A 57671-nucleotide genomic window follows, 5' to 3' on the forward strand; every position below is an offset into this window, starting at 1 on the left:
CTTCTACACTCCCCGCGAGGTATTCACTAAACTCCTCAACCAGGACCTAGAAAACCAAGAACGTGTTGCGACCACCCCTTGAATTCACCGACGGATGAGTGGATTTTTCTGACGGATGGCGAAGGGTTTAGGCGGCCTGCCGGATGAGCAGGATCGGCCAGAGGCCTGCGGCGCCTTCGGCGTTGCATTTGGGATCCTGGGGGATGGTGATCATCAGGTAGACCCGATCCGGTACGGCGTCTGAGGTATTGATCTTCGTGAACTTGCGCGCCTTGCCCGCATCGACGTTGCCGATCATCCGCTCCGGAATCGGCTTACCGCTCGCCGTGGTGACCGACCAGATTTGCACCGACCACGTCTTGTCTGCAATCGCCGCGGGGACACTGATCGATACCGACTGCTTCGGCTGCACCTGGATCGGTTTGACCTCGTTCTTCGCGCCGTACACCTGCGCTTTGTTGTCGATGCAGTAGACGGACGGCGGAATCGTCGAGGTTTGATGGTCGATGGTGACCGAGATATCCGGCGCGGTCGTTGCTTTTGCGCTTGAACTGCAGCCGGCGACCAGCAGCAGCGATAAGACGATCGTGAGCAGTACGCCGATGCGCGACGTGCGTGGGGCGGAATGCAGAAGCGGGAAGTTGCTCAACGATGTGGTCCTCGTCGTGGATCATTCTTGGGTGTTGGCAGGCGCTGGAAGTCCGGTAACGGTCGCGTCGGCGATGCCGGCGCTGGCGCGGACTGCCATTCGGCGGTGCTCGGCCGCCCGGAACTGCTCGGTCGTGCACCATCCGATTGTCCGTTATTGGCCGCAGGGTGAGCGCGCGGGCTACTGGGGTGCGGTCCAGCAACCCCTCCACCAGGAGCAGGACCGCCGGAAGCGGAATCGTCCGTCGTTACATCGGCTTGGGACTTCTTGCTGGCCGACTTGTTGAAGGGCCACGAGACTCGAAGCCGGATCGGCGGCCGATCGGAGATCCCGGCCTGCAGAGGCCCGAGTTGGTGCGCGCGGTGACGGCTGATGAGCGTGAGTGCAAAAGTAATCACGAGTACGGCGGCGGCCACCGTCCAGCCCAGCCACAACATTCCGGCGTGCGCAGGCAGGATGATTCCGACCGCGCCGCCGAACACCCACGCCAACTGCAAGACGGTCTCTGACCGGCTGAACGCAGACGACGCGAAGCTGGGTGGCACCTCGCGCTGGATGATGGCATCGAGCGCGACCTTGCCTAGCGCTGAGGCGATCGCGGCCAGCAGCGCTACGACGATCGACAATGCGATACCCGGCGTAATCGCGGCCAGTACGCACAGCGCGACCGCGATACCGGTGCTGATAAGGGCAATATTGTCCGGGGAAGCGCCCTTAATGCGGGAGCCGACGCCGGTGCCCAGGATCGATCCCACGCCCGCGGCCGCACCGAGCGCACCCAGCGCGGCGAGGGCAACAAATCCGGTGAGTGTGCTTTGGATGTAGAACACCATGAAAAAGGTGAGGAACCCGCCGAGGAATTTTTGTGAAGCCTGCGAGCGCAACGCGGTGGTGATATCCGTGCCGAGCAAGAACCGGCCCTTCGCCACGCCACCGGGGCGCTTGGTGAGGTTGATCTTGCCTTCGCCCTCGTCCGTATCGACATGGCTTGGCAGTTTGAGCGAGATCCATGCGCCGACGAGGAATACGAGCAGAGTGAAGACGAGCTCGGCGTTGAAGCCGAGCGTTGCGTCAGCCGTCGTACCGGCCTGCGTCGCAGGCTGCGCGGGCTCGAACCAGTTGAACAGTTTGATCAGCCCGGCGCCGATCCCGCCGATGACACCGGCGGTAACCATCCCGAAGACGGTCATCCGGGAGTTGGCTGTCACCAGCGGCATCTTGTCCGGTAGCACTCGGGGTACGACGGCGCCGCGCAGTACGCCGTACGCCCGGGAGAAGACCAGACACAACAGCGCGCACACGTAGAGCATCACCATCGAGCCGGAGTAGGCAACGAGCAAGTAACACAGCAGCGCGCGGAAGGCGAACGTGCCGGCCAGGGCCCAGCGACGGCCGCGGTCGATCCGATCGAGCAACGGCCCGATGACGGGGGCGATTACCGCGAACGGGGCGACCGTGACGAGGAGGTAGAGCGCGACGTTGCCGCGCTGCTGCTCGCCCGGTGCGGCAAAGAACAGCGAAGCTGCCAGCCACACCGCGATCAGAGCATCGCCGGCCATCGAGGTCGCGTTGGACCACAGCAAGGTGCGCAGGCCACTTTTTTCGGCGCCGTCGGCGCGGCTTGCCGCGTCGATCCGGTGGACCGTCTTACGGGTGAGCTCCTTCGTGCGCGTCGCGGCGACCCGGGTCAGTGAGACCTTCGGCTCGGACGTTTCGCGCGTGTCGCTCGGCTGCGCGATGGGTTCGTGACCGCGCCCATGGGTGGGCGGCGAGGACGGGCCAGGCGGCGCCGACCTCGGTGGGTGCCGCTGCTCGCGGTGTCCGCCGCTCGAACCGCGTCCAGCGCCGTTCGCAGGAGGAAAACCAGGAAGAGTCACCCTTACATCCTGCCTTAGAAACGACGTCGTCGTGCGACGGACAACGCGATGCGCGATGATAGAGAGGTGAATGCAACAGAGGTCCGTTCCGAGACGACCAGCCCACAGGCAGCCAAGGCGCCGACTGAGACGCACGCACCGGTAAGTCCCGATGCGGTGCTTGCGCGCGCGGTTGACGTCGCACGTGCGGCGTTGCTTGAGGATGTCGCCGACGACACTAAGGTCGGTGCCCATCTGGGAGCGGTCGGCGAACCCTCCGCGTCTGGCGCGGTCGTCACGCACAACTTCACCGCAAACCTCGAGGGGTACGTCGGCTGGCACTGGGCGATCAGCCTGACGCGCGCCGAGGACAGTGAGCACGTCACCATCTGCGAGTCGGTGCTGCTGCCCGGTGACGGCGCAATTACCACGGCGCCATGGGTGCCGTGGAGCGAACGGCTGCGGGCCGAGGACGTGCACCCAGGGGACGTCGTACGGTCCGACCCCGACGACGACCGGCTGGCGCCGGCCTATCTGCAGAGCGATGACCCGGCTGTCGAGGAGACCGCGTACGAACTAGGCCTCGGTCGGGAGCGCGTGATGTCCCGAGACGGCCGGCTCGACACGGCTACCCGGTGGCAGTCCGGAAACTACGGCCCGACCTCGGCGATGGCGAAACATGCCCCGGCGAACTGCGGCACTTGTGGCTTTTACCTCCCGCTGGCCGGCAGCCTCAGCGCACTGTTCGGAGCCTGCGGCAATGAAGTCTCTCCGGCCGACGGCGCGGTCGTGACGGCGGACTTTGGCTGTGGCGCGCACTCTGAGGCGACGATCAAGGCCGAGCCCGACGCGCTCATCGAACATGAGCACGTCTACGACACAACTCAAATCGACTTCTTCAGCCTGCCGCGTGGCTCCGGGCGACGCGACTACACCGACGAACAGCGGACCCGCATTGCGCGTGTCCTGAGCGCGGCGCTCGCCGACCGGCAGCAACGCGCCGATCGCAAGAAGGCGGAGGGCGAAGCGCAGGTTGCTGACGATGATGCGTCCCGGGGCGTTGCCGCAGTCCGCGCTGAGGGCGCCGAGGACGCAGTCAGCGAGGGCGATGCGAGTACCGACGGCAATGCGGTCACCACTGACGCCGCACGAACTGACGGCGACGCGCTCAGCGAGGGTGATGCGCAAAACGACGCGGTCGCCGGCAGCGACGATGCCACGCGCGAAGACGATGCGCCGGCAAAGAAGCCAGCCCACCTGAGCCGCACGAAGAAGTAGCCGCGCACGGCCGGGTCTCACTTCTTGGAGTGCGCCGGCTTCCTGCTTTGGTCGGCGACCGGGGCCTTCTGCCATCTCATCACCAGCAGACCCGCCAAACCTAGGACGACTCCTGCGACCGCAGTCCACAGCCACACCCGGTTGTCGGCGCCGTCTCGCGACCACGGAAGCAGCAGCAGGACCACCACGGCCAGCGCGAACAACGCAACGCCCAGGCGGACGATGCGCGCAGTGTCTACCTGACGCGGCGGTGGGGCCGGTTTGAGCGGATGGTCGTCAGTCACGCCGCGAGCATATCGTCGCCTCCGGTTGACACGGTCACGGCGCCGTCGGGTATTTTTTGACCTGGTCTTCACGGGCACGTCGTACGACACAGGCACGTCGTACGAAGCGGTGCCGAGGGCCGCCAAGGTGACGCAATGACGCGCCGCCAGCCACCCCGCACATCCGAGGACACTGCCATGCCGAGATCTCAGGACGTAACGACCGGCTCGACGACGGCGGCACCTCCGTCGGCGCCGCGCCGCGCAAGTGCGTTGGACCGCTACTTCGAGGTCACCAAACGCGGGTCGACGTTTGGTCGTGAAGTGCGTGGCGGCCTGACAACGTTCTTTACGATGGCGTACATCATCGTGCTCAACCCGATCATCCTCACCAAGACCGCCGACGTGATGGGCAATAAGCTCAGCTTCGCGGCGATCGCGGCGACGACGGCCTTGGTCGCCGGTGTCATGACGATTCTGATGGGCGTCGTCGGTAAGTTCCCGATCGCGCTGGCGGCCGGACTCGGCATCAACGCACAAGTCGCCGCGTTGGCCGAATTTCAGCTGGCATGGCCAGAGATCATGGGCCTCGTCGTACTTGAGGGTCTGCTCGTCACCTTGCTGGTGCTGACCGGGTTCAGAACGGCTGTTTTCCGGGCGATCCCACACCAACTCAAGGTCGCGATCAGCGTAGGTATCGGGATGTTCCTGACATTCATCGGGCTGAAGGACGCAGGATTCATCCAGGCGCACTCGACGGGGGCGCCCGTGCTGATGGGTCAGTTCGGTGAGCTTAAAGGCTGGGCAATTCTGGTGTTCGTCTTCGGCGTACTCCTCAGCGCCGTGCTGGTCGCCCGTAAGGTCAAGGGTGGCATCCTCATCGGGATCATCACCACCACGATCATTGCGGTAATCGTGGAGGCAATCGCCAAGGTTGGCGCGGCGCCGCTCGACAAGGCGGGCGTCGCTGTCGGCCCGGGCTGGCAGCTCAATGTGCCGAAGGTGCCGTCCTCGGTAGTCTCGACTCCCGACCTGTCGGTGCTTGGTCACGTGTCCTTGTTCGGCGCGTTCTCGCACGGTGCGATCGCCGCGATCATGATCATCTTCACGCTCATGCTCGCGGACTTCTTCGACACGATGGGCACGGTTGTCGCGGTCGGCTCCGAGGGCGAGCTACTGGACAAGAATGGCGACGTACCGGGACTTGAGCGGATCCTCCTGGTCGACTCGGTCGCCGCTGCAGTCGGCGGCGCGGCAAGCGTTTCGTCCAACACGACGTACATCGAGTCCACGGCCGGCGTCGCGGACGGTGCGCGCACCGGCATTGCCAGCGTCGTAACGGGACTGTTGTTCCTCGTGGCAATGTTTTTCACGCCGGTCGTCAACATTGTTCCCAGTGAGGCGGCGGCACCCGCGTTGATCATCGTTGGCGCCCTGATGATCATGCAGGTCAAGGAACTTCAGCTCACCGACTTCACGGTCGTCATTCCGGTGTTCCTGACCATCGCGCTGATGCCGTTTACGTACTCGATCACCAACGGGATCGGCGCCGGGTTTGTCTCATGGGTCGTGCTGCATGTGGTCACCGGCAAGCGCCGCGAGATTCATTGGCTCATGTGGCTTATTACTGTATTGTTCGTGATCTACTTCGCGATCGACCCGGTCCGCCAGGTTTTCGGTCTCGCGTAGCGCGGGGATCGCAACGACCGCGTAGATGTCGGTTGTTGTCGACAAGTAATTTCGCCGCAGCGTCATAGCGCGGCAGATGTTTTGCTATCCTAACTACCGTGACCCGACTCGCCTCCACCTCGTCAGCAGCGCTTGCGCATGAATTGCGCATTGCCACCACGCGTACGACGCGGCGCCTGCGTTCGGTTACCAGCCGGAAGATCACACTCACTCAGTTGTCGGCGCTGGCGAGCATCCAGGCCGCCGGTGAACTGACCCTCGGTGAGCTTGCCGCCCGCGAGCGCGTGCAGCCGCCGTCGATGACAAGAGTCATCGCCCGATTGTGCGAAGAGGGTCTCGTCGAACGCAAGACGCATCCGTCCGACGGTCGTCAGGTGCTGGTGAAGTTGACCGATCACGGCACGACAATGCTTGGGGCCGAGGCAAAAGCGCGTGAGGCATGGCTGGCGCGCAAGCTGTCGAACCTGACGAAAGAGGAGCGGGAGACGCTGCGGAGCGCGAGCTCGATTTTGGTCAGGCTGATCGACGAGTGACCAAAGGCGGGACCGCCGTGCCGTTGCCGGCCGCTCGGGTCATCTTGGCTGGGCCGGCCACTCGGTGACGGAGAAAAGCGCGCGTCCCAGTTTGTTCCGGTCCCTGCGGGTCCGTAACTATCGGCTTTACGCGACCGGTTCGATCGCGTCCAATACCGGCACCTGGATGCAGCGCATCGCGCAGGACTGGCTTGTCCTCACGCTTACGGACAATGACCCGGTCGCGCTCGGCTTCGTGACGTTCCTGCAGTTTGCCCCGTCACTTCTTTTTGCGATGTTCGGCGGTCTCATCGCGGACCGTTATGACAAGCGGACCGTTTTGCGGGTTACCCAGACGGTTGTGGCGCTGAGTGCGCTGATCCTAGGACTGCTGGAGATCACCGACGTTGTCGCCGTGTGGCATGTCTTAGTACTCGCGACCGTTGTGGGAGTCGCGACGGCAATCGAGGCGCCGTCGCGGCAGGCTTTTGCGAGTGAGCTCGTCGGACCGGCAGATCTGGTCAATGCGGTCGGGCTCAACTCGGCGTCGTTCAATGCTGCTCGCCTGATCGGTCCGGCGATCGCTGGCGTGTTGATCGGCTGGCTCGGCACCGGCCCGGTGTTCATTCTCAACGCGGCAAGCAGCGTCTGGATCATTGTGCTGCTCACGATGATCGACCCGAAGAAACTGTTCCGAGCGAAGCGACTGACACGGCAACGCGGTCAGTTGAAGGACTCGATCCGGTACGTTCGCACCCGTCCGGACATTCTGCTCACGATCTGCCTCGTGACTGCGGTGTCGTTGTTCGGGCTCAACCTTCAGGTGATCATTCCGCTGGTGACGACCGAGGTCTTCCACAAGGGAGCGACCGAGTACGGACTGCTGGCGTCCGCGCTCGCGATCGGGACGTTGATCGGCTCGCTCACCGGTGCCGGGCGGCAAAACCGTCCGCGGTTCCGACAGCTCGTCACGTACGCCGGTGTCTTCGGTCTGCTCGAGGTCGGCATCGCGTTTATCGGCAACTACAACTGGTTCGCGATCGCGCTCATCCCGACCGGCATGGCTTCGCTGTACTTCATGATTTCGGCAAACGCCTCCGTCCAACTCACCGTTGATCCGCAGATGCGCGGCCGAGTCATGGCCATGTACATGATGTTCCTGATGGGTGGCGGTGCGTTCGGTTCACCGCTGATCGGGTTTGTCACCAAGCTGGTTGGGATCCAGTGGGCCATCGCCCTGGGCGGTGGCGTTACATTCATTGCTGCGGCGCTGATCGGGCTACTGGTCGTACGCCGCGAGGGTGGCGTGCAGGTCGAGACGAGTCTGCATTCCTCACCGCATCTTCTGGTCAACGTCGGGGGCGAACAGTTCTTCCCGCACGTGCGAACCGACACAGTCGACGACGGGTTCCCCGAGCCGGTCGACGACGCAGCCGGTGGCCAAGTCAGCGGTGGGGACGACCGAGACGACGGCGATGGCGACCGGCCTCCCGACGACGTACCTCAGCCGACACCCGATGCGCCACCGACGAACACACCTTTGACGAAAGACCTCACGAATGACAAATGTTGCCGCCCATCGCTTCGACCAGGCGATCGCCCTGGAGAGTCGCGGAGCAAACCGCGTCGCGTGCAAGCTTGACTCCGGCTGGAGTCTGCCGGGCGACTTCTTCAACGGCGGATATCTGCACTCGCTGACGATCAACGCGGCCCGGGAGATCACCGGCGTGCACCCCGATCCGGTCGCGGTGTCCTCGACGTTCCTCGCGCCGCCCAAGGCCGGCGAGGTCGAAGTAGAGGTGACGACGCTGAGCGCCGGGAAGTCCGTCACGTCGGCACTAGCGACGATGACCCAAGGCGGCAAGCCGATGGTGATGTCGATGGTGACCCTCGCTGATTTGTCGACCAACACCGAACGAGCACCGGGAGCGCCCGAGGGTACGAATTACACGCCGTTCCCCGACGTGCCCACTCCCGAGGAGTGCCGTCCGATGCAGCCGGACCGCAGAAATTCTCCGCTGGACGGCGTTCTCGAGTTCCTCACCGTGCCGGGGTTCGAGGACTGGGTCGAGAAGAAGTGGTCCCCGGACCCGCGGATCCTTATGTGGGCGCGTTTCCGGGACGGACGGCCGGCCGACACGCTGTGCCTGCCAGGCCTGTCGGACATGGGGCCACCCCCGTCGCTGCGCCAGGGTCGGATGGGCTGGATCCCTACGTTGCAGCTTCATGTGGGCACGTTTGCGCGGCCCACCGGCTCATGGATCTTGATGGACATGTTCGGGTCGCCGTATACGGGGAAGTACGTCTGCGAGGACGTTGACATGTGGGACGAGAGCGGTGTGCTCGTCGCGCGGGCCCGTCAAGAAGCGGTAGCACCACGACCACAGACGCGGTCTCCGCTTGCCGACACGAAAAGCGGTCACTAGCTAGATGTGGTCGGCGGGCGCGCCCTCGGTGAGTCGCCCGTCAGCCATGGACACGATGCGATCGGCGTACTGCCACGTGGCCGGGTTGTGCGTGGCGATCAGGCAGGCACCGTGATGCGCGGCGAGGTCGCGCATGGCTGTGAACAGCACCTCGGTCCAGCCGGAGTCCTGATGTGCGGTGGGTTCGTCGGCGAGCAACAGGTTTGGGCTTAGTAGCAGGGCCCGGGCGACGGAACAGCGCTGCTGTTCCCCGAGCGACATCTGGTCGGGGAGCCGCTTGGCGAGTTGATCAATGCCGAACCGCTCCATCAGATCGCCGGCCGGCTGCGTCCATTGCGCGATCTGCTTCCGGGTGCGCGCCGGCAATAGGACGTTTTCGGCACCCTGGAGCTCGGCGAGTAGCGCGAGCGACTGCGGTACGACGGCGAGCTGGTCCCAGCGCATCCGGTCGGCGCGGGCGCCACCTAGATCGTCGTCCCAGTCGAGGGTGCCGGCGTCGGGACGCTCCCATCCGCACAACACGTTGAGCAGGGTACTTTTGCCAGACCCGCTTGGTCCGACGAGCGCGACTACCTCGCCGTACTCGAGTTGCAGGTCTACACGATCTAGGGCGGTAACGGTGTCCGCACCGCGTTGATAGCTCTTGACCAGTCCGCGGGCGCGGAACACCGCGCCCGTCGGCACCGGCGATTGCGCGTTACCAGGATTCACTGACCTGCCCCCTTTCCAGGCGCAGCAGATGATCTGTCCGGTCGACCACCTGCGGATCGTGTGAGGCGAGCAGGAACGCCACCCCGGTCGAGCGCAGATTCGCGAAGGCGTCGAGGACGAGTTCAGCGGAGCGCGAGTCAAGCTCGGCGGTGGGTTCGTCGGCGATCACGAGCGCGGGACCGCCGACGACTGCGCACGCGACAGCGAGGCGCTGCTGCTCGCCGCCGGATAGCTCGACCGGCAGGTGATCGTGCCGATGCCCCATGCCTAGGGTCTCCAGCAGCTCTAACTGTCGCTCGCGTGGCACGACCCTGCCACGAAGCCGCGCGGCCAAATCTAGCTGCTCGATGGCAGGCAGGTACTCAAGAAGATTGTGGATCGGGTCCTGGAACATGTAGGCGACGGACGTACGTCGCAACGCACGACGCCGGCGGGGGCTCAAATGCGCAAGGTCGTGTTGTGCGACCACCGCCGAACCCGTCGTCGGGCGGTCCAGACACGCGAGGATCCGAAGCAGTGACGACTTGCCCGACCCGGATGGGCCGACGATCGTCGTGATCGCCGCAGCAGGGAAGTCCTTGCTGACATCCTGAAGCGCCTGCACCTGTTCGTCGTAGGCGAAGTAGGTCTTGCCGATCGCGTCAACCTGCGCGGCCAGTGGAGCGGGGTTAGTCGCCAAGGCGCAACACCTCGGACAGCTTCGCGCGGTCGGCAGCACTTTGTGCATAAAGCGCCGTACCAACCGCAATGATGATCGCGACTCCCGCGGTCAGCAGTAGCGCACCGGTCGGTGCGGTGAAAATCGGAGCGGGTGGTCGCAACGGGCTCAGCTCGAGCATCGGATTGACGATCCGTGCAGCGACGTACGAGAGGGCCGCGCCACACAATGCGGCGAAGCCCACGAGCACGGCAAACTCGATCAGCAGTGACTGGAAGTGGGTGGATCGTCGCAGTCCCATTCGTCGTGCCATGGCGTACGACGCGATCCGGGTGCGGCTGCGGGTCTCGACATAGAGCAACAGTCCGCCTATCGCGATGACCCCGCTAAGCGCGGCCAGCGCTTGCAGGTAGTCGAAGGTCCAGGAGATGGACAGCACATTGGCCACGTCGAGGACGCTGTCCGGCGTGAAAGCGTTGTAGATCGGCAGTTCTTGGGCGGCAAATGCCTTTTGTGCCACGTTGACGTCTACCGGAGTCCACAGCTCCTGTTTGAGCCCGGCCGACTGTGGAATGTCTGGGAGCTGTCCGCGCGCGACGATCACCAGGGGCGCGTTCTGATGTATACCAGGGAAGGCCTTCGGAGCGTCGATCACGGTGATCGCGATCTTAGTGTTGTCGTCGCCGAGAGTGATCGACGTAGCGCCGGGAGCTCGGACCACGATCGCTGGGATTACGCCGTTCTTCGCCGGAGCAGTGAGCTTATCCACCAGCTGCGGGAGTGACGCATCGGCGAAAGAGTCGTCCCAGTAGGCGTTGGCGGCGAAGGTCTTGGGGTCGATGGTCAGCAGTTCGGCGTTTTCGCCGTCGACCTTGATGTATTCGTAGCGGTCGACAACGGTCCCGAGGCCCGCGGCCTTGCTGCCCGGTTTGATCGTGCCGACGGTCTGCACCGCAGTTTCGGCGCCGACATAGACGTGTCCCTTGGCATCGAGGGTGTGCTTGATGCTGTCCGTCAACCCGGCGGCGTACAGCGTCATGGCGACCGGCATCGCGAGTGCGGCCAGTACGACGCCGGAAATCACTTTGGACGCGCTGATGCGGCTCACGGCGAGGAAGAGCGCGGTACCGGCGCGACCACCGAGCTTGCGCGCGACTGGTAAGACGAGGATGAGTAGTCGCACGACAAACGCCGATGCGCCCACCAAGAACAGCAGCGGGAAAGCGAGTACGAGCACGCTGAGCACGGGTATCTTGCGGTCGACCGTCACCGCTCCACCCGAGTCGAGAGCCCACCAGCAGGCGCCCGCGGCCACGAGCAGGAGAAGCTCCCACGGCAGCATCGACCAGATTGTTCTCTTGCGCCCCAGGGTCTTTTCGACATGCCCACGCCCCCGGATGCCCGCGACCATGGCCATGACCAGTATGCCGAGAATGAATCCAAATGCAGCGGTGAGCCCTGCGTAGGGCAGGGCGTTGCGGTCGAACACGCTGGACGGCCCGAGCGCGCGCACGATGAAGTACGCCGCGCCTAAGCCAAGGATGGTGCCGACCGCGGCCGGAATGATGAGCTCAAGCCCCGCTTTCAGCGCGAGGCCGCCGGCACCGACGCCTCGGGAGGCGAGCATGCGGACCTCGTTGAACCGTCGATCCGCCCAGTAGCTTCCGGCGGCGCCGACCAGGAACAGTGCGAGCATGCTGCCGCCGATGGCGATCGGCACGATCGGACCGACCAATCCGGCGCGCACGAGAGTGACGTCTTTAATCGAGTCTTCAAGATTGCTGTCGGCGGCAATACCGTTGAGGGGGTTCTTCGCCGCGGCCGTCGTACTCAGTACGGCGTCAACCGCGTCCTGCCAGTCATGCGCGTCAGATAGCGAGGAGTCGGCGCGATCGACCGGGCTGGTGAGTCGCGCGAACGACGAAGGAGAGGCCTTGTCGAAATAGAGCGCTTCGGAGGTGGCGATCAGGATGTCCGGTGGCGGAGTACTTGCGGACGCGGCGTTGTCAAACAGTGCCCTGTCGATGCACCAGTATGGGCGGATGGGCTGTCCGAAGAGATTCTGATAGACGCCTGCCACGGTGATGGACTCGTTGGAGAGCTGGATCGTGTCGCCGGCGTGTACGCCCATGTATTTGGCGACCGTCTGCGGCACATAGAAACCCGGTAGGTCAGACTTCTCTGTGATCGTGACGTTTTGAAGCGCATGATCTCCGTAGAGCAGGTTGACCGCGATCTTGTTCGTGCCCGAGGGCATGATGTTGCCGCTGTGCGCGAATAGCTCCGGTGCGGCAAGACCGTGAGCGCGCATAGCGTCGCGGAGTTCGGCGACCTTGGTCGCCTGCGGCGCGAGCTTCGCGATAATCCCGGACGCCTTGGAGAAGTCAATGGTGCCGTCATCCTCGGTGGGGAGCTTGGTGTAGTCGACTTGCGACTTGATCGCCGGGTACGACGCGGTAGGGCAGAACTGACCCATGTTGAGGCGCAACGCCTCGGAGGTTGCCGACGACACGAACAGGCTCGCCGACGCGCTGGCGCACGCCAGGATCGCGCTCGCAATGATGACCGCGACGATGACGGCCGGCGTACGAAGCGCAAGTCGTGGAGCGCGGGTCCACGGTGGCAGGGAGAGCAGCGATCCGCCGGATCTCGCGCCGCGGTTTGCAGGCGGCGCGCCATGAGAGGCGCGACTGTCCACTCGCGCCTCACTCAATAGGTAGTCTCCTTGGCTGTGCTGCCGCATCGTGGTAGGTGGTACGGCGATATCGTTCCAGAACACCGCCATAGTGCCAGGCCGGACGGGCTGAACCAAGCGCCTCGGTGCGGGGGTCGGCCGATCGCAACAAACAAGCAACCCTTCGAAAGGGCGTCGTACATGCCGATGAAAGACGCGCCTGTCGAGTTCATCGACGATCCGGCGGACCCGCGGCTGGATGATTACCGAGACCTGGTCCGATCGGATCGTCGACCGGATCGCCCTGGAGGCAAGGGTCTGGTGATCGCGGAGGGTGTGTCGGTCGTTGAGCGGATGGCCCGGTCGCCCTATCCGATGCGCAGCATCATGGGCGTCGCTGAACGGGTCGAGGCCGCCATCGCCAGCATCACGGTGCCGGCCGACGTACCGGTGTACGTCGTCGAGCCGTCCACGATGGACGCGGCGATTGGATTCCACCTCAATCGCGGCGTCCTCGCCATCGCAGACCGCGCACCGATGCCGCAGTTCGCCGAACTGGTCGCGGCATCACGGTCGCTGTTGGTGCTGGAGGGAGTCAACGACCACGAGAACCTTGGCGGACTATTCCGCAACGCGGCCGCCTTTGGTGTGGACGGCGTCGTCATCGGGCCGCGCTGCTCCGATCCGTTGTACCGCCGCGCCGTCCGGGTCTCGATGGGACACGTGTTAAAGGTGCCTTACGTCGATGCTCCGCAATGGCCGCAGGCGTTGTATGAGATCGAGGCCTCGGGGTTCGCGATGTTTGCGCTGACGCCGTACCCACCCGCAGTGGATTTGAGCCATGTGGGTACGGACGTCGACCGGGTGGCGGTTGTGGTCGGCGCGGAGGGCGCGGGACTGTCCGACGCGGCATTAGCCGCCGTACGCCGGCACGCCCGGATCCCGATGGCCGATGGTGTCGACTCGCTCAATGTCGCGACCGCCGCCGCGATCGCGCTCAACCACTTCCGCCGATCGGTCACGTAATTCTCGCCATCGGTCGCGACATCCACCGACTAGACGAGGGAATCGCGCCAGGCATCGTGCAGGGCAGCGAACCTGCCGGTCCCGTTCACCAGATCGTCGGGCTGACCGTCCTCGATGATCTGCCCGCGGTCGAGCACGAGCACTCGATCGGCGATTTCGACCGTCGAAAGGCGGTGCGCGATGATGATCGCAGTGCGGTCGGCCAGAATTGTCGCAAGCGCCCGCTGCACGAGCCGCTCGCTTGGTACGTCGAGCGACGAGGTCGCCTCATCGAGGATCAGCACGGCCGGGTCCGCTAGAAACACTCGCGCAAACGCGACGAGCTGGCGCTGGCCTGCGGACAGTCGGCCTCCCCGCTTGCGTACGTCGGTGTCGTATCCGTCGGGGAGTCGAGCGATGAAACCATGAGCGCCGACTGCTTGCGCGGCCGCCACGATCTCCTCCCGGGTCGCCTCGGGCTTGCCGATAGAGATGTTGTCGGCGACCGAGCCGGAGAACAGGAAACTTTCCTGCGTCACCATGACGATCGCGCGCCGTAGATCGTCATCGGAGAGGTTGCGTAGGTCGACCCCATCGATCGAGATCACGCCGTGCTGCGGATCGTAGAAGCGGCAGAGCAGCCGGGCGATCGTGGTCTTGCCCGCGCCGGTCGCTCCGACGAGGGCAACGGTCTGACCGGCCGGCAACCGTAGGTCGATCTTAGGGAGCACATCGGCATTGTCTGCGTTGTAGGCGAATCCCACTCCGTCGAATTGCACTTCGCCCCGCGCGTTTGGGAGAGCGACCGGGTTGTCGGGATCCGCGACGGACGGCTCTTCTTCTAGGATGCCGGAGATCTTCTCCAGTGACGCCATACCGGACTGGAACGCGTTGAAGAACATTCCCAGGTCGGTCATCGGGTCGAAGAATCGCCTTAGATACAGCAAGAATGCAGCCAGGACGCCGATCTTTATGTCGCCGTCCATCACGCGCAGGCCGCCATACACGAGGCAGACCGTCATCGCGATGCTGCCGGTGATCTTGATGCCTGGCACGAATATAGCGAGCAGCCAGTACGCGTACGCGTTGGCTTCACGATTCTCGTCATTGAGCTGCCCGGCGATCTCGCTGTTGCGCGGCGCGCGTCGAAATACGTGTACGGCGCGGATTCCGATAAACGTTTCGACGAAGTGCACGATGTACGCCGCCGAGGTCTCGCGGGTACGCCGGAAAGCGACCGACGAGCGCCTGCGGAACCAGTGCAGGAGGTAAAGCACGACCGGGATCGACAGCAGCACGACGACCGCGAGCATTGGGTCGAGAAAGAGCAGGATGACGCACACGCTCACCACCGACAACAGCGCGCCGACGAACCCGTCGAGGCCCGCGTCGATGAGCTCGTCGAGGCTCTCGAGGTCGTTGGTCTGCCGAGACACGACCCGGCCCGAGGTGTACTTCTCGTGGAAGGACAGGGATAACCGCTGGAAATGCCGGAATAACCGGCGGCGTATCTCCAGCACGATCTGCTGACCGATCCGGCCGAATCCCATCAGGAAATACCAGCGCAGCAGGCCGTCGACGATGAAGGCGACGGCCATTGCCACGATCACGGTGATCATCGGTGACCGCTCGCCGCGGGCCCACGACGGAATCCCGTTGTCGATGCCGATCGAGACGAGGATGGGTCCCGCCATCATCGCGAAGTTCTGTATGACGACCGCGACCATGAGTAGCCAGAGCTTCTTTTTGTGCGGCGCGATCAGGTCGATCAGCAGTCGGCGAGACCGCCCGCGCAGCATGAGAGTGACATCGTCGCTGAGAGCATCTTGGTCCTCGGTGGCGACGCCGCGCCAGTCCTTCAAGCCGGATGCGGTGGATGAGTCGGGCGTCGTCATCGCGCCTCCTCCAGGTCGCTGGACTCGTCGGCGTCCTTGGACAGGATCGCGCGATACGCCGGCACGTCCTGCATCAGTTGCGAGTGAGTGCCGATCGCCGTGATGTGCCCGTCTTGCAGTAGGGCGACCCGGTCTGCCAGCAGCACCGTCGAGGGGCGATGCGCCACGACGATTCCGGTTGTCGCGGTGAGGACGCGGCGCAGAGCGTCTTCAACGAGTTTCTCGGTATGTACGTCGAGCGCAGAGAGCGGATCATCCAGCACCAGTACGCGTGGCCGCCCGACGACCGCACGTGCCAGCGCGACACGTTGCCGCTGGCCCCCGGACAGTGACATGCCTTGTTCACCTACGCGGGTATCGAGTCCCCAAGGCAGGTCGTAGACGAACGTCGCCTGCGCGATCTCCAGGGCTTCGGCGATGTCCTCCTCGCTGGCATCCGGACGTCCGAACGCGACGTTTTCGCGCACGCTCGCGGAGAACAATGTTGGGTCCTCGAATGCAACCGCAACCTCGGTGCGCAGGCGCTCGAGAGATAGGTCGCGGATGTCGGTCCCGTCGATCGTGATGGAACCTTCGGTGACGTCGTACAGCCGCGGCACCAGCGCGGTGAGAGTCGTCTTGCCGGAACCGGTCGGCCCGACGATCGCCACCGTCTCGCCCGGAGCGATCTCGAGATTGATCCCGCGCAGCACGAACTGGTCCGAGTCGGCGAATTTGAAGCTGACGTCGTCGAACCGTAGCGTCGCACTCGCCGAACTCTGTGGCGCCGGTTGGTTAGAAACTCCTTCTGTATCAGCGATATCGGGGTCGATGTCTAGTACGTCGAAGAGCCGGGCCGCCGCGGTAGCGGCGTCCTGGATATCGGCAAGCAGGAATCCGAGCGATGCGATCGGCCACTGCAGCAGAAGGAACAGTGAGATAAACGCGACGAACGTGCCAAGGGTCATCGAACCACCAACGACACTGATTCCACCAAACAACAGCAAGATCGCCAGCACGATCTGCGGATGCATCTCGATCAACGCCCAAATCGTCGCGAGCACTTTGACCCGCCGAAGTTGCAGCCGGTTGAGCTCGCGAGCGCCGACGTCGTACCGCAGAAACGCCATCCGGGAGCGCCCGAAGCTCTTGAGGATCCGGATGCCGCCGGCCGCTTCTTCAACCTCGGTGGCGAGGTCTCCGCGCTGTTCTTGGATCTGGTGGGAGATGACGCTGAACTTCTTCTCGAATACGTAGAGCATCCAGACGAGGGGAGCGGCTGAGAGCAGCACGACGACGCCGAGCGGCCAGTACATCGCGACCAGCACGACCACGACCACGCAGAACGTCAATCCGTTGACAAGAATGAATACGAGGCTGAATCCGATAAAGCGCCTGATCATCGCCAGGTCGCCCCAGGCCCGCGAGAGCAGTTGTCCGGACTGCCATCGATCGTGGAAGGAGATCGGCAGCCGTTGCAGGTGGTCGTAGATGTCGTTGCGCAGGTCGGCCTCGACCCCGAGCGAGCCGCGAGTGAGCATGTAGCGGCGGATGAAGATGAGGAAGGACTCGACGACGCCGAAGCCGAGGGCAATGAGCCCGATCCACCACAGCGCGACCTTGTCGCCGTCCGCGATCGGCCCGTCGACGACGCTCCGGGTCAGGATCGGCAAGGCCAGGCCGGCCAGCGTCGCGATGAGGGCCGCGACGAACATGATCGAAAGCTGCGGAAGGTAGGGCTTCGCCCACGGCCACAGGCGTAGCAGGGGTCGCAAACCGCGTCCGGTCTGCGCGAAGTCTGCTTTGGTCTTCTGGTCGTCAGTTAGTGGCGCCGGTGTCTTGGTCGGCGTGCCTGGTGCTGTCATCGCCTACCCAGGCTAGCCACTCAACCCGACATAATCACGGGAATTTCTAGGCTCGGTCTGGCCTGCTGCCGGTCAGGGTGTTTCGCGCGCCGCTGAGCAGGCGCTCCAACGGTGGCTGGACGTTCCACCGCACGGCGCCGGCGAAATCCTTGGCGCGCTCGACCGGCGAGTAGTCGCGCAGCGCGTGTTCTCGGGTGGCTGCCCGGTCGAGGTCATAGCCTGCCGAGGATAGGACAGTGTCGAAGTCGCGACGCAAGGGAGCATGCAGGTCGTAACCGAAGGAACGGTAGACACGGGGAAACAGTGGCTTAAACAGCCGCGCCCGATCGTGCAGCCCAGTCGAATAGGAAAGCCCGTGCTTCGGCCGACTGATGACGTAATCCGGTAAATCGTCGCGGAACGCTTGGCGGACGATCCACTTTTCCACCCCATCGCGGACTTTGAAGGCGCCCGGGATGCGCATCGCCAGCTCCACCACAGCGGGATCGAGGAATGGCACGCGCATCTCGACGCCGTTGGACATGCTGGTCCGGTCGACCCGTTGCAGCTCGGTGCGACCCAGGTTGGCGATCTTGTGAAGAAACAATCGGTGCTGTTGTTCGGAGTCGATGTTGGCGTACATCGGATATCCGCCGAACAGCTCATCGGATCCGTCGCCCCCGATGGCGATCTTGATCCCGCACTCGTGAATTCGCCGAAACAGCGGAATAGAGACTGCAGCGTTAATGATGTCGCCGTACTCGGTCAACTCCGAAGCCTCGATGGCCTCGCGAATCTGTGGGTACCGAATCGACCTTGGTTTGATCTCAATGACTTCGTGCCGGACACCCAACTCCGTGGTGAGTCGGCGCGCGTAGGCCAGGTCTTCGCTTTGCGCGGTGCCAATGGTGAATGCCACGCAGTCGGGATGCTGGTCTACCACATGCTTGAGAACAATCGAGGAGTCCAGGCCGCCCGAAAGAATGACACCAATGGTCAGGTCGGAGTCGATCCGAACCGAGATCGCGTCAGAGATCGCGGCGCGCACCGCCGCGGTCGCTTCGTGTACGTCGACGATAGGCGGCGCGCTGTGTCCGAGTCGTGCCAGATCGACGTGCGGAGTCAGGTCGGATTTGCCGTCAGGCGTCAACCAGCCGTGGTGACCAGGCTCGACCTCGAAGACCGTCGCCCCAAGCCCGGCAAGCGCCTTTATCTCCGAGGCGACATGCCACTGGTCGTTGGCGCGCGCGAAGTACAGCGGCTTGACGCCTATCGCGTCACGCGCTAGATACGTTCGGCCGCTGGCGGGTTCGACAGCGGCGAATGCGTATTCGCCGCGTAACCGGTCGACCGCGTGCTCGCCCCATTCGCTGAATGCTTCGGCGATGACCTCGGTATCTGATTCCGAGCGGAACGTGCGGCCGAGCGCGCCGAGCTCGGCCAGCAAGGGGCGATAGTTGTAAATTTCCCCGTTGTAGCAGAGCAGCCACCGACCGTCATCGAATATCCACGGCTGCACGGCACGCTCACGATCAACGATCGGTAGACGCCGGGTGCCGGCGAGTAGTCCGGGCCGGCTGACGGATTCGCTGACGGTGCCTCGGGCAGCGATCGTTTCCATCATCTGGCCGAACACCGCGAGATCCGAGGTGTGATCTCGCGTTTCGCCGACAATGAGCGCAATTCCACACACTGGCAGTTATCCCATTCCACTCTGGCCGCGCCACATCGCACGCAGCTGCGGGACAAAGCTGGGGTTCACGCAAACGTGCCAGGCCTGACCTTCATCGATCAAGTTGATCTGTCCCTCCGACGCGCGACGACTGAGCACTCCTTCGAGAAGCGTGCCCATGCCGCGGCGACGCATCCATTCCATTTCCACATCTGCCGCCCAGCCGGCGCAATGGGCGCTGGAGGTCGCCGCGACATAGCCATAGGCCCGCAGCTCATCCTGGTACGCCGTACTGCGGGCAATGCTGTTGACCCATAAACGGGGGGACCGGGGCGCGGCCCGAGCGGCTAGCTCAAGAGCGCAATCGTTCAGTAGGGCCACGATCTCGGGTCTGCCGTACGGCAATTTCATGCCGATCGTTGTTGGCGTAAACCCCGGAGCGGTGCGACGTATCGCGGCGCGGACCACCCGTCGCGGGAGGTCCTCGGCCTGTACTCGGAACCGGAAGTGGATTTTATGCCGTCGACGCAACACTCGCAGATCAACCAACTCGTCGCTGCCCGCGACATCGGCATTTGTGACGAAGGCGGCCGAGCGGCCCCACCACATGGCATCGAGCGCTGAAAGCAGATGAACGCGTACCAGTGATGGGATGTCTTGCGCTGAACTGGCGGCCGTCGGCGAGAATTCGTGGATACTGCTGGTCAACTGCTCCGCGGCGAACTGGTGGCCGCGCGGCGACCGCTCCAGCACGTCCTTCAGGATGTTCGAGCTCACGGCCGCCTGGACTTCGCGGGCGGCGTCGCCCGGATCGATAACCGATACGAGGTTGGTGCAGAGACTCTCGATCTCATCACGGTAACGCTGCAACCTACGGGGGTCGCTCAGCGGTTCAGATTGCGATATACCGGGATCGGCCAGCGGATCAGAATTGCACCCTGTCACCCCGTGAGGATCAGCATTTCTCACCGTCACGTGCTATCGCAGCTTGGCGGACCGGCGGATTCGCACATCCCGGTGGACGCGGTAGCAGAGCCGAGCGTTGGCCGAGCATGACGAGAGACGACACTCAGCGCCCTTGCCGTCTGGGCGGGCTTCACCTTGGCTGCCATTCGTTGACAATATCAACATGACTCGGCGTCGTAGCGATGGTCGACTGGCAGTTTGCTATGCGCGTGGATGAGGTTGACCTGAAGCAGTAGGTCACGTTGCCGCAGGATTTTCTCGGGAGCACCGTCCGCCACAAGCTGATGCTCCTCGCTGAAGACGACGCACCGATCGGCAAGTCGGTCGAGACTGTCGAGGTCGTGTGTGGCCAGTACGACGGTCTTGCCCGAGTCGGCGAGCTGCTCGATCAGCTCGGTGAGCCACTCGGAGGTGCGCGGGTCGAGCGCCGCCGTTGGTTCGTCGAACAGCAACACCTCGGGGTTCATCACCAGGACGGTGCCGATTGCGACCTTCTTCTTCTGCCCGCCGGACAGCTGGAACGGCGCGCGGTCGTGCAGGTCGCCGATTCCCAACAGCGCGAGGATGTCGTCGACCCTGGCGGTGACCTCATCGCGCTCGAGGCCCATCTGTAATGGGCCAAACGCCAGCTCTTCGCGGACGGTGGGCGAGAAGACCTGCGCGTCGCTGTTCTGAAAGACAAACCCGACCCTCGACCGGAAGCCGGTGTTCATCTGCTCATCATCGAGCGTGTCTTCGGTGACCGGTGCACCAAATGCCGTATACGACCCGGACGTTGGAAACACTAAACCATCGAGGATCTTGAGTAGCGTCGACTTCCCGCACCCATTAGCGCCGAGCAGTGCGAGCTTCTCACCACGCCGAATCGTGAGACTGACGCCATCGAGTGCAGGGAACTTGTCGAGGTACGAATAACGCAGGTCGGTGCACACCAGGATGTCGTCGTGCGTCGGTTCAGGCACCAAGGACGTGCTCCCCGACCAGCAAGGCGGAGGCGAATAACGCTGCCGCCACGAAGAACGAGAGGTCCGGCACGCCGATGCGGTGCCGGTCAAGAGTCCGCGCATCTCCGCGATAACCGCGCGAGACCATCGCCTGGTGTACCTCCTCAGAGATCACCATCGACTTGCCGAGCAGGCTGCCCGCTGTCGCCGCAACGAATCGCCGTGCGCCGCGGTCTGGCCGCTCGATGCCGACGGTGCGGGCCTTTCTGGCCTCGTACATGTCGCTCACTGAACCGAGCAAAAGGAACAGGTAGCGGTACGCCATCCCGATGATGAGCACGAACATCCGAGGTACGCCGAGAGCACGCAACGCGGCAAGAAGCTTGGTCCACGGGGTGGTGAGCGTCAGCAGTACGACGAGGCTGATTGAGGATGCGACCCGGCACACGACCAGGGCCGCCGACATCAGCCCCTGTTGGGTGAACCCCTCCGGCTGGCCGTTCCAATGCCATAGGGTCAGTACGACGTCGCCGCTGGTGACGATGCTCAAAGTCGCAGGTATCAAGACGATCCCGGTGAAGATCGGCACGAACAGCCATACCCGCTTAATAAAGAAGCCAAGCGGCAGCGCGCTGGTCGCGGCGAGAAGCAGCGTCGCGGCATACAGGGCCAGGAGCCCGGGAATCGTGCGCAGGAACGAACCGGCCACGACCAGTCCGACGAGCGCGACGAGCTTGATCCGTGGATCGAGCCGCTGTAGCAGGCCGCGCTGAGCAGACGTGTCATCGCTGAACATCACTTGCCGCAGAAGGCCTGAGGCGCCGTTAATGGTTTTCTGGACGTAGGAGCCCTTGCGACGTTTGCCGATGCAGCCACACGGGCAGAGCGCGATCTCCCGATTGAGCAGCCAGTCTGGAGTGGGCGCCGTCCGTTCGGCGAGCGCGCTCATCGCACGTGCTCGGAGAGTACGGCTTTGTCCTGGCAGGTCGAGTCCGACGACGGATCAGCCGTACGGCGGCGGCTGATGGCTCTGATAATGATTGCGACCACGAACACGGCCACTCCGATCGCCAGTACGCCGACGACCGCAGACAAGATGTACCCGATCACCGGATGCGCGCCACTGGAGAAGCCGTACCCGTCGAGCAAGGTGTGTTTCCAGAATCCGGTGTACTTCGCCAGGCCGGAAGGGATCGCCTTCAATCCCAGCCCGCCGAGGTTCAGCTTCGATGGGGCGTCCTCACCAAACGCACCTCCCGGCGCCAGCAGCCCAAGCGGCGTCAGAGCCGCCATCAGTACGACGGCCGCGAGGGCAACGTAGATGGGCCGGAGTTTCCGAGGCGTGCGCTCCGTTCGGTCTTCGGGTGAGTCCGGATTGTTGGTCCGCAAGAGGGGCAGATTTGCGCGCTGAAGGTAGGCGATGACGCCACCGGTGATGATGGCCTCGACCACGCCGGCGACGCTCAGGTGAGCGAGCATCATGGCCGGGACGGACTGCGACAGATGGTAGGGCGAATACAGCGGCGTGCCATTCGCGGTGTGGAACAGTAGCGGCTGGATTCCCAGTTCAATACCGCAGGCGAGGGCCGCCGCGTTGATTCCGACGTACCCACCGATTGCGGCCGCGGTGACCCGACGCGTGGACGTCAGCGCGCTGCCCTTTGAGATGAGGCGATAGATTCCGTAGGAGACGAACGGCAGGATGATCGCCATATTGAGCACGTTGACGCCGTACGCCAGTACGCCGCCGTCGCCGAAGAGCAGCGCCTGAAACGCCAATGCCACCGCGACGGCAATCAGTGCCGCCCACGGACCGAGCAAAACCGCGACCAGAGCGCCGCCAACGGCGTGCGCCGTCGTACCGTCTGGGATCGGCACGTTGAACATCATGATCAGGAAGCACACGGCGGACAACATCGCGAGGGTCGGAACTTGCCGTGTCTTGACGGTCTTCTTTATCTTTGCCGATGCGATTGCGGCCATCGGCACGGTGATCGCGAACCCGACCGCGCATGTCGCCGGTGAAAGGTAGCCGTCGGGAATGTGCATCCCGTGACCCCTTCCGCCTGTGTTCTCTCGCACCAATCTGGCTACTGCCAGTAATGTGCAATAACGCTAGTCGGGGACGCGTGAAGTAACCGTTCGGCGCGAAGCGGGTCGAACTACTCGAACACGCCGCGTCAAGGAGTGCGACGTACTAGGCGGTAGGAACTCGGCGGCAGACTACTTGCGGCGTTTGACGCCGAAAACGATGTCGTCCCAACTCGGAATCCGGGGCTTCTTGTCCTTGCCGCCGGTATGCGTGTCTTCCGAATCCGAAGCGTCGGCCGAATCGGACTCGTCGGGCTCGTGCGTATCGGCCTTGTCCGGCAGGTCGAACTCGGCGTGCCCGGTGTCCTCTGGATCCTCGCGCAGCTCCTGACGACGGCCGGCATTGCCCAACTGGCCAGGATCGCTGGCATCGGCGAGCTCGTCGGTGAGGAAGAGCTGCTCAAGAGGCACCTCACGTGGAATGGCCTGCTGAGCGCGCTTACGCGGACGGCGGATCGGCTCGGGAGGCGCTGGCGTGTCATCGCGAACAAGCGGGATCGGGCCGGTTGGCGTCTCATCCAAGGACGGATCGTCGACCGGTGTCGGTACGGCGGACAGCCGCGGCGGTGGCTCGACCATCGCGATGGTGTCCTTATTGCCGGGGAACACGGTGCGGGTCGTGGTGTCGAAGCGCCAATGCGCGGTGACGGTCTTGTCCGGCGCCGACCAGGTGCTGCTGACTTCCCACTGCCCGTCTGGCAGCCGGCGCGCATCCCAGTCGATCGCTTTGTCGGCGTTGCCGCCGATCAGCAGCCGGTCGCTGATCAGCTCGATCAGCGTTGGCTGGGCGGTGTTGGAGTCATCGATACGCACCCGCGCGGTCTGCGCGCGCAACGCGATCTGCTTGCGTTCTTCGAGGACTGGGTAGGCATAACTCATGACGCGTTCGATCCGGATACCGGCGGCCGCCGCGACCGCGTCGGGGGTCTCGCCGGCGCGGATACGGGCCTGGATCTCCTTGGGGCGCAGCTGCGACTCGAGCTCAAGCTCGATCTGGCCCATGCGGCTCAGGTCGCCGCGTGCTGCGGCGCGCAACCGGTCGTCGATCGCGACGACGAAGCGTTCGCCGCTATCGATGGCCTCGGGGACGTCCGGAGCGAGCACAAAGTGTTTGCCGTCTTCAGATAGAGCGACAAATCGAAGTGGACGCATTATTTTCTGGCCTCCCCAAAAGAGGTTTGGTGCACATTGCTTTGCAGGTCTCGGTTGTGCAGGTCTGGTGCGCTGTCGGTAGCTATCTCGGTACGCCGTACGCGCTCGGCAATTGTGTCGTAATTCGTTGCCGGCGCGCGCACTCTGGCATCGGCCAACCTTACGCCGGGAGGGCTTGACGGTCGTAGGTGGCGCGCCGCGCCGACTCGAATTAGCGGCCCGTGGCGCGCGCTCCTGGCAACCCGACGTGGACTGCGGCAGTATGAGGTCAACCACATTTGCACCACCGACCGCGCCCACCGCCTTACCCGGCCTATGCGCGGTATTCGGCGAATCGGAGGATCTGCGATGAGCACGGCAATGACACGTGGTGGCGAGGCGCAATCGGCGTACCCCACCTCGGCGAGCGTCCGGCCGGACGACGTCCTGGACACCCTTGGCAAACACATCCTGGTCGACGGGTTTCACCTGGTCCTCGACCTGGACAAGAGCCACGGGTCGCGGATGGTGGACGCCGCGACCGGGCAGGAATACCTCGACTTTTACACGATGTTCGCGTCCCTGCCGATCGGTCACAACCACCCGGGGATCGCAGGCGACCCGGCCTTTGTCGACTACCTCGGCGCGGTCGCGCGCAGCAAGCCCGCCAACTCCGATATCTACACCACGGCGTACGCGCAGTTCGTGGAAACGTTCGCGCGGGTCCTCGGTGACCCACAGCTGCCGCATCTGTTCTTTGTGGAGGGCGGCGGGCTGGCGGTCGAAAACGCCTTGAAGACGGCCTTCGACTGGAAGAGCCGGCGCAACGAAGCAGCCGGCCGCTCACCGGACCTCGGCACCCGGGTGATGCACCTGACTGGGGCGTTTCACGGTCGCACCGGCTACACGATGTCGTTGACCAATACCGACCCGGGCAAGGTAGCGCGTTTCCCGAAGTTTGACTGGCCGCGGATCTCCTCGCCCGGCGTCATTCATCCGCTCGACCAGCACCGCGACGACGTTGAGGCCGCCGAGCGGCGCGCGCTTGCGCAGGCTCGCGCGGCGTTCGAGGCACACCCGCACGACATCGCATGCTTCATCTGCGAACCGATCCAAGGCGAGGGCGGCGACGTACACCTGCGCGAGGAGTTTCTGCTCGCGATGCAAGGGCTGTGCCACGAGTACGACGCGCTGTTCGTCCTCGACGAAGTCCAGACCGGGCTCGGCACCGGCACGCCGTGGGCCTACCAACAACTCGGACTCGAGCCGGACATCGTGGCTTTCGCCAAGAAAGTCCAGCTTGGCGGGATCATGGCCGGTCGGCGGGTCGACGACGTGGCAGACAACGTCTTCGCAGTCTCCGGCCGGATCAACTCCACGTGGGGAGGCGGGCTAATCGACATGGTCCGCTCGACCCGGATCCTTGAGATCATCGAACACGACCGACTTTTCGAAGCGTCGGCGTTCACCGGGCAGCAGCTGCTGACCGGCCTGCAACGACTCGAAAATGACATCGCGCAGGTCAGCAATGCGCGGGGTCGCGGGCTGATGTGCGCCTTCGACGTACCCGATGGTGCGGCGCGAGGCGCCCTGCTGGAGTCGCTGCGCGAACACGGCGTGATCGCGCTGCCCTGCGGAGAACGGTCGGTGCGATTCCGGCCGGCGCTGACCGTCAGCGCCGAGGAAATCGATGCCGGCCTTGCCGCGATCCGTTCTGCCCTCACCCACTAACGCGCGACCAGTAGAGAGAGCCCCACATCGATGTCTAGCCCATTGAACATTTCCTCCGTCGTCGGCGGCGTTGCCGTCACCGGAGGTGCGACGATCGAGTCGCGTAACCCCGCCGATGACAGTGACCTCGTTGCCACCGTCACGATGGGTGATGCCGGCACCCTGGTCGACGCGGCCCGCTCTGCGCACCGAGCGCAGCAGGCGTGGGCCGACGTACCGGCGCCAGTGCGCGGCCGGGCGATCGCGCACATCGGCCGCGTCGTAGAAGCCAACGCCGAGTCACTGGCCCGGCTGGTCACCCGCGAGATCGGCAAACCATATCCAGAGGCACTCGGTGAAGTCCGCGAGATCATCGACACCTGCGACTTCTTCCTCGGCGAGGGCCGACGTCTGTATGGCCAGACCGTGCCCAGCGAGATGCCCGACAAGCAGCTGTTCACCTTCCGCGAACCGGTCGGCGTCGTCACGGTCATCACGGCCGGCAACTTCCCGGTCGCCGTACCGTCCTGGTATCTCGTGCCCGCGCTGCTGGCCGGTAACACGATCGTGTGGAAACCCGCCGACTACTCGCCGGCCTGCGCGCAGGCGATGTTCGACCTTTTCACCCAAGGCGGGGGACTTCCGGACGGCGTACTCAACCTCGTGCACGCAGACGGGCCGGCGACGTACGACGGCCTCGAACGCTCGCTCGACGAGGGCCTGATCAACAAGATCGGCTTCACCGGCTCCACCGAGGTCGGCTCCCAGATTGGCGCCCTGGCAGGAAAACACCTGCAGTCGGCGTGCCTCGAGCTTGGTGGGAAAAATCCGATGGTTGTGGCGCCGTCCGCGGATCTCGACCTCGCCGTCGAAGGCGCGCTCTTTTCCGGCTTCGGTACGGCGGGGCAACGGTGCACGTCGCTGGGCACCGTCATCGTGCACGATTCGCTGCATGACGAGTTCGTACGTCGTTTCACCGCCGCGACCGAGTCGGCTGCTGTCGGGGATCCCTTTGGTGACGTGTTGTACGGGCCGATGCTGGCGCCGAAGTTCGCCGAAAGGTTTGAGATCTATCTCGGCTGGATCGAAGACCACCACACCGTCACCGGATCGACCGGTCGCGGCCTAATCGGCGCCGACAACCCGCGGGCCGGCTTTGTCGGAGACCCCGAATCAGGAGTCTTCTGTCATCCGACGATCGTCGACGGCGTACGGCCGGAGGACAAGATCTTCCTGCACGAGACCTTCGGGCCGATGGTCGGGGTGACGTCGTACTCGACCCTGGACGAGGCAATCGCCCTAGCCAACAGGCCGGGTTACGGGCTCTCCTCGTCCATCTATACAAGCGATCCCGCCGACGCATTCCGCTTCCGGAAGGGCGTCAAGGCCGGAATGGTCAGCGTCAACAACTCGACCTCGGGAGCGGAGGCGCACCTACCGTTCGGTGGCAACGGCAAGTCGGGAAACGGCAGCCGGCAGTCCGGGGTCTGGGTGCTCGACCAGTTCACCCGCTGGCAGTCGCTCAACTGGGACTACTCCGGGCGACTGCAGAAGGCGCAGATGGACGTCGTGGAGCTGACGCCCAACGACGGCTTCCGCCTCGAATAGCCGATGGTAGGTCAGACCGTTGCGCGCAGTCTCAGGGTGACCGAGCGTGCCGTCTCGCGGGCCGCGTCGTGCGCCTCCTCGAGTTGCCTCTTCGCTAGATCGCGAAGGTCCGCCATCGCTGGGTTTACGTCGGCAAGAGTTAGCTCGGCCTCGATGACATCGAGGTCCAGACCCCACACGTCCTCGAGCATGCGACGCATCCACCCGGTCGCGTGGTCCCAGCCCTCGCGCGGTGTGCCCGCGCCGTAGCCACCGCCGCGCGCGGTCACCAGAAATGCCGGCCGACCGGCCAAAGGCTGAGTGCCGGGTGCGAATCGCGGGTCGGTCGTGACGACATCGAGCCAGGTCTTGAAATGCTGCGAAACGCCGAAATTGTAGAGCGGTACGGCAAAGATGAGGGCGTCCGCGCCCTCGAGCTGGTCGGCCAGCTCTGCTGCGATGCCGGCGGCGGCGACCTGTTCACTAGTGCGTTCGCCCTCTGGGACGGGACCAGCGGACACGGCGGCCGGCCAGACCGACCCGTCGAGGGGTGTGACACCGAGGTCGCGGCGTACAACGTCCGCATCGGCGAGTTCTTCGGCGACGGTCCGCTCAATAGTGTCGGCGAGGGCGCGAGTCACGGAGCCCTCCTGGCGGATGCTGGCATCGAGCCGGAAGATCTTGCTCATGAGTACTCCTAAACGAAATGAATGATCGTATTAACAGATAGTAGAATTTACAGACTATCTATGTCACCAATAATGTTGAAAATGTGATCATCACCGCACTGGGCACCGGTTAGACTTGGGTCATGGTTGAGCCCAGCGCGGAATGTGGAGACGCGACTCCCTGTGACGGCGCGACATCCGCGGACTTCGGCTGGGCGCTAGGGCGGTTACTCCGGGCCTATCTCGACGGAGCTCGCGGAGCGGTGAGTGATCTTCCTGGCGGACCTCGTGGCTATGAAGTGCTCACGATTGCCGCTGGCGGTGCGTGTCGTAATCAAGCCGCGATCGCCGAGAACCTCGGTGTGGACCGCACGGTCATGACCTACCTGATCGATGAGCTCGAGCAGGGCGGCCTGGTCGAGCGCCGTCCCGACCCGTCAGATCGCCGCGCTCGGCAGATTGTCTTGACCAGAAGAGGCCGGCGCAAGTACGACAGGGCGGTGTCGCGGGTGAGCGAGGTCGAGCGTGACGTGCTCGCCGGTCTCGGTGACGTTGAGGCCGCGCAGTTTCGCGATCTGCTGATGCGGGTGACGACAAGCGCGCCAGACGGCCAGAAACACACGGCATGCGAGGTTGCGCCGTAAACACCGCTAACAAGCAGTTCGGCCCCACCTGACGCTGCTTGTGTCACGGAATGTGCGCCTGTATCACCGACCTCGGTGCCACAAGTGCACGGTTGATGCCACAAGCAGGCCAGCGAGCGCCGGGTGGCTAGGGTGGACGGTGCCTGAGTATTGACGAACTGTGAAGGAATATTGCCGTGACTGCACCACCGCGTGAACCGGTCGATCTGCATTTCGAAAACGCTCTTGCGTCCATGTCCCGGCGGACCGACCGCGAGCACCCTGCCGAACCGCGCCCAGCCGACTTGCTGCGGATTTTCGATGCGCAACTCGGCAGTCGACTGCTCGACTTCCAGGCGCGGATCATGCGCGCCGCTGGCGAGGGTTACTACACGATCGGATCGTCCGGGCACGAGGGGAACGCCTACGTTGCCGATGCGTTGCGACCCACTGATCCCGCATTCCTGCACTACCGGTCGGGCGGTTTCTACCTTGCCCGTGCGCAGCAGGTCGACGGAATCGACGGCACCGAGGACGTCTTGCTGTCGCTGGCTGCTTCCGTCGACGACCCGATTTCCGGCGGGCGGCACAAGGTCTTTGGCCGTGAGGAATTGGCGATCATCCCTGCCACCTCCACAATCGCGTCGCATCTGCCGCGCGCGGTCGGGGCGGCATTCGCGATCGAGCGGGCTAAAAAGCTGGGCGTCGAATCCGCATGGCCTCGTGACGCGATCGCTGTCTGCAGCTTCGGCGACGCCTCGGCCAACCACTCGACCGCGGTCGGCGCGATCAACTCTGCCTGCAATATGGCTTTTCAAGGCCTCAACGTGCCGCTGCTTTTCCTGTGTGAGGACAACGGGATCGGCATCAGCGTCAAGACACCGAACGGTTGGATCGCCGCGTCGTACGCCGACCGACCGGGACTGAAGTACTTTTTCGCCGACAGCGCCGACCCCGTGCAGATGTGGACGGTCGCACGCGAAGCTGCCGACTACGTACGCCGCAAGCGCAAGCCGGCGTTCCTGCATGTCTCGTGCGTGCGCTATATGGCGCACGCCGGGTCGGACGCAGAGCTGAGCTACCGTAGCCGGGCCGAGATCGAGGCCGACTATGCGCGCGATCCGCTGCTCGCGACCGCGCAGGTGCTCATCGACAGCGGCGAGCAGACTCCCGAAGAGCTGACGGAGCGGGTCGCCGAGGCTCGGGCGGGAATCGCGCAGATCGCCGACACCGTTGTATCCCGGCCCAAACTCACGTCTGCCTTGGAGGTGATGGCGCCGCTCGCACCCCGACACCCCCGCGTCGTACGCGAGTGGGCTATTTCGGCTGCCGATCCGGAGTCGCGGACCTCAGTCTTCGAGGGAAAACTTCCCGAGGTAGAAGGAAAGTTAACGTTGTCCGCGTCGATCAACCGCGCGTTGGCCGACGGCCTGGCGCAGTACGACGGGATGCTCGTGTTCGGTGAGGACGTCGGCCGCAAGGGCGGCGTCTACGGAGTCACTCAGCGCCTACAGAAGCGATTCGGGGTGGCGCGTGTCTACGACTCCCTGCTAGACGAGCAGTCGATCCTCGGACTCGCGCTCGGCTGCGCGGTCAGCGGACTGCTGCCGGTGCCGGAGATCCAGTATCTCGCCTATCTGCACAACGCGATCGACCAGCTACGCGGTGAAGCGGCGACCCAGCAGTTCTTCTCCGAAGGTCGCTACACCAACGGGATGGTCGTGCGGATCGCCGGATTGGCCTACCAGAAGGGGTTTGGCGGCCACTTCCACAACGACAACTCACTCGCCGCGCTGCGAGACATTCCGGGCCTGGTGCTCGCCGTGCCAAGCCGTGGCGACGACGCGGCGGCGATGATGCGTACGGCGCTCGCGGCCGCAAGGGTCGACGGGACGGTGACGGCGTACGTCGAGCCGATCGCGCTCTATCACGAGCGGGACTTGTTCGAGCCTGGCGATGAAGGGCTGCTCAGTGACTACCTGGCGCCGGGCGACTGGGACCGCGGACACGTGGAGATCGGTCGGGCCCGCTCGTACGCACCGAACGACTTCCCGGAGGAGGCGCTCACGATCGTGACGTTTGGCAACGGCGTACCAATGTCTCGTCGGGTGGCGCAGCGCCTCGTCGACGAAGGGCACGGGGTGCGAGTGCTCGACCTGCGATGGCTTGCGCCACTGCCGGTCGACGACCTGGTCGCCGCGGCGGAGTTGACCGGCCGGGTGCTGATCGCCGATGAGACACGGGCGAGCGGCGGTGTCTCTGAGGCGGTCACGACCGCGTTGATCGACGCCGGTTTCGATGGCAAGATCGCGCGGGTAACGAGCAAGGACTCGTTCGTCCCGCTCGCCGACGCGGCCAACTTGGTCTTGCTCAGCGAGGACGCGATCGAGGACGCCGCCCGCAAGATGCTCGACCAGATTGGGACGGCCCGGGCATCGCAATCCTGATAGGGGCCTCGTGTCCGGGTCGCTGACGTCGGGGATCTAGACCTCCCTCTAGTTCGGTCGCGACGCCGCCGTCAGCGTCTCAGAGGCCCTCGGTGAATCCAATGCGCCACGATGGGTACCGCAGCGTCCAGCCAAGCTCGCGCTTTGCCTTGGCGTTGGAGGCCCCGCGGACCGTCGTCATCATGTTCACTCCCTGCTCACCGAGGAGGGGTTTCGCGAGCCAGGTTGGGACGTGGCGCGGGGGCTTTGCGCCGAGCGTCCGTGACAGCACCGGCAGCCAGTCGGCGGCGGAAGCCGGTTCGTCGTCGACGATGTTGTAGATCCCGGGCGCGCCGTTGTCGACCGCCGTGACCGTCGCGGCGGCGGCATCGATGGCGTGGATGAATGACCAGAGGCCGCCGCCGCTCCCAACGATAGGGAATTTGCGCTGCCGGACCATCTCGAGCATCTCGCTCTCCTCATCGAGCGCGATACCGGTCCCTGGACCATAGAAACCGCCGTAGCGCAAAGCAATCGCTTCAAGGTCCGTTGCTGCGAGGACGGCAGCCTCAACGTGGCGGATCGCGGCGAGCGAAGCGCGTGCCTCCCGGCCGACGTGCGGGTCGTAACCTGCGGTCTCATCGGCGATGGCTGGACCCGTGCGCGGCGCGGGCCAACCGGCGTAGCTCTGGGCTATGAAGCGGGTCACGCCGTTTTGGCGGGACGCCTCGAGCAGGTAGTCGGTCGCCTCGGTGCGCAGGCGGTTGGTCATCGCGAAGTCGCGGTCGAAGTGCTTAGGGTTCATGCCGGCCTTTAGCGACGTGAGCTGGTGGAGGACGACATCGGGCTTTGCCTCCGCGACGGCCGTCATGACCGAGCCGCGGTCGAGGCCGTCCATCAGGACCGGGGACGCGCCAGCTGCGGTAATGGCGCCGGTGTGGGATTCGGTCCGGGTCGTGCCGAATACGGTATGGCCCGCCTCGACCAATGCCGGGGTAAGGCTGTGGCCGATGGCTCCGGTCGCGCCGGCGAGAAGGATGCGCATGGTCTGCTCCTCTTTGGATGCTGTTGTTGCTGTCCACCCCTTCGACGAAATACCCGCTCGATCTGTGACAGGGCGCGTGCGATCGTGGGGTGATGACGGCAATTGCGCAGGCGCACGACGACCTCCGGCCACTGATGTTCTCAATCGCGTACCGGATGCTCGGCAGCGTCGCGGAGGCCGAGGACGTCGTGCAGGAGGCATTCTTTCGGATGACGCGGGCCGAGACCGACGGCGCCACGCCCGTTAATCTCGACGCATGGGCGACGACAGTGACGACGCGACTGGCGATTGACAACTTACGCTCAGCGCGGGTACGTCGCGAGATGTATGTCGGGCCATGGCTGCCCGAGCCGCTCGTCGACGGCCGCGGTCCAATGCTCCCCGTCGCGGAGCCGGCAGCAGGCCCGAGTGAGCAGGTAGAGACCCGCGACGACGTCTCGTTCGCGATGCTCACGCTGATGGAGACGCTGACCCCTGTCGAGCGCGCCGTCTTCATCCTGCGTGAGGCGCTCGGCTACGACTACCCGGCGATCGCGGAAGTCGTCGAGGCGTCAGAAGTGGCCTGCCGTCAGCATTTTTCGCGCGCGCGGCGTTATCTCGAGAGCGGCCGGCCGCGGTTTGAGGCATCTGCGGCGCGGCGTGAGGAACTGGCCGCTGCCTTCCTCGAAGCCGTCCGCGGCGGCAGTCTGCGAGAGCTGGAGGCGCTGCTTGCCGACGACGTCACGTTCTGGGGCGACGGCGGCGGCAAGGCTCCGGCGATCCAGAAGCCGATGCAGGGGGCGCTACCTGTGGCCCGGTTCCTGCTCGGGCTGGTCCGGCGGGGCGACCCGCTCGGTGTGAGTCTGGTGCCGGCCCAAGCAAACGGCCAGCCGGCGTTCCTAACCCTCGGCCCGGCGGGCGAGCTGTACGGCGTCCTGGCCCTTGACATCGTCGACGGACGAATCGTCTCCTTGCGCAACCAGATCAACCCCGACAAGCTCGCGCACCTCGGTGGGGTGGGGGATATCAACTCGCTTTGAGTAGGCAGGTGAAGACTCGCCCGCGATGCCTCGGCCGGCCAGGGCCACACGGTCACCTACGCGTATAAGTACTTCCTGATTCCAGACACGAGACCCCGCGGCCTTACGCGGCGGCGGGGTCTCGAGTCAGACGGGGTCTAGCGGGCGATGGCCTCGGCCATCGCCAGGATGCGTTCGGCATCGCGTACGTGCAGGTTTTCGATCATCTTGCCGCCGACGGTGATGACGCCCTTGCCGGCAGCGGTCGCCTCCTCGAAGGCCTTGATGACTTCGCGCGAGTGCGCGACCTGCTCCTCGGACGGCGCGAAAACACGGTTGCTCGGCTCGACCTGAGTGGGGTGGATGATCGTCTTGCCGTCGAAGCCCCATTCGCGGCCCTGCCGGCATTCGGCCTCGAAGCCTTCGGGGTCGCGTACGTCGTTGTAGACGCCGTCGAGGATCGTCTTGCCCGCGGCGCGAGCGGCAAGCAGCGCCTGCGCGAGGGCCGGCATGATGGGTGCGCGCCCGGGCACATGGACCGAGTGCAACTCGTTGACCAGATCGTTGGTGCCCATCACCAGTACGGCGAGCCGCTCGCTCGCCGCGGCGATATCGAAGACATTGTGGATCGCGATCGGCGTCTCGACCATGGCCCAGATCCGGGTCGTGGCAGGCGCGCCGGCCTTTTCGATCGCCGCCTCGATCTGGCGTACCTCGTCGGCGGTGTTGACCTTAGGCACCAAGATGCCGTCCGGTCCGGCCTTGGCGGCGGCGGTCAGGTCGTCGGCGTGCCACTCGGTGTCGAGCCCGTTAGTGCGGATGATCAGCTCGCGGTGGCCGTAGCCGCCGTCGCGCACGGCCTGGCAGACGCGCTCGCGCGCCTCGACTTTGCTGTCCGGCGACACGGAGTCCTCGAGGTCGAGGATGATCGTGTCGACGTCGAGATCTTTGGCCTTCTCCTGTGCACGGGCGTTGGCGCCCGGCATGTAGAGGACGGAACGGCGGGGGCGCAGATTTGCATCAGTCATCGGGAGTACTCCGGTTATTTCATGCCGTACGACGCGGCGAGTTCGGGATCACGCTCGGCGAGGGCTTCGGCGAGCTCGACGACGACTTGGCACTGCTTGAAAGTCGCGTCGTCCTGCATCTTGCCATCGAGCATGACCGCGCCCGCGCCGTCGCCCATGGCCTCGATGACTCGCTTGGCCCACTTGACTTCTTCGACAGGCGGGGTGAACACGCGCTTGGCGATGTCGATCTGCACCGGGTGCAGGCTCCACGCGCCGACGCAGCCGAGCAAGAAGGCGTTGCGGAACTGGTCCTCACATGCCACGACGTCCTTGATGTCGCCGAACGGCCCGTAGAACGGCAAGATGTCCATCGCGGCGCAGGCGTCGACCATCCGCGAGATCGTGAAGTGCCACAGGTCCTGCTGGTACGTCGTACGGCCCTCGTTGAGGTCATCTCCAGTCGGATCAGTACGCACGATGTAGTCGGGATGACCGCCACCGACGCGGGTTGTCTTCATGCGGCGACTCGCGGCCAGGTCGGCCGGTCCGAGCGACATCCCTTGCATGCGGGGACTCGCGGCCGCGATCTGTTCGATGTTATTGACGCCTGAGGCGGTCTCGAGCAACGCGTGTACGAGGATTGGCCGCTTGATACCGGCGCGGGCCTCAAGCTGGGCGAGCAGCCGGTCGACGTAGTGAATGTCCTCAGGACCCTCGACCTTGGGGACCATGATGACGTCGAGCTTGTCACCGATCTCGGTCACCAGCCGGGTGATGTCATCCAGTGCCCACGGCGAGTCGAGGCTGTTGATGCGCGTCCACAGCTGGGTTGGCCCGAAGTCAGTGGTCTTGCCGATCTTGACCAGGCCTTCGCGGGCGGCTTCCTTGTTGGCGACCTCGATAGCGTCCTCGAGGTTGCCGAGGATGATGTCGACCTTCTTGGCGATGTCCGGGACCTTGAGCGCCATCCGCTCGTTGCTCGGGTCGAAGAAGTGAATCATTCGCGAGGGCCGGAACGGCACCGTGTCGACGGGCATAGGCGCGCCAACAGCAAGGGGACGGAAGAAGGCTCTGGGATTGCGCACGAAACACTCCAAATCATCAGAAGGCAACATTAGAAACGCGACGTCATCGAAAGGTGACATCACCAACGGGCACCGGCCCAAGTATGGCGAACCGGCGATCGCGCCCGAGACCCGGTCCCCGGAGGTGCGTTTCGATGTGGCGAGGGTCCCTTGTCTACCGAACGTCCTCCTTGTCGCGGCTCTTTGGGCCGCACAACGAAGAGGTTGCCGTGACCAGGAGCGCGAAACGCGGCGGACGACTGCCGAAATCAGTCGGCGCTAAAGACGCGGACGGTTGCCGAGTGAACCAGCGTTAGAGGCGCTCGACGATATAGTCGATGCACTTCGTCAGTGCGGCCACATCACTGGGTGGCGTGGTCACGAACATGCCAATCCGCAGCTGGTTGCGGCCGAGCTTGCGGTAGGGCTCGGTATCGAGAATCCCGTTGGCGCGCAGGTGTTTGGCGACCAGCGAGGCGTCCACGGAGTCATCGAAGTCGATCGTCCCGACGACAGGGGAGCGCAGCGCCGCGTCGCTCACAAACGGCCGGGCGTACGCCGAGGCCTCGGCCCAGTCGTAGAGGATCTTCGCCGATTCCGCGGTACGCCGCACCGCCCACTCCTGACCGCCGGAACGCACGAACCAGTCGACCTGGTGGGCGAGCATGAACAGCGTATAGACCGATGGGGTGTTGAGCGTCTGGTCCTTACGGGCGTAGTCCAGCGCGACGGACAGGTCCAATGTCGCCGGGATGAAACGGCCGGTGTCCTTGATCTGGCCGAGCCGCTCGATCGCCCGTGGCGACAGGATCGCGATCCACAGCCCGCCCTCACCGGCGAACCCTTTCTGCGGGGCGAAGTAGTAGACGTCGGTCTGCGACAGGTCGACCGGTACGCCGGCGGCGCCCGAGGTGCCGTCGATGACCATCAGCGCGTCCTCATCTGCGCCGGCCACGCGCTGGACCGCGGCGGCGACGCCGGTCGACGTCTCGTTGTGTGGCCACGCGTAGACGTCGACGCCCGCCTCGGCGACCGGTGCGGACGCGTCGCCGACGTCGGCCTTGATCACGGTGGGGTCGTCGAGGAAGGGGGCCGCGGCGACCGCGGCGGCGAACTTCCCGCCGAACTCGCCAAAACTCAGATGCTGGGACTTCTGCCGGATGAGCGAGAAGGCCGCCATGTCCCAGAAGTACGTCGAACCGCCGTTGCCAAGCGCGACCTCGTAGCCTTCCGGTGCATCAAAGAACTCCAGCAATCCGACTCGGATCAGCTTGACCAGATCCATGATCGCCGGCTGACGGTGCGACGTACCGATGTAGTTCGGTGCGACCTGCGCGAAATCCTCGAGCGCCTCGAACCGGGTGCGACTCGGACCCGAACCAAACCGCCCATCCTCCGGTAGAAGTTCGTCGGGCAGCGTGATGACGCTGTCGGGGGCGAGCGCGGGTTGTTGCGAAGTCATGTGATCCTCGGTGCCAAAGCTGCGGATTTAGGTGTGGGTGATGCGGTCCCAGCCGGCGACGTCCGACGGCTTACGTGGATCAGGACCCACATATCGGGCGGATGGCCGGACCAGCCGCCCGGTTTTTTTCTGCTCCAGGATATGCGCGCACCACCCCGCAGTTCGGGCGCAGGTGAACATCGAGGTGAACATATTGGATGGGATCTCGGCGAAGTCGAGTACGACGGCCGCCCAGAACTCCACGTTGGTCTCGATGGCCCGGTCCGGCCGCCGCTCGCGCAGCTCGGCGAGCGCGGCCTGCTCCAGCGCCAGCGCCGCGTCGTACTTCCGCGCGCCGAGCTCCTTCGCCGTACGCCGCAACACGCGCGCCCGCGGATCCTCGGCACGATAGACCCGATGTCCGAACCCCATCAGCCGCACGTTGTTATCGAGCGACTTCTTGACGTACGCCGCCGCGTCGCCGGTCCGCTCGACCTCCTCGACCATATGCAGCACCCGCGTCGGCGCGCCACCGTGCAGCGGCCCGGACATCGCGCCGATCGCTCCGGACATGGCCGCGGCGACGTCCGCACCTGTCGAGGCGATCACCCGCGCGGTGAACGTCGAGGCGTTGAGGCCGTGTTCTGCCGCGGAGGTCCAGTAGGCATCGACGGCCTCGACGTGCTTCGGATCCGGGTCGCCCTGCCAGCGCACCATGAACCGCTCGACGATTGTCTCGCACTGGTCGACGCGCGCCTGCGAGATTGCCGGTACGCCGATGCCGCGGGCGGACTGTGCGACGTAGGACAAGGCCATGACGGCGGACCGGGCGAGGTTGCTGCGGGCCTCCTCCTCGTCGATGTCGAGCAACGGGCGGTAGCCCCAGATCGGCGTCAGCATGGCCAATGCGGCCTGTACGTCGACGCGCACGTCGCCGGAGTGCACCGGCAACGGGAACGGTTCGGCCGGTGGGAGTCCCTGGCCGAACTCGCCGTCGACCAGAAGGCTCCACACGTCTCCGAACGTCACCCGGCCGACGAGGTCCTCGATGTCGACGCCGCGGTACCGCAGCGAACCACCGTCGCGGTCCGGTTCGGCGATCTCGGTTTCGAACGCGATTACGCCTTCGAGACCAGGGACGAAGTCCGGCGTTGGGTTATCGGTCATGGCAGTCCTCACGATGCGCTTCGATATCGAGTCATTGGTTACTTAACCACGATCCGCCGTGGCCGTGCAGACGCCTCGGGGCCGGAGGGTTAGATAGTGGCGAGTGCAGTGATGACCGACAACGATGACCAGTGGAGCGGCGGCCGTGGGGAGATCCGATGACGGCGAGTACGACGTACGACACGACCGGGTGCGCTACACCATGCCGCGGTTGAGCGCGGAACGCCTTGACGCCGACCCGATCGCGCAGTTCGGCGTGTGGCTGGCAGATGCCGCACAGTCGGGAATCGCCGAACCCAACGCGATGGTGATCGCGACGGCGGCCAAGGACGGTCGGGTCCGCGCCCGCACCGTCCTACTACGCGGGTACGACGCCCGCGGGTTCGAGTTCTTCACCAACTACGACAGCCAAAAAGGCACGCACCTCGCCGACAATCCGAATATCTCGGGCTGCTTCTCGTGGGTTGGTTCGCACCGGCAGGTCATCATCGAAGGACGCGCGGTGCGCACGAGCGCCGCGGAGTCCGACGACTACTTCGCCTCACGGCCGTACGAGTCCCAGGTCGGCAGCGCCGCGAGCCCGCAGTCTCAGGTGATTTCTTCGTTGGCCGAGGTCGAGGACGAGATGCGACGACTGGAACAAGCGCATCCGGACACGATCCCACGGCCCGCGCACTGGGGTGGCTATCGAATCGAGCCACGGTGCGTGGAGTTCTGGCAGGGCAACACCGGCCGGCTACACGACCGATTCCGCTATCGGCGGGACGAACCCACCGGCCCCTGGACCCTGGAGCGGCTCGCCCCGTGACCGAGACGCTCGAACCGGAGCGTCGCGGCCGGCTGCGCTCTCTGGCCATGGACGTGCGTCCATTCCGCTTCCCGGCGTACCGCCGCCTCTTCTACGGCAACATCCTGTCGATCGTCGGCTCGCAGATGACGTTGGTGGCGGTCGGAGTACAGGTTTTCCGGCTAACCGGCAGCAGCGCGATGGTCGGCTACACCAGCGTGTTCGCGCTGATCCCGCTGATCGTCTTCGGCCTACTCGGCGGCGCGCTGGCCGACTCGCTCGATCGCCGGGTACTAGTGATCTGGGCGACGTTGATTACGGCGTTCAGCAGCATCATTTTTTTCGTTCAGTCGGCACTGGAGTTCCAGTCGGTATGGGTGCTGTGGGTGCTTGTGGCGTTTCAGTCCGCGGCGGCGTCGGTCTATCGGCCGGCGCGTAGCGCGATGATCCCGCGGTTGCTGCCTGACAAGTTGGTGCCGGCGGCCAACACACTTGCCTCGAGCACCCAGTCGCTCGGCGTGATCATTGGGCCGGTCGTCGCCGGCTACGCGATCGGCCATTTCGACCTGAAATGGACCTACCTGGCCGAGGCCGTACTGCTGACCGCCGCCATCGCGTCACTGGTCGGAATCCCCTCGATGCCGCCGGAGCAGAAGTCCGCGCGCAAGGGCGCCTTCGGCAGGGCAATACGGGACGTGTGGGAAGGATTTCGTTACCTCAAGACGCAACGCGTACTGCTGATGACCTTCGTGGTCGACTTGATCGCGATGGTTTTCGGGTGGCCGCTCGCGGTCTTCCCGGCGCTGGCCTCCGGGACGTTCGGCGCGTCGTCGATTGGCTGGCTGTACGCCGGTTCCTCGATCGGGGCGGTCGCCGCGGGCCTGGTCAGCGGCTGGATCTCCAACCTCAACCGGCATGGCGTCGTCATCATCTACTCGGTCGCGATCTGGGGCGCCTCGATCGGCGTCTTCGCCTTCACCAAAGACCTATGGCTCGCCGTACTCTGCCTGGCGCTCGCCGGCGCAGCGGACCTGGTCAGCGCGGCATTGCGGATGACGATGCTGCAGGTGCGTGCGCCCGACCACATGCGTGGCCGGATGCAAGGCGTCTTCATGGTGGTCGTCGCCGGAGGCCCGCGGTTGGGCGACGTACGCCTCGGTGTGATGGCCACGGTGACGGCGCCCGCGTTCGCGCTGTGGTCCGGTGGCTTGGTCATCGTCGTCGCTATGGTGGTCGTCGCGGTGGTGTGCAAGGCGTTCTGGCGCTATGAAGCCAATGCGTCCGCCCCGGCCATGAACTAGTAACGAATGCGCCGACGATGAGTTCGCGGCGACGCTAACTGCGCTATTGTCTTTGGCGGATATCCCCAGGCCAGAGCATGGGTAATTCGTGACCGCAAACGACCGGAACGAGGACCTCCTCAGTTGTTGACGATCGACACAATTAACAAGCAATTTGGCCAGAAACAGGTACTTCGGGACCTCAGCTTCAACGTCCGACCCGGCGAAATGTTCGGTTTCTGCGGCGCAAATGGAGCGGGCAAGACCACGACTATGCGCATCATCCTTGGGCTGCTTACCGCGGACAGCGGCACTGTCACGTGGCAGGACACTCCGTTGACCCGCGCCGTACGCCGGACTATCGGCTACATGCCCGAAGAACGCGGTCTCTACCCAAAGATGCGGCCGGTCGAGCAGCTCGCCTACTTCGGTCAGCTGCACGGGCTCGGCAGCGCACAGGCGACGCGGGCGGCCGAGCAATGGCTGGAGCGGCTCGGCGTCGTCATGGGCCCGAAAGACACCATCGACAAGCTGTCGCTCGGCAACCAGCAGAAAGTACAACTCGCTGCGGCGCTCGTGCACGACCCCTCGATCCTGGTCCTGGACGAGCCGTTTAGCGGACTTGACCCGGTCGCGGTCGACGCGCTTGCGGATGGGCTGCTGGAGAAGGCCAAGGCTGGGGTGCCGGTCATCTTTTCCAGCCACCAGCTGGACCTCGTTGAGCGGTTATGTGACTCGGTCGGCATCATCAACGGCGGCGAGATGGTCGCCACCGGCACCGTGGAGGAGCTGCGTGCGCGCGAGTCGCGTAAGCAGCTTGAGCTGACCGTGACCGGCGCGGGAGCGGGCTGGGCCGCGAAGTTGCCGCACGCGATCGGCGCACAAGAAAACGGAAACCGGGCACTGGTGACGCCGGACTCGCCTGAGTCGGCGCCGGCGATCCTGACCGCCGCGATGCAGCTAGGCACCGTTGAACAGTTCGGCTGGAAGACGCCGAACCTCGCCGAAATCTTCCGAGGAGCAGTCGCCGCATGAGCGCGCCAACCAACCCAAACCCGCCCGCCTCGCCCGGCAACCTGATCAAGATGGTTGCCAAACGCGAGATAACCACCAAGTTGCACGACAAGACGTACCTCATCTCTATCGGCGTTTTCATCGCCATCATTCTCGTGGTCGTCGGTTTCAATGTCCTCGCGAACAGCGGCAATGACGAATACAAAGTAGGCGTCGTCGGTTCGCAGTCAAAGGAGTTCACGGCGCAAGTCGCTGAGGGCGCGAAACAGCTCGGAGCCAAGGTCACGCTCTCAACTGTCAAGGACGAGGATGCGGCGAAACCGAAGCTCGAGAACGGCGATCTCGACGCGATCGTCTCCGGCGACACGCTGATCACGAAAGACAGCCTCAACGCGACCTTGGGCGCCGTACTCAAGGGCGCGTACGCCGCCGAGCAACAACAGAAGCAGATCGCTGACTCCGGAATTGACCAGCAGAAGCTCGCGGAGGCGATGAAAGTCGTCCCCATGCACGAGAAGACCATTGATCCCAACGCCAAGACCAACATGGAACGAGGGATCGTCGCGATCGTGGCGGTCGGCATCGTCTACGGCATGCTGATGATGATCGGTCAGTTCGTGGCTCAGGGCGTGGTCGAAGAGAAGTCCAGCCGGGTCATCGAGCTGCTGATGGTGGTGGTCAAGCCGTGGCAGCTGCTCACCGGCAAGATCATCGGCCTGGGCATCCTCGGCCTCATGCAGTTGGTGATTGTCGTGGGACTTGGCCTCGGCGGCGCCATCGCCGCTGACCTGATCACGGTGCCTGGTTCGGCGATATCGACGATCTTGCAGGTGTTGGCCTGGTTCGTGCTCGGTTACACATTCTTCGCGAGCATGTTCGCACTGGCAGCGTCGCTCGTTTCGCGTCAAGAGGATCTCGGGTCGGCGATGATTCCCGGGACGTTCATTCCGATGTTGTCCTTCTTCGCGGCGTTCAAGGTGCTCGATGATCCGAGCGGGACGTTCGCGACAATCGTCAGCATGATCCCTGGCGTGTCGCCGACCACGATGCCGGTGCGGGCGGCGATGAGCGACGTACCGGTTTATCAGTACGCGATCGCCGTCGTACTTCAGGTCATCGCGATCGTGCTGCTCGTGCGACTCGCCGGGCGGGTGTACGCCGGCGCGATGCTCAAGACGAGCGGCAAGCTGAAGATCAAGGACGCGCTTGCGCAGAGCAAGGAAACGCTCGCCGCAACCAACGCGCGCTGACCACCGCGCAGCTCCGGGTCGATAACGACGCTTCGGGTAGGTAGTTGCCTGCCCGAAGCGTTGTTTTGTTGCCCGAAGTGCGCCCGTCTGATGTCTGTGGCCTGCACCACGTAGAGTGCTTGGGGAACCGTATCCGCAGCTAATTACTCGTAGAAGTGCACTATCTAACTCGCAACACCGCAGTACGCAATATGAATCTCATGACTGACATAAGACAGCGATATGACCGCGATCTCGCGCCGCGACTTCGGTCAGCCGGGCCGTCGTACGACGAAAATGCCTGCCTGCCGCGGCGCGTGAGCGCGTTGTGAATTTTTGAGGAGCATGCAATGAGCGACGATATGTCCGCTGATTTTGGGCTCGACGTGACCGCGGACGAGGCACCGGACTCCGCCTCAGCGACCCAGATCAACGACGAAATATTCAACGGCAACAACGGCGCGAGCGCCGAACAAGTGACGGACGAGATCTTTGGAGATCAGAGCGGGTCGGGCGGTGGGTCGGACTCCGAGCCGACCTTTGCCGACAACAGTACGTCGAGCAGCGAGCCAGATGCCAGCACGATCTTCGCCGACAGCGAGCCTGCCGAGTCCGCGCCAGCGGGCATCAACGCCAACTTCTCCGGCACGGAGTTCTACGCCGGTGAGGCTACCTTCGATTCCAACGGTGACGGGGTCGCCGACACGGCTGTACAGGATCACGGAAACCAGGTCGAGTACTACGTCGACAACAACGGTGACGGGCAGGCCGACGAGCTGACTATCACCGACGCCAACGGCCAGTTGATCAGCCACACCCAGCTGGTCGACGGCACCTCTGCCACCTGGCAGGAGACCGCCGCGCCGGACGTCGCCTCGGGTGACGTGTCCGTGTCGGACAACGTCGGGCAGTCGGGGTACGTCGACCCATCGTCGCCGGCGCCGGCTCCCGCGTCGGCGTACGCCTCCAGCGACTTGGCGCAGGCCGGTGCGGACTCCGCGTCGGCTGACTCCGGATCTACCGAAAGCGGGACTACCGGGACCTCCGACTCCGCCGACGCGATTCCGCCGGTTGACTCAAGCGGGCCCGGTGCGGACTCCGCCGCAGACGGCCAGGAGCCGGCCGATACTCCGCAGTCGGGCCCGGGCAGTGACTACGTCGCCGGTGGCGACCTGAGCCTCACCATCGACGGTCAGACATACGACGTCGGCGCGCCGACGCTCGACTTCTCCGGAGACGGAGTGGCCGACACGGTCGCGGTCGAACAAGACGGCAACGTCGAGTACTACGTCGACTCGGATCAGGACGGCGTCGCCGACCAGATCATCGTGCTCGACGAAGCTAACGGCGCGCTGATCAACCACGAGGTCTACGACCCATCGACCGGCACCTGGGACAACGTCACCGACGAGTCCAAGTAGACCAACGCAGTCCACGTGGACCAACGCAAACCCGACTGACAGCGGCGTACCGGTGGTTAATCGCCGTTCGTGAGGGCATCTTCCGGCAGCCAGTCGGCGCCGAGCAGGGCGGCGATCTTGTGCAACGCGGACGTCTCCCCGCCCACAGCGTTGGTGGTGGCGCGGAGCCGGTCCAGTTGTATGTGCGCGATCTGTTCTTCGATCGTGTCCTCGGCGTACGCCAACCACCATTCGCTGACCTGACCGTCTCGGTGAGTGCGGCCGAGTCGTTGCCGGGTGGCGATGCCTGAGTACGACGGCTGGTGCAGCACCCCAACTCGCGGCGTACGGGAGGCGTGTGTCCCGCCCGGCAGCATCTCGCCGGCGTGCAGGCTGATCGAGGACGCGACGGTGAACACGCACACTTTTGTGCGACCGGTTTGGAAGGCGATACGTTCTGCCTCGGTGTCGAATGTGCCGCTGCCGTAGATGCTGCTGTAGGGGATCTTCATGCCGGCTAGCTCGTCGCAGAGCGGGCCGGCGGCCGTGCTCACGAATTCGACGCTCAGGGCGACCTGCCGGTCGGCGTCGACTTGGGCCGAGGCCCATTCGGCGGTTGCCCGAATGCGGAGCATCCCGGCCTTCTGTCGAAACCGCATGATCGCGGCGCGGCCCTTGGCGACATTGTTCCCGCGCCGTGCGAGACCCATGTCGCGTTGGAAGTCGCCCCACTCCGCGCTGTACGCGGCGCGCTGCTCTGCCGTGAGGGTGGTGGGCATGCCGTCGATGGGCGCCTGACCTTGGGGTGATGGCCGGTGCAGCATCAGTGGTGGTGTGGCATCGGTGAGCCAGCGCCGGACCTGGTCGCTTGCTTCTTGTTGAAGACGCCCGGATGCGGTGGCGTTCTCGTCCCATTGCCACCGGTCGTAGCGTTTCGCCAAGGGGAGCCCGGCGTCGACGAGACGTTGCCCCAGGTCGTTCCATGCGCTGGTGGGCTGGTTATGTAACTGGGCGAACGCGGGCGCAAGGTAGGTCAGCTCCGCAGGGTTGTGTCCGGGTGTGGCGGTCGCATTGATTAGGAACGGTGCCTTGGCATGATCGGCACTGTAACGGGCGATTCGTCGCATAGCGGTGACACGTTTGGTGTCCTGGTGTCTGTACAGCTGCGATTCGTCGTAGATCTGCGCGTCGAAGGAGTACCGCGGCTGGCCGTTGCGGGCCAGGAGCTTGCGCAGCTGGTCGGGGGAGCAGATCAGCCACCGGCAGCCGCCGTCACCGACGCTGGCGATGCTGGCACGCCAGTGCGGTGCGGTGATGACAAACGGCCGGTCGACGGTGACAAGGATCTTCGGTATCGCAGAGGGCGTGGCTCGTTCTTGCGCGATGGTCTGGGCGGCCAGAATCATCGTGATCGTTTTACCGGTCCCCGGGTCGTCCGCGAGTAAGAACTGCCGGGCTCCCGCGCGGTGCGCAGTGACGATTGCCGCAGCGCCGTCGATTTGTTCCTGCCTGGGTGTCTTTGCTGCGACGTCGCGCATCGGCTCCCCGGGGACGGCATTCAGGTCGTCTTCTATCCACCTCTGGTAGGAGTACGGCTGCGACGCGAACGGCCGCAACGGATCCGGTAGCGCGGCGCCGACGTAGGCGTGCGTTTTCCACGCCGGTACCCACTGCGCGCCAGGCGCGGTGGTTCGGTACGGGATATCGAGGATGAAGACTCGATCACCCGCATGCTGCACCGTCGGCGGCGGGACCGCGGCCTTAGAGCGTCGTTTCGGGGTAGTGCGCTTGCTCGGCATGCGGTCCTTCGGTCGCTAGAGGTCGAGGCCGGTGAGCACCATGACTCGCGCCTCGGTGTAGTCCTCGATCGCCGAGGCGATGCCTTCGCGCCCGACTCCGGACTCTTTCCAGCCGCCGTAGGGCATCTGGTCGGCGCGGAAGGACGGTACATCGCCGACGATCACGCCGCCGACCTGAAGCTCCCGATGCGCACGGAACGCGGTCTCGATGTTTTTCGTGAAGACGCCAGCCTGCAGACCGTAGCGCGAGTCGTTGACGAGCCGGAATGCCTCGTCCAACGTGCGATAAGCCTTGACGGTGAGCACTGGCCCGAAGACTTCGTCATTGGACACCTTCGCATTTTTGGGCACGTCGACCAGGACGGTGGGCGCGACGGTCGTCCCGCGGCGCCGGCCGCCGGTCAGCACGGTGGCGCCGGCCTTCTTTGCCTCACCGATCCAGTCCACGATGCGGGTGGCTTCGCCCTCGTCGATGACCGGGCCGACGACGGTCGTGCTCTTCGCCGGATCACCGGTCTTCAGTGCCTTGACTTTTTTGGTCAGCAGTTTGATGAAGGCGTCGTACTGGTCTTTGTGGACGTAGATGCGCTGTACGGCGATGCATGACTGCCCGGCCTGGTAGTTGGCAAACGTCGCAAGTCGATCCGCGGCCTTGTCCAGGTCGTCCCAGTCCGGCGCGACGATCGCCGCACCGTTGCCGCCGAGCTCAAGCGTGTGGTGCTTACGAGGCGCCTTGTCGAGCAGACCCTGGCCGACAGCGCCGCTGCCGGTGAACGTGATGACCGGCAACCGTGGGTCGGTGACGAGTGTGTCCATCTCCTTGCCCGGGATCGCCACGATGTTGACCATCCCGGCGGGCAGCTCTGTCTCGGCGATGATCGAGCCAAGTAGCATCGCGGTCAGCGGCGTGCTGCCGGCAGGCTTGAGCAGGATCGGCGCCCCGGCGGCGATCGCGGGTGCAATCTTGTGTGCCACGAGGTTGAGCGGGAAGTTGAACGGCGAGATGCCGAGGATTGGCCCGCGGGGAAAACGCCGTACGACGGCGATCCGGCCGGTCGCGGATGCCTCGGTGTCGAGTCGCTGTAGCTCACCCGAGAAGCGGCGTGCCTCTTCAGCGGCCCAGCGGAAGGTCGAAATGCCGCGAGCGACCTCGCCGCGTGACCACATCAGCGGTTTGCCGTTTTCCGACGTGATCAGCTGCGCAAACTCTTCGGCCCGCTTCTCGATCTGCCCACTGATATAGACCAGCGCAGCGGCTCGGGCATGCGCCGGAAGGGCCTGCGCGGCGGCCGAAGCGGCTGCGGTCGAGGCGATCGCTTGCTCGACCGAGGCCTCCGGCAACTTGTAGTAGCGGCCGACTACCGAACCGTCGTATGGGTTGGTGACGTCGCTGAGTTTGCCGGTGCGCTGGAGCTTCCCGTCGAGAAGATAGGGGTAGGAGCGTTTCTTCGGTGTCATGTCGCCACCCTAAACCCGTTGCGGGTCATACGCCTTGATCCACTCTCGAGCGCACGATGTCGATCGCGGACGGCGTCACTGAGTATGCCGCCACCACCTTGGCGGCGAGTGCGCGCACGGATGCCGGCCCTCGAAGGACAGTAATGGCCGCGATCGCCAGCGGGAGCGCGCTTTTCGGATCTTTTCGCAGCGGGGTAAGGACTTCCTTGTCGGGATAGCCGCGTCCGGTTAGTGCCTTGAGCAGAGTCGCGACGGACGCATGTCGACGGCCAGTGCGTTCGGCTGCGCCGAGCATGAGAGCCAATGCGCTTTGCGTCCGGACGCCAGCCCGCCCGATGGCTACTGTAGAAGCCATCGGCGCTCCGCTACCGAGAGCGATCGTGAGCATCGGCAGGTCGACGCCACTGGCAGCGGCGTTCCCCGGTTCGACCGTTCGTGGGTTGCACTCGATGTACTGGGGCCGGCCATCGACGTGGAAGTAGTCGAATGTCATGCCACCGTGCCATCGGAGATGCGCACCGACTCGGGCAACATGCGCGCGGACCTCCGGATGATCGACGCTCAGCCGTGCGGCGGCGCTACCGCCGGCGCCATCGCCCGTCTTCTCGCTAGTGTGCACGGCCACTAGCCGACCGCGATCGAAGAGCGCGCCCACTTGCGCGTAGTTTCCGGGAGCGGGCAGTTGGGCGAGGACCGGTCTCGCCAGCTCGGCAAGCGCCGCTGTGGCGGTGTTGTTGTCGTGGACCAGTCGGACGCCGCGCCCTGCCGTCGAGAAGTCGGACTTGAGCCAGCAAGGAAAACCAAGGCCGGCGACATCAGCCACGCCGGCGACTTCGGTCCAGCCCGGTTGAGGGAGATCAAGCTCGTCGAGTAGACGGCAGAAGGCGAGTTTTCCTTGTACCCGGTCGAATGCCATTGCCGGTGCAACTGCGAGCGGAATACCTGTCGGCAACAGTTTCCGGCCAACTGCAAACAACCACGCCTGCTCGTGCGTCGGCAGCAACGCATCGTAGCCGCCGGTCTCGGTTAGTCGGCCCGCTGCAGCCAGGTAGCCGAGCGGATCGGCGGACGGCGATGGTACCCGGTGCACTGTTCCGGTCCAACGGCTGAACTCGCACAGTGGATGAGAAATCGAGGAAAGTACGTCGGCCTTGACTCCGGCGCGACCGAGCACCGTGAGATGTTCGCGCGCGGTCAGGCTCGATCCCTCCGATAATAGAACCTTCATAACGACCCCGTTAGTATCCGATGTATATATACGACGTATATTAACGCTGATTCGAGGAGAAGCAATGGCGCGCCAACCGCAGACCGACCGCGACACCATTCTCGTGGCCGCCTTGTCGATCGCCGACGAGCGCGGTCTCGACGCGCTGACCATGCGTGCGGTTGCCGAGCGAGTCGGGGTGACACCCATGGCGCTCTATCGACACGTCGGCGGAAAATCGCAACTGCTCGACGGGTTGGTCGAGCGGATGCTGCTCGAAGTCGTCGTGCCCGGAACCGCGCTGCCGTGGCGCGAACAGCTCACGAAGATGACCGGCTCACTGCGGGCAGTAGCCTCGCGGCACCCGGAGGTCTTCCCGCTCTTGATGCAGCGGCCCGCGGCGACCGAGGGTGCAAAACGGGTCCGCGATGCGGTCTATGCGACGTTGCGTGCAGCGGGCGTCGCGGCCGACGAAGTCCCTCGCGTTGAACGGATCCTGTCGACGTTCGTCATCGGCTTCGCGGCGTCGGAGGCCGGCGGCAGGTTCACTGTCGGGCGGCGCGCGCTCGACGAGGACCTCGCCTGGTTCGGGGATCATTTCCTGACTGCGATCGACGGTGGCGACGATAACCGGGAGGATTAAGGTCCGTGGTTGGAAGTCACCGGTGCATCGATCTCGGCCAGACCTTCGTCGCGGTCCAGCCACAGCCACCGGTCGATCTCGAGCCCACGCAAGAACGACACGTCGTGACTCACGACCAAAAGAGCGCCCTGGTAAGAGTTGAGCGCCCCGGTCAGCTGGCGCGCGCTCGCCATGTCCAGGTTGTTGGTTGGCTCGTCAAGCAACAACAGCTGGACCGCGGGCTCGGCCAACAGGAGCGCGGCGAGCACGGCGCGGAATCGTTCCCCGCCCGACAGTGTCGAAGCGGGGAGCTCGACCTGCCGGCCGCGCAACAGAAACTGCGCGAGTCTGTTGCGGGTCTGCGCGGGAGGTGTTGTCGGGGCCAGCCGCGAGACGTTGTCCAGCACGCTCACAGACTCGTCGAGGACGTCGAGGCGTTGAGGCAATAGTCGGGTCGTTGACGGAGAGAGGGACTCGCGGAGGACCCGGTTGAGCAGTGTCGTCTTGCCCGAACCGTTACGCCCGAGCAGCGCGATCCGCTCTGGGCCCCGGATGTTGACATCAGGGGACCGCAGGTCGAGCATCGTGCGGCCGGCCGGTACGGCGGTCTCCGGCAGGTCGACTCGGATCTCGTCGTCGTCCCGCAACCGTGATTGCGCCTCGCTCAACGCTCCACGTGAGTCCGCCAACCGCTCCATGTGCAGGTTGCGGTGCTTGCCGGAGGACACCTGCGCCGCGCGTTTGCGTGCGTTCATGATGATTTTCGGCTCCCGCTTCTGCGCCATCATCTTCTTGCCGTAACGAAGCCGCCGGTCTAACTTGATCCGCGCGTCGGCGAGCTCACGTTTTTGCCGTCGTACGTCGGACTCGGCGGTGCGAACCTCCCGTTCGATGGCCTCGTCCTCCTCGGCTCGGATCCGTTCATAGTCGTCGAGATTGCCGCCATACATGCGAAGCGCGCCGTCGGTAAGGTCGGCGATCTGGTCCACCCTGCGGAGCAGCTCGCGGTCGTGACTGACGATCAGGAGCGTGCCCGTCCAGTCGTCGACGACCGAGTAGAGCCGTCGACGCGCCTCGATATCGAGATTGTTGGTCGGCTCGTCTAACAGCAGCACATCGGGCCTCCGCAGCAGTTTCGCGACTAGACCGATCAGGACGACTTCTCCACCGGAGAGCGTGGCGAGGTCGCGGTCGAGTGAGATGCCGGCGAGTCCGAGGCGGGAAAGTTCGGCGAGCACGCGTTCTTCGATGTCCCAGTCGTCGCCGATCGTCTCGAAATCCGATGCGGTTGCCGTGCCGGCCTCGATTGCCGCTAAGGCTTCGCGCTGTTGCTGGACGTCGAGCAAGTCGCCGACCGACTGGCCGTGGGTGATCGTGAGATCCTGCGGCAGATAGGCGATCTCGCCGCTGGCACGTACGTCACCCGCAGTGGGTGTGAGCCGGCCGGCGATGAGTCGCAGCAGGGTGGACTTGCCGGCGCCATTGACGCCGATCAGGCCGATCTTCGCTGTGTCGAACTGTGCTTCGAGCGCGCGCAGCGCGGTCGTGCCGTCGGGCCATTCGAAGGTCAGGGAGTCACAGATGATGGAGGGGGTTTGGGGTGCGGACATAGGCAGTTCCCGTCATGGAAGCGAGTGGTGAGCCATGACGACGACCGCGAGGGCGCCAACAGATCTGGAGCATTGAGCGAAGTTTTCTGAGATCGGGCTGCCCGGCCGAGCGACGCGTTAGTCGCGGCCATCTGCGGTGTCGACGATCTCAGAGAATCAACGGATCTCCAGGTGTTTGGGGAAAGGTACGCTGAATACTGTCGCACAGCGTCGGCGCACCCGCAAGTGATTTCGAACGGCGGGTTTCCGGGGCGGGGTTATGAGTTCTCCTTGCGGAAGACCCTTGTGCCCCACCAGATCGCGAGCCCGAACAGTACGACGGTCCACAGCGATCCCCACAACATCGAAGAAGTGAGGATGTCGCCGGCGAACGAGCCGCGCACGGCCGTGACGATGTGCTTGACCGGGATGACGTCGCTCACGCGCTGCAGCCAGGTCGGACCTATTGTCATCGGCAACAGGATGCCCGACAGTAAAAGGATCGGCATCATCACCATGTTGAGCAGTGGCGCCATCACATCTTCGCTCTTGGTGGTCAGCGCGACCGCGTTCGACGAGGCCGCGCAAGCGGCGCCAATCAGCACCGTGAGCAGGAGCCCAAGTAGCAGGCCGCCGAACGACGCGCGCATGCCGAAGGCAAACCCGAGCCCGATCAGGATCACCGCCTGCACGGTCAGCTGCGTGACGTCGCGCAACATCCGGCCCATGAGTAATGCGGTGCGGCTGGCAGGAGTGACTCGCTCGGCTTCCACGACGCCGTCCCGCCACTCACCGATGAGGCTGAACCCGGCAAACATTGCCCCGAAGATACCCAGCTGCACAAGCAATCCGGGCACGAAGAAGGTATATGCGTTGGTCGCGCCGAACTGGCCGACAAGCGGCTCGAGGAGCGGGCCGAAGAGCGCGAGATAGAGGATCGGCTGCATCATGCCGATGATGACCCAGGCGGGGTTGCGCAGGTTCATCCGAAGTTGGCGTCGATAGACGATGTAGGTCTGTCGCAGAAAGGTCATGGTTGGCTCCTAGGCCTCGCGCAGTGAGCGGCCGGTCAGATTGAGGAAGACGTCGTCGAGGGTTGGTCGGCGTACCTCAATGGACACGAGCTCGATGCCGGCACGGTCGAGGTCGCGCAGCAGACCGGGCACGGCGGTTCCGGCATTTCGTAACCGCCCGCGTACGTCAACTCCATCGACTTCCACGTCCGTGGCACCAGGGATCGAGCCGAGCTTCTCGGCTGTGGTCGTCGTCCTGGCGTTGTCTTTGAGTTCCAGCTCGAGCAGATCTCCGGCGACGTTTGATTTGAGATTGTCTGCAGTGTCCGCGGCGACGATCTCGCCGTCGTCGATGATGAGGATCCGGTCGCTCAGCGCGTCGGCCTCGTCCAGATAGTGCGTCGTGAGAAACACCGTGCTGCCACGGTGTGTGCGTAGGTCTGAGATGTGAGTCCAGAGGTTGGCCCGAGCCTGCGGGTCGAGGCCGGTGGTCGGCTCGTCGAGGAAGACAAGCTTGGGATCATGAGTCAGGCCCATCGCGATGTCCAGGCGCCTGCGCTGGCCACCGGACATCGTCTTGGGTTTGCGATTCCACATCCCGTCGAGATTGAGCTGCTCGAACAATTCGCGTCCGCGCTGTTCGGCTTGCTTTTGACTGATGCCGTAGAGCATGCCGTGGTCCATGATCTCTTCACCCGCGCGTGCCTCGCCCGAGGTCGAGCCGCTCTGCGAGACGTAGCCGATGCTCTGGCGGACCTTGATCGGCTCGGTCGCCACGTCATATCCGGCGACGGTGGCCGTGCCTGCCGTCGGCTTGAGCAGCGTGGTGAGCATGCGAAGGGTGGTCGTCTTGCCGGCACCGTTAGGGCCAAGGAAGCCGACAATCTCGCCTTCCTCTACGTCGATGTCGACCCCGCGAACGGCTTGTACGTCGACCTTCTCGCGCCCTCGCTTGGTGTGAAATGTCTGGGCAAGTCCGCGTGCGTGTATCAAGTCGTCTCCCATGAGAGGGCGGCCCGATACGGGAGAAGCCCACGCGGGCCGCCCGATAATTATTCAGAGGCGGCTCGCCGGTGTCAAAGCATTAGTGCCGGCTACTCGGCCTTTTCGTCCGGTACGTTGTCCAGCTCGTCCGCGACCGTGGTGTCAGGACCGTGCCCGGTGTGTACGACGGTCTCCGGCGGGAGCGTAAACAGTCGCGAACGGATCGAAGAGACGATCATCGGGTAGTCGCTGTAGGAGCGACCGGTCGCTCCCGGACCGCCGTTGAACAGCGTGTCGCCAGTGAACACGCAGCCTAGATCCTTGCTGTAGAGGCATATCGCGCCGGGCGCGTGGCCCGGTGTGTGCAAGATCGTGAGCGTCGTACCAGCGACCTTGATCTGCTGTCCGTGGGCCAGATCATCGTCCGGGACGGTGTCGGGATGGCGCATGCGCCACAGCACGTCGTCGTCCGGGTGGATCCAGATCGGTGCGCCAGTCTTGTCCCGCAGTGCCGGCGCCGCATCGATATGGTCATCATGACCGTGCGTGCAGACGATGGCGATCGTCTTGCGATCGCCGATCTGCGCAGCGATGGCATCTGCGTCGTGCGCGGCGTCGATCACGATTACCTCGGAGTCGTCGCCGACGATCCAGACGTTGTTGTCGACGTCCCACGTGCCGCCGTCGAGGCTGAAGGTTCCGGATGTGACGAGGTGTTCGACTCGAGCTGTCATTTCATGATCACTACGGAGCGGAGTACGTCGCCGTCGTGCATCTTGGTGAACGCGGACTCGATATCGTCGATGCCGATCCGCTCGCTGACAAATGCGTCGAGGTTGAACTTGCCCTGCTGATAGAGGTCGACGAGCATCGGGAAGTCCCTGCTGGGCAGGCAATCGCCGTACCACGAGGACTTCAGGGAGCCGCCGCGTCCGAAGAACTCCTGGAACGGCATCTCGATCCGCATCTCCGGAGTCGGCACGCCAACGAGTACGACGGTGCCGGCGAGGTCGCGCGCGTAGAACGCTGTCTTCCACGTCTCGGGACGGCCGACCGCGTCGATGACGACGTCCGCGCCGAACCCTCCGGTGAGTTCCTGAATCGCCTCGACCGCGTCGCGTTCTTTCGAGTTGACCGTGTGCGTGGCGCCGAACTGTTTGGCCCATTCCAGCTTGCGGTCCTCGACGTCAACCGCGATGACCTTGGCCGCTCCCGCGAGCGACGCGCCGGCGATAGCCGCATCGCCGACGCCGCCGCAGCCGATGACGGCGACGCTCATGCCGCGGGTGACCTTGCCGGTGTTGATTGCCGCGCCGACGCCGGCCATGACACCGCAGCCGAGCAGTCCGACGGCGGCCGGATCAGCGTTGGGGTCGACCTTGGTGCACTGGCCGGCCGCGACGAGCGTCTTCTCGATGAAGGCGCCGATACCAAGCGCGGGGGACAGTTCGGTCCCGTCCTTCAGGGTCATCTTCTGCGTGGCGTTGTGAGTGTTGAAGCAGTTCCACTGCTCGCCGCGCAGGCAGGCCCGGCACTCGCCGCAGATGGCCCGCCAGTTGAGGATCACGAAGTCGCCCGGCGCCACGTCGGTGACGTCATTGCCGACCGCTTCGACAATGCCCGCGGCCTCATGCCCGAGAAGGAAGGGGAAGTCATCGTTGATGCCACCCTCGCGGTAGTGCAGATCGGTATGGCAGACGCCGCACGCCTGGATCTTGACCAGCGCCTCGCCGGGCCCCGGGTCTGGCACGATGACGTTCTCGACGCTGACCGCTTGGCCCTTGCCTCGTGCAATGACACCCTTGACCGTGCTTGGCATTGAGTCTCCTCTTGTGAGTGGTATGAAGGATTGCCGGTGGCGTGCTGACCGTGACGTCCAGTGTGGTCAGCACCTAGCGGGGAGTCTAATGTGCTCTCGCCAACAAAGGAGTCGCCCGCCGTGGTGATTATGCGAGAATTATATAGAATTTAAGGTTTTCGACTGGAGCCTTTCCGGTCGCGGTGAGGAGAGAACAGCATGGACGATAAGGATTTCGACGAGATCTTGGGTGCGGTCCGGACGTTCGTCCGCGAGGTCGTCGTACCAGCCGAGGACGAGATCGAGGCCAAGGACGAAGTCCCGATGACCATTCGCCAGCAGGCGAAGGACATGGGTCTGTGGGGTTTTGCGATCCCGGAGGAGTACGGCGGCCTCGGTCTGAGCATGACCCAGGAGGTACGTCTGTATCTCGAGCTCGGCTGGACCACGCCATCGTTCCGCTCGATGTTCGGCACGAATAACGGCATCGCCGGTCAGGTGCTGGTGAAGGCCGGCACCGAAGAGCAGAAGAAGAGCTGGCTGCCGCGACTCGCATCGGGCGAAGTCACCGCGTCGTTCGCGCTCACCGAACCAGAGGCCGGCTCCGACCCAAGCACCCTCCGTACGACAGCTAAGCGCGAGGGCGACGAATGGGTCATCAACGGCGGCAAGACGTTCATCACCAATGCGGCGTACTCGCAGGTGCTGATGGTCTTTGCGCGCAGCAATGACCAGGCCGGCAGCCGCGGGATAGCGGTCTTCCTCGTGCCCACCGACACACCCGGCGTCACGGTCGCTCCGCACGACCTGAAGATGGGCCAGATGGGCTCCTGGACGTCCGACATCAATTTCGACGACGTGCGGATACCACTCGAGAATCTGATCGGCGGCGACGAGGCGATCGGCTTCCCGACCGCAATGAAGTCACTGCAGCAGGGTCGCGTAACAATCGCCGCGCTGTGCGCAGGACTGTCCGCCCGGCTCGTCCACGAGAGCGCGAAGTACGCCGCAGAGCGCCATCAGTCCGGACACGCGATCGCCGAGTTCCAGCTGATCCAAGGCCTGATCGCAGACTCCGAGACCGAGGCGTACGCCACGAAGGCAATGGTTCTGCAGGCCGCGAAGGACTGGGACGAAGACGTCGATCGGCGCAAGGCGCCGTCGATCGTCAAGTACTTCGCGTCCGAGGCGGTCAACCGGATCGCCGACCGCGCCGTACAGATCCACGGCGGCAGTGGCTACATGCGCGGGGTCGCCGTTGAGCGCTTCTACCGCGACGTGAGGTTGTTCCGTATCTATGAAGGCACCAGCCAGATCCAGCAGGTCGTCATCGCGAAAAACACGCTGCGCCCCTACCGCGAGGCCAATTAAGCGAGATGTGGTCGGGCGTATGTTGGTGGGTGCTTACCGGACGGTTGAGGTGGGGTAAATCTGATGGGTAAATTGCTGGTCACCGGGGCTACCGGGACGCTCGGTACGCCGATCGTCACGCGACTGCTCGACCTTGGACATGAGGTGCGTGCGGCCAGCCGCAGCGCGCCGCACAACACGGCCGGGATCGGCGGCAAGTTTCCCTACCGAATCGACTTCGCGACCGCCACCCCGACCGAGGTCGAGGCTGCCGTCGACGGGATGGACACGGTCATCCACTGCGCGACCTCGGGTCGTAGCAAACGCGACGTCGAGATGACTCGGGCTCTCGTAGCGGCGGCGACTGCTAAGGCCGCACACTTCGTCTACATCTCGATTGTTGGGATCGACGACATCCCGCTCGGCTACTACAAGGGTAAGGCCGCCGCGGAGCGGGTGATCGCCCGGTCGGACGTGTCGTGGTCGATTCTGCGGACCACCCAGTTCCACAACTTAGTCGCTTCGATGTGCGCTGGGATCGCCCGGATACCGGCGATCGCGCCGATTCCCAAAGGCGTTTCGTTCCAGCCGATCGCGGTCGGCGAGGTCGCGGACCGGTTGGTCGAGATCGCCACTGGGCCGGCGATCGGGCGGGCGACGGACATGGGTGGACCGGAGGTCGGGCGGCTGCACGAGTTCTTCGGCGCGTGGGCCGCGCACAACGGCGTACGACGCAGGGCCGTGTCGGTCCCGTTACCTGGAGCGGTCGGAAAGGCGCTGCGGCAGGGCGGCAATCTCGCTCCCGACCACGCCGTCGGCAGTGGCACGTTCGCGCAGTTCCTCGCCGAGTAACGCCGCTCACCGCCTCGTGTCATCATTTGTCCACTTGTGTCACCGACCTCGGTGACACAAGGGCATGGTTGATGACACAAGCGAACGGCTAGAGCACCGAGCCGATCAGCTGTACTCCGGGTCGGTACGCGAGATGCACATAGCTGGGTGCATTGATCGCGACCAGGTCGGCATTCGCGCCCACCCGCACTGCACCGATGTCATCCCGCCTCAGCGCGCGTGCACCGCCGGCGGTCGCGGACCACATAGCCTCTGCGGGAGTCATTTTCATGTCCCTGACGGCGATTGCGATGCAGAACGGCATGCTCGAGGTGTACGACGAGCCGGGGTTGCAGTCCGTCGCCAATGCCACGGTCGCGCCTGCGTCGATCAGCCGGCGGGCATCCGGGTAGTTGGCGCGGGTGGAAAATTCCGCGCCTGGCAATAGCGTCGCGACAGTGGTCGAACCGGCCAGCGCCTCGATATCGGCGTCACTCAAGTGCGTGCAGTGGTCGGCGCTCGCGGCGTCGACCTCGACGGCAAGCTGTACGCCGGGACCAGATTCGAGTTGGTTAGCGTGCAGGCGCGGAAGGAGCCCGCGTTGCATTCCCGCGCGCAGCACCGCACGCGCTTGGTCGGCGTCGAAGGCGCCCCGGTCGCAGAAGACGTCGACCCACTTCGCATGCGGGGCGCACGCGTCGAGCATCGCACCGCACACGAGGTCGACGTAGCGGTCGGAATTGTCCGCGTACTCCGGAGGTACGACGTGGGCGCCGAGGAAGGTCGTCTCCGCGGTCAGCTCGCGCGCGATCTGCACGCTGCGTGCTTCGTTAGCCACATCCAGTCCGTAGCCGGACTTGATTTCCACAGTGGTGGTGCCGTGCCGCCGCATCTCGGCGACGAGATCCGTTGCGCGGAGGCGAAGCTCGTCGTCCGAGGCCGACCGGGTCGCGGCCACGGTCGTCTTGATTCCGCCGGCGCTGTAGGCCGCACCGCTCATCCGGGCGGCGAACTCGGCCGTCCGGTCGCCGGCAAAGATGAGGTGCGAGTGGCTGTCGACGAATCCGGGAATCACGCACCGCCCGTCGAGATCGACGCGTTCGTCCGCGGCCGGTGACTTGGCGCTCGAGCCGACCCAGACGATGACCCCGTTGTCGATAACGACTGCGGCATCGACGATCTCACCGGTAAGACCGTCACCGGCGGACGGGTCATTGGTGACGAGGAGGCTGATGTTGGCCAGAAGGGTGCTCACTGCAGCGCCTCAATCGACGCGGACAACGAGCCCGGTACGTCGTCGATCAACTGGTGTGCCCGGTCAACGACGA

General features: G+C 64.5%; 49 protein-coding genes (1 of these 49 running past the window's edge). 19 read left to right on the plus strand and 30 right to left on the minus strand.

What is annotated here, in order from left to right; translation table 11 throughout:
- Positions 1-127: 127 nt before the first annotated feature.
- Positions 128-649, minus strand: a complete 522-nt coding sequence (locus CLV47_RS13140; RefSeq protein WP_106349514.1) for a DUF2771 family protein — start codon at positions 647-649, stop codon at positions 128-130.
- Complete coding sequence (locus CLV47_RS13145) at positions 646-2526, minus strand: MFS transporter (protein WP_106349515.1); 1881 nt, start codon at positions 2524-2526, stop codon at positions 646-648. Before CLV47_RS13145 ends, CLV47_RS13140 begins: the two co-directional genes overlap by 4 nt.
- Positions 2527-2592: 66 nt before the next feature.
- On the opposite strand from CLV47_RS13145, the gene CLV47_RS13150 reads away from it, so the two are divergent.
- Positions 2593-3783: a DUF3027 domain-containing protein gene (locus tag CLV47_RS13150; RefSeq protein ID WP_202862567.1), complete on the plus strand. Its 1191-nt coding sequence runs from the start codon at positions 2593-2595 to the stop codon at positions 3781-3783.
- A gap of 17 nt (positions 3784-3800) precedes the next feature.
- Here the strand turns inward: CLV47_RS13150 and CLV47_RS13155 are convergent, their stop codons facing one another.
- Positions 3801-4067 carry a DUF2530 domain-containing protein gene (locus CLV47_RS13155; protein WP_106349517.1) on the minus strand — a complete coding sequence of 89 codons (267 nt, stop codon included), beginning with the start codon at positions 4065-4067 and terminating at the stop codon, positions 3801-3803.
- A 177-nt stretch (positions 4068-4244) separates the two neighbouring features.
- On the opposite strand from CLV47_RS13155, the gene CLV47_RS13160 reads away from it, so the two are divergent.
- The 4 genes from CLV47_RS13160 to CLV47_RS13175 all read left to right on the plus strand — a co-directional run bounded on the left by CLV47_RS13160 (position 4245) and on the right by CLV47_RS13175 (position 8673).
- Positions 4245-5735 carry an NCS2 family permease gene (locus CLV47_RS13160; RefSeq protein WP_170111067.1) on the plus strand — a complete coding sequence of 497 codons (1491 nt, stop codon included), beginning with the start codon at positions 4245-4247 and terminating at the stop codon, positions 5733-5735.
- A 98-nt stretch (positions 5736-5833) separates the two neighbouring features.
- The gene (locus CLV47_RS13165) at positions 5834-6268 is read left to right on the plus strand and encodes a MarR family winged helix-turn-helix transcriptional regulator (RefSeq protein ID WP_106349519.1); all 435 of its coding nucleotides are present in this window, start codon (positions 5834-5836) and stop codon (positions 6266-6268) included.
- Between the two features lie 64 nt (positions 6269-6332).
- Positions 6333-7889 (plus strand): MFS transporter, encoded by a 1557-nt coding sequence (locus CLV47_RS13170; protein ID WP_202862568.1) that lies wholly within the window; start codon positions 6333-6335, stop codon positions 7887-7889.
- Entirely contained in the window at positions 7807-8673 is an 867-nt protein-coding gene (locus tag CLV47_RS13175; protein WP_106349520.1) for a thioesterase family protein, read from the plus strand. Before CLV47_RS13170 ends, CLV47_RS13175 begins: the two co-directional genes overlap by 83 nt.
- Here the strand turns inward: CLV47_RS13175 and CLV47_RS13180 are convergent, their stop codons facing one another.
- The 3 genes from CLV47_RS13180 to CLV47_RS13190 are packed head-to-tail and all read right to left on the minus strand — an operon-like array spanning position 8674 to position 12755.
- Positions 8674-9384 (minus strand): ABC transporter ATP-binding protein, encoded by a 711-nt coding sequence (locus tag CLV47_RS13180; protein ID WP_170111068.1) that lies wholly within the window; start codon positions 9382-9384, stop codon positions 8674-8676.
- On the minus strand, positions 9371-10063 hold the full coding sequence (locus tag CLV47_RS13185; protein WP_170111069.1) for an ABC transporter ATP-binding protein: 693 nt from the start codon (positions 10061-10063) through the stop codon (positions 9371-9373). Before CLV47_RS13185 ends, CLV47_RS13180 begins: the two co-directional genes overlap by 14 nt.
- A complete protein-coding gene (locus CLV47_RS13190; protein ID WP_170111070.1) occupies positions 10053-12755 on the minus strand; it encodes an FtsX-like permease family protein in 2703 nt (900 codons plus the stop codon). Before CLV47_RS13190 ends, CLV47_RS13185 begins: the two co-directional genes overlap by 11 nt.
- Positions 12756-12917: 162 nt before the next feature.
- Between CLV47_RS13190 and CLV47_RS13195 the strand changes: the two genes are divergently transcribed.
- Positions 12918-13742, plus strand: coding sequence for a TrmH family RNA methyltransferase (locus tag CLV47_RS13195; protein WP_202862569.1), 825 nt, complete (start codon positions 12918-12920; stop codon positions 13740-13742).
- Between the two features lie 29 nt (positions 13743-13771).
- Here the strand turns inward: CLV47_RS13195 and CLV47_RS13200 are convergent, their stop codons facing one another.
- From CLV47_RS13200 to sepH, 8 genes are all read right to left on the minus strand, one after another.
- Entirely contained in the window at positions 13772-15616 is a 1845-nt protein-coding gene (locus tag CLV47_RS13200; protein WP_106349524.1) for an ABC transporter ATP-binding protein, read from the minus strand.
- Positions 15613-17460, minus strand: coding sequence for an ABC transporter ATP-binding protein (locus CLV47_RS13205; RefSeq protein ID WP_106349525.1), 1848 nt, complete (start codon positions 17458-17460; stop codon positions 15613-15615). The genes CLV47_RS13200 and CLV47_RS13205 overlap by 4 nt, the downstream gene beginning before the upstream one ends.
- 46 nt (positions 17461-17506) lie before the next feature.
- A complete protein-coding gene (locus tag CLV47_RS13210; RefSeq protein ID WP_106349526.1) occupies positions 17507-19132 on the minus strand; it encodes an asparagine synthetase B family protein in 1626 nt (541 codons plus the stop codon).
- A 6-nt stretch (positions 19133-19138) separates the two neighbouring features.
- Positions 19139-20056 carry a DUF5715 family protein gene (locus tag CLV47_RS13215; protein WP_146135384.1) on the minus strand — a complete coding sequence of 306 codons (918 nt, stop codon included), beginning with the start codon at positions 20054-20056 and terminating at the stop codon, positions 19139-19141.
- 179 nt (positions 20057-20235) lie between these two features.
- Positions 20236-21039 (minus strand): energy-coupling factor ABC transporter ATP-binding protein, encoded by an 804-nt coding sequence (locus tag CLV47_RS13220; RefSeq protein ID WP_202862570.1) that lies wholly within the window; start codon positions 21037-21039, stop codon positions 20236-20238.
- Positions 21032-21970 (minus strand): cobalt ECF transporter T component CbiQ, encoded by a 939-nt coding sequence (gene cbiQ / locus CLV47_RS13225; RefSeq protein WP_106349529.1) that lies wholly within the window; start codon positions 21968-21970, stop codon positions 21032-21034. The genes CLV47_RS13220 and cbiQ overlap by 8 nt, the downstream gene beginning before the upstream one ends.
- A complete protein-coding gene (gene cbiM, locus CLV47_RS13230; RefSeq protein WP_106349530.1) occupies positions 21967-23070 on the minus strand; it encodes a cobalt transporter CbiM in 1104 nt (367 codons plus the stop codon). Before cbiM ends, cbiQ begins: the two co-directional genes overlap by 4 nt.
- Before the next feature lie 174 nt (positions 23071-23244).
- The gene (gene sepH / locus CLV47_RS13235) at positions 23245-24264 is read right to left on the minus strand and encodes a septation protein SepH (protein WP_106349531.1); all 1020 of its coding nucleotides are present in this window, start codon (positions 24262-24264) and stop codon (positions 23245-23247) included.
- Between the two features lie 348 nt (positions 24265-24612).
- Here sepH and lat point away from each other — a divergent pair, with 348 nt between their 5' ends.
- Complete coding sequence (gene lat / locus CLV47_RS13240; RefSeq protein WP_238145441.1) at positions 24613-25974, plus strand: L-lysine 6-transaminase; 1362 nt, start codon at positions 24613-24615, stop codon at positions 25972-25974.
- A 30-nt stretch (positions 25975-26004) separates the two neighbouring features.
- Positions 26005-27561, plus strand: a complete 1557-nt coding sequence (locus CLV47_RS13245; protein ID WP_106349532.1) for an aldehyde dehydrogenase family protein — start codon at positions 26005-26007, stop codon at positions 27559-27561.
- 11 nt (positions 27562-27572) lie between these two features.
- On the opposite strand, the gene CLV47_RS13250 is transcribed toward CLV47_RS13245, so the two are convergent.
- On the minus strand, positions 27573-28229 hold the full coding sequence (locus CLV47_RS13250) for an FMN-dependent NADH-azoreductase (protein WP_106349533.1): 657 nt from the start codon (positions 28227-28229) through the stop codon (positions 27573-27575).
- Between the two features lie 122 nt (positions 28230-28351).
- Here CLV47_RS13250 and CLV47_RS13255 point away from each other — a divergent pair, with 122 nt between their 5' ends.
- Both CLV47_RS13255 and CLV47_RS13260 read left to right on the plus strand, forming a co-directional pair.
- Entirely contained in the window at positions 28352-28852 is a 501-nt protein-coding gene (locus CLV47_RS13255) for a MarR family winged helix-turn-helix transcriptional regulator (RefSeq protein WP_106349534.1), read from the plus strand.
- 176 nt (positions 28853-29028) lie between these two features.
- On the plus strand, positions 29029-31278 hold the full coding sequence (locus CLV47_RS13260; RefSeq protein ID WP_202862571.1) for a thiamine pyrophosphate-dependent enzyme: 2250 nt from the start codon (positions 29029-29031) through the stop codon (positions 31276-31278).
- Between the two features lie 79 nt (positions 31279-31357).
- On the opposite strand, the gene CLV47_RS13265 is transcribed toward CLV47_RS13260, so the two are convergent.
- Positions 31358-32302: an NAD-dependent epimerase/dehydratase family protein gene (locus CLV47_RS13265; protein ID WP_106349535.1), complete on the minus strand. Its 945-nt coding sequence runs from the start codon at positions 32300-32302 to the stop codon at positions 31358-31360.
- A 92-nt stretch (positions 32303-32394) separates the two neighbouring features.
- Between CLV47_RS13265 and sigJ the strand changes: the two genes are divergently transcribed.
- Positions 32395-33321 (plus strand): RNA polymerase sigma factor SigJ, encoded by a 927-nt coding sequence (gene sigJ / locus CLV47_RS13270; RefSeq protein ID WP_106349536.1) that lies wholly within the window; start codon positions 32395-32397, stop codon positions 33319-33321.
- 137 nt (positions 33322-33458) lie between these two features.
- Here sigJ and CLV47_RS13275 read toward each other — a convergent pair whose 3' ends face one another.
- The 4 genes from CLV47_RS13275 to CLV47_RS13290 all read right to left on the minus strand — a co-directional run bounded on the left by CLV47_RS13275 (position 33459) and on the right by CLV47_RS13290 (position 37982).
- Positions 33459-34328 (minus strand): HpcH/HpaI aldolase/citrate lyase family protein, encoded by an 870-nt coding sequence (locus tag CLV47_RS13275; RefSeq protein ID WP_106349537.1) that lies wholly within the window; start codon positions 34326-34328, stop codon positions 33459-33461.
- A gap of 14 nt (positions 34329-34342) precedes the next feature.
- Positions 34343-35395, minus strand: a complete 1053-nt coding sequence (locus CLV47_RS13280) for an HpcH/HpaI aldolase/citrate lyase family protein (RefSeq protein ID WP_106349627.1) — start codon at positions 35393-35395, stop codon at positions 34343-34345.
- Positions 35396-35687: 292 nt separating this feature from the next.
- A complete protein-coding gene (gene serC / locus CLV47_RS13285) occupies positions 35688-36836 on the minus strand; it encodes a phosphoserine transaminase (RefSeq protein WP_106349538.1) in 1149 nt (382 codons plus the stop codon).
- Between the two features lie 27 nt (positions 36837-36863).
- Positions 36864-37982 carry a citrate synthase 2 gene (locus CLV47_RS13290; protein ID WP_106349539.1) on the minus strand — a complete coding sequence of 373 codons (1119 nt, stop codon included), beginning with the start codon at positions 37980-37982 and terminating at the stop codon, positions 36864-36866.
- Between the two features lie 145 nt (positions 37983-38127).
- Here CLV47_RS13290 and pdxH point away from each other — a divergent pair, with 145 nt between their 5' ends.
- From pdxH to CLV47_RS13315, 5 genes are all read left to right on the plus strand, one after another.
- Complete coding sequence (gene pdxH, locus CLV47_RS13295; protein ID WP_202862572.1) at positions 38128-38790, plus strand: pyridoxamine 5'-phosphate oxidase; 663 nt, start codon at positions 38128-38130, stop codon at positions 38788-38790.
- On the plus strand, positions 38787-40070 hold the full coding sequence (locus CLV47_RS13300) for an MFS transporter (protein ID WP_238145442.1): 1284 nt from the start codon (positions 38787-38789) through the stop codon (positions 40068-40070). Before pdxH ends, CLV47_RS13300 begins: the two co-directional genes overlap by 4 nt.
- Before the next feature lie 126 nt (positions 40071-40196).
- Positions 40197-41084 (plus strand): ABC transporter ATP-binding protein, encoded by an 888-nt coding sequence (locus tag CLV47_RS13305; protein WP_238145443.1) that lies wholly within the window; start codon positions 40197-40199, stop codon positions 41082-41084.
- Positions 41081-42313 carry an ABC transporter permease gene (locus CLV47_RS13310; protein WP_106349542.1) on the plus strand — a complete coding sequence of 411 codons (1233 nt, stop codon included), beginning with the start codon at positions 41081-41083 and terminating at the stop codon, positions 42311-42313. Before CLV47_RS13305 ends, CLV47_RS13310 begins: the two co-directional genes overlap by 4 nt.
- Before the next feature lie 329 nt (positions 42314-42642).
- A complete protein-coding gene (locus CLV47_RS13315; protein ID WP_106349543.1) occupies positions 42643-43713 on the plus strand; it encodes a DUF6802 family protein in 1071 nt (356 codons plus the stop codon).
- 56 nt (positions 43714-43769) lie between these two features.
- Here CLV47_RS13315 and CLV47_RS13320 read toward each other — a convergent pair whose 3' ends face one another.
- Genes CLV47_RS13320 through CLV47_RS13330 form a run of 3 tightly spaced genes read right to left on the minus strand, consistent with a single transcriptional unit; the run spans position 43770 to position 48177 of the window.
- Positions 43770-45491, minus strand: a complete 1722-nt coding sequence (locus CLV47_RS13320) for a DEAD/DEAH box helicase (RefSeq protein ID WP_106349544.1) — start codon at positions 45489-45491, stop codon at positions 43770-43772.
- 15 nt (positions 45492-45506) lie between these two features.
- Positions 45507-46949, minus strand: coding sequence for an aldehyde dehydrogenase family protein (locus CLV47_RS13325; RefSeq protein ID WP_106349545.1), 1443 nt, complete (start codon positions 46947-46949; stop codon positions 45507-45509).
- A gap of 25 nt (positions 46950-46974) precedes the next feature.
- Entirely contained in the window at positions 46975-48177 is a 1203-nt protein-coding gene (locus tag CLV47_RS13330) for an ATP-grasp domain-containing protein (protein WP_106349546.1), read from the minus strand.
- Between the two features lie 64 nt (positions 48178-48241).
- Between CLV47_RS13330 and CLV47_RS13335 the strand changes: the two genes are divergently transcribed.
- Positions 48242-48799 carry a TetR/AcrR family transcriptional regulator gene (locus CLV47_RS13335; protein WP_106349547.1) on the plus strand — a complete coding sequence of 186 codons (558 nt, stop codon included), beginning with the start codon at positions 48242-48244 and terminating at the stop codon, positions 48797-48799.
- On the opposite strand, the gene CLV47_RS13340 is transcribed toward CLV47_RS13335, so the two are convergent.
- From CLV47_RS13340 to CLV47_RS13360, 5 genes are all read right to left on the minus strand, one after another.
- Positions 48796-50388, minus strand: coding sequence for an ABC-F family ATP-binding cassette domain-containing protein (locus tag CLV47_RS13340; protein WP_106349548.1), 1593 nt, complete (start codon positions 50386-50388; stop codon positions 48796-48798). The two genes, CLV47_RS13335 and CLV47_RS13340, sit on opposite strands and share 4 nt — an antisense overlap.
- 257 nt (positions 50389-50645) lie before the next feature.
- A complete protein-coding gene (locus CLV47_RS13345; RefSeq protein WP_106349549.1) occupies positions 50646-51401 on the minus strand; it encodes an ABC transporter permease in 756 nt (251 codons plus the stop codon).
- A 9-nt stretch (positions 51402-51410) separates the two neighbouring features.
- Positions 51411-52373, minus strand: coding sequence for an ATP-binding cassette domain-containing protein (locus CLV47_RS13350; protein WP_106349629.1), 963 nt, complete (start codon positions 52371-52373; stop codon positions 51411-51413).
- A gap of 101 nt (positions 52374-52474) precedes the next feature.
- The gene (locus CLV47_RS13355; RefSeq protein ID WP_106349550.1) at positions 52475-53098 is read right to left on the minus strand and encodes an MBL fold metallo-hydrolase; all 624 of its coding nucleotides are present in this window, start codon (positions 53096-53098) and stop codon (positions 52475-52477) included.
- Complete coding sequence (locus CLV47_RS13360; protein WP_106349551.1) at positions 53095-54183, minus strand: S-(hydroxymethyl)mycothiol dehydrogenase; 1089 nt, start codon at positions 54181-54183, stop codon at positions 53095-53097. The genes CLV47_RS13355 and CLV47_RS13360 overlap by 4 nt, the downstream gene beginning before the upstream one ends.
- Before the next feature lie 198 nt (positions 54184-54381).
- On the opposite strand from CLV47_RS13360, the gene CLV47_RS13365 reads away from it, so the two are divergent.
- Both CLV47_RS13365 and CLV47_RS13370 read left to right on the plus strand, forming a co-directional pair.
- Positions 54382-55533 carry an acyl-CoA dehydrogenase family protein gene (locus CLV47_RS13365; protein ID WP_106349552.1) on the plus strand — a complete coding sequence of 384 codons (1152 nt, stop codon included), beginning with the start codon at positions 54382-54384 and terminating at the stop codon, positions 55531-55533.
- Between the two features lie 63 nt (positions 55534-55596).
- Positions 55597-56364 (plus strand): SDR family oxidoreductase, encoded by a 768-nt coding sequence (locus CLV47_RS13370; protein WP_106349553.1) that lies wholly within the window; start codon positions 55597-55599, stop codon positions 56362-56364.
- Between the two features lie 88 nt (positions 56365-56452).
- On the opposite strand, the gene hutI is transcribed toward CLV47_RS13370, so the two are convergent.
- Both hutI and CLV47_RS13380 read right to left on the minus strand, forming a co-directional pair.
- Entirely contained in the window at positions 56453-57598 is a 1146-nt protein-coding gene (gene hutI, locus CLV47_RS13375; RefSeq protein ID WP_106349554.1) for an imidazolonepropionase, read from the minus strand.
- Positions 57595-57671, minus strand: the final stretch of a protein-coding gene (locus tag CLV47_RS13380) for a formimidoylglutamate deiminase (RefSeq protein ID WP_106349555.1). It continues 1246 nt past the right edge of the window; only the last 77 of its 1323 coding nucleotides appear in the window; its start codon lies off the right edge, out of view; the stop codon is at positions 57595-57597. Before CLV47_RS13380 ends, hutI begins: the two co-directional genes overlap by 4 nt.

The organism is Antricoccus suffuscus (genome assembly GCF_003003235.1).
Lineage (GTDB): Bacteria > Actinomycetota > Actinomycetes > Mycobacteriales > Antricoccaceae > Antricoccus > Antricoccus suffuscus.

Bases quoted from the DNA above. Each gene is read 5' to 3' on its own strand.
- CLV47_RS13160 (WP_170111067.1), top strand. From the start codon at position 4,245: ATGCCGAGATCTCAGGACGTAACGACCGGCTCGACGACGGCGGCACCT.
- CLV47_RS13175 (WP_106349520.1), top strand. From the start codon at position 7,807: ATGACAAATGTTGCCGCCCATCGCTTCGACCAGGCGATCGCCCTGGAG.
- CLV47_RS13195 (WP_202862569.1), top strand. From the start codon at position 12,918: ATGCCGATGAAAGACGCGCCTGTCGAGTTCATCGACGATCCGGCGGAC.
- CLV47_RS13200 (WP_106349524.1), bottom strand. From the start codon at position 15,616: ATGACGACGCCCGACTCATCCACCGCATCCGGCTTGAAGGACTGGCGC.
- CLV47_RS13205 (WP_106349525.1), bottom strand. From the start codon at position 17,460: ATGACAGCACCAGGCACGCCGACCAAGACACCGGCGCCACTAACTGAC.
- cbiQ (WP_106349529.1), bottom strand. From the start codon at position 21,970: ATGAGCGCGCTCGCCGAACGGACGGCGCCCACTCCAGACTGGCTGCTC.
- cbiM (WP_106349530.1), bottom strand. From the start codon at position 23,070: ATGCACATTCCCGACGGCTACCTTTCACCGGCGACATGCGCGGTCGGG.
- sepH (WP_106349531.1), bottom strand. From the start codon at position 24,264: ATGCGTCCACTTCGATTTGTCGCTCTATCTGAAGACGGCAAACACTTT.
- lat (WP_238145441.1), top strand. From the start codon at position 24,613: ATGAGCACGGCAATGACACGTGGTGGCGAGGCGCAATCGGCGTACCCC.
- CLV47_RS13245 (WP_106349532.1), top strand. From the start codon at position 26,005: ATGTCTAGCCCATTGAACATTTCCTCCGTCGTCGGCGGCGTTGCCGTC.
- CLV47_RS13250 (WP_106349533.1), bottom strand. From the start codon at position 28,229: ATGAGCAAGATCTTCCGGCTCGATGCCAGCATCCGCCAGGAGGGCTCC.
- CLV47_RS13255 (WP_106349534.1), top strand. From the start codon at position 28,352: ATGGTTGAGCCCAGCGCGGAATGTGGAGACGCGACTCCCTGTGACGGC.
- CLV47_RS13265 (WP_106349535.1), bottom strand. From the start codon at position 32,302: ATGCGCATCCTTCTCGCCGGCGCGACCGGAGCCATCGGCCACAGCCTT.
- sigJ (WP_106349536.1), top strand. From the start codon at position 32,395: ATGACGGCAATTGCGCAGGCGCACGACGACCTCCGGCCACTGATGTTC.
- CLV47_RS13275 (WP_106349537.1), bottom strand. From the start codon at position 34,328: ATGACTGATGCAAATCTGCGCCCCCGCCGTTCCGTCCTCTACATGCCG.
- serC (WP_106349538.1), bottom strand. From the start codon at position 36,836: ATGACTTCGCAACAACCCGCGCTCGCCCCCGACAGCGTCATCACGCTG.
- CLV47_RS13290 (WP_106349539.1), bottom strand. From the start codon at position 37,982: ATGACCGATAACCCAACGCCGGACTTCGTCCCTGGTCTCGAAGGCGTA.
- CLV47_RS13310 (WP_106349542.1), top strand. From the start codon at position 41,081: ATGAGCGCGCCAACCAACCCAAACCCGCCCGCCTCGCCCGGCAACCTG.
- CLV47_RS13315 (WP_106349543.1), top strand. From the start codon at position 42,643: ATGAGCGACGATATGTCCGCTGATTTTGGGCTCGACGTGACCGCGGAC.
- CLV47_RS13320 (WP_106349544.1), bottom strand. From the start codon at position 45,491: ATGCCGAGCAAGCGCACTACCCCGAAACGACGCTCTAAGGCCGCGGTC.
- CLV47_RS13325 (WP_106349545.1), bottom strand. From the start codon at position 46,949: ATGACACCGAAGAAACGCTCCTACCCCTATCTTCTCGACGGGAAGCTC.
- CLV47_RS13330 (WP_106349546.1), bottom strand. From the start codon at position 48,177: ATGAAGGTTCTATTATCGGAGGGATCGAGCCTGACCGCGCGCGAACAT.
- CLV47_RS13335 (WP_106349547.1), top strand. From the start codon at position 48,242: ATGGCGCGCCAACCGCAGACCGACCGCGACACCATTCTCGTGGCCGCC.
- CLV47_RS13340 (WP_106349548.1), bottom strand. From the start codon at position 50,388: ATGTCCGCACCCCAAACCCCCTCCATCATCTGTGACTCCCTGACCTTC.
- CLV47_RS13345 (WP_106349549.1), bottom strand. From the start codon at position 51,401: ATGACCTTTCTGCGACAGACCTACATCGTCTATCGACGCCAACTTCGG.
- CLV47_RS13355 (WP_106349550.1), bottom strand. From the start codon at position 53,098: ATGACAGCTCGAGTCGAACACCTCGTCACATCCGGAACCTTCAGCCTC.
- CLV47_RS13360 (WP_106349551.1), bottom strand. From the start codon at position 54,183: ATGCCAAGCACGGTCAAGGGTGTCATTGCACGAGGCAAGGGCCAAGCG.
- CLV47_RS13365 (WP_106349552.1), top strand. From the start codon at position 54,382: ATGGACGATAAGGATTTCGACGAGATCTTGGGTGCGGTCCGGACGTTC.
- CLV47_RS13370 (WP_106349553.1), top strand. From the start codon at position 55,597: ATGGGTAAATTGCTGGTCACCGGGGCTACCGGGACGCTCGGTACGCCG.